The sequence below is a fragment of the Escherichia sp. MOD1-EC6300 genome (assembly GCF_002965045.1).
GTDB lineage: Bacteria > Pseudomonadota > Gammaproteobacteria > Enterobacterales > Enterobacteriaceae > Escherichia > Escherichia coli_F.
Genome location: NZ_PTRH01000005.1, coordinates 115,344 through 173,014 on the forward strand (window position 1 = coordinate 115,344; position 57,671 = coordinate 173,014).

At 51.3% G+C, this 57,671-nt stretch carries 52 protein-coding genes, 1 other RNA gene and 1 other annotated feature (2 of these 54 cut by a window edge); of the genes, 30 read left to right on the plus strand and 23 right to left on the minus strand.

Features of this window, described 5'->3' with window-relative positions:
* The 4 genes from cyoB to BGE37_RS10065 form a co-directional block, all read right to left on the minus strand.
* Positions 1 to 147 carry the 5' end (the start) of a cytochrome o ubiquinol oxidase subunit I gene (gene cyoB / locus BGE37_RS10050; protein WP_000467180.1) on the minus strand. Its footprint begins 1,845 nt before the window's first position, so the window shows 147 of its 1,992 coding nt (coding positions 1–147); its start codon is at positions 145 to 147; its stop codon lies beyond the left edge, outside the window.
* Positions 148 to 168: 21 nt separating this feature from the next.
* On the minus strand, positions 169 to 1,116 hold the full coding sequence (cyoA, locus tag BGE37_RS10055) for a cytochrome o ubiquinol oxidase subunit II (protein ID WP_001239441.1): 948 nt from the start codon (positions 1,114 to 1,116) through the stop codon (positions 169 to 171).
* Between the two features lie 459 nt (positions 1,117 to 1,575).
* On the minus strand, positions 1,576 to 3,051 hold the full coding sequence (gene ampG, locus BGE37_RS10060) for a muropeptide MFS transporter AmpG (RefSeq protein ID WP_032302574.1): 1,476 nt from the start codon (positions 3,049 to 3,051) through the stop codon (positions 1,576 to 1,578).
* Between the two features lie 43 nt (positions 3,052 to 3,094).
* Positions 3,095 to 3,673, minus strand: coding sequence for a lipoprotein (locus tag BGE37_RS10065; RefSeq protein ID WP_001295326.1), 579 nt, complete (start codon positions 3,671 to 3,673; stop codon positions 3,095 to 3,097).
* Between the two features lie 304 nt (positions 3,674 to 3,977).
* Here BGE37_RS10065 and bolA point away from each other — a divergent pair, with 304 nt between their 5' ends.
* The 9 genes from bolA to fadM all read left to right on the plus strand — a co-directional run bounded on the left by bolA (position 3,978) and on the right by fadM (position 14,319).
* On the plus strand, positions 3,978 to 4,295 hold the full coding sequence (gene bolA, locus BGE37_RS10075) for a transcriptional regulator BolA (RefSeq protein ID WP_000973448.1): 318 nt from the start codon (positions 3,978 to 3,980) through the stop codon (positions 4,293 to 4,295).
* Positions 4,296 to 4,638: 343 nt separating this feature from the next.
* Positions 4,639 to 5,937: a trigger factor gene (tig, locus tag BGE37_RS10085; protein WP_001198386.1), complete on the plus strand. Its 1,299-nt coding sequence runs from the start codon at positions 4,639 to 4,641 to the stop codon at positions 5,935 to 5,937.
* Positions 5,938 to 6,182: 245 nt separating this feature from the next.
* Positions 6,183 to 6,806, plus strand: coding sequence for an ATP-dependent Clp endopeptidase proteolytic subunit ClpP (clpP, locus tag BGE37_RS10090; RefSeq protein WP_000122253.1), 624 nt, complete (start codon positions 6,183 to 6,185; stop codon positions 6,804 to 6,806).
* A 126-nt stretch (positions 6,807 to 6,932) separates the two neighbouring features.
* Positions 6,933 to 8,207, plus strand: a complete 1,275-nt coding sequence (gene clpX, locus BGE37_RS10100) for an ATP-dependent protease ATP-binding subunit ClpX (RefSeq protein WP_000130305.1) — start codon at positions 6,933 to 6,935, stop codon at positions 8,205 to 8,207.
* Between the two features lie 187 nt (positions 8,208 to 8,394).
* Positions 8,395 to 10,749, plus strand: a complete 2,355-nt coding sequence (gene lon, locus BGE37_RS10105) for an endopeptidase La (RefSeq protein WP_001295325.1) — start codon at positions 8,395 to 8,397, stop codon at positions 10,747 to 10,749.
* Positions 10,750 to 10,939: 190 nt separating this feature from the next.
* Positions 10,940 to 11,230, plus strand: coding sequence for a nucleoid-associated protein HU-beta (gene hupB, locus BGE37_RS10110; RefSeq protein WP_254892905.1), 291 nt, complete (start codon positions 10,940 to 10,942; stop codon positions 11,228 to 11,230).
* Positions 11,231 to 11,421: 191 nt separating this feature from the next.
* Complete coding sequence (gene ppiD, locus BGE37_RS10115) at positions 11,422 to 13,293, plus strand: peptidylprolyl isomerase (RefSeq protein ID WP_000969382.1); 1,872 nt, start codon at positions 11,422 to 11,424, stop codon at positions 13,291 to 13,293.
* A 150-nt stretch (positions 13,294 to 13,443) separates the two neighbouring features.
* Positions 13,444 to 13,815 carry a helix-hairpin-helix domain-containing protein gene (locus BGE37_RS10120; RefSeq protein WP_000680297.1) on the plus strand — a complete coding sequence of 124 codons (372 nt, stop codon included), beginning with the start codon at positions 13,444 to 13,446 and terminating at the stop codon, positions 13,813 to 13,815.
* Between the two features lie 105 nt (positions 13,816 to 13,920).
* On the plus strand, positions 13,921 to 14,319 hold the full coding sequence (fadM, locus tag BGE37_RS10125; RefSeq protein ID WP_001194534.1) for a long-chain acyl-CoA thioesterase FadM: 399 nt from the start codon (positions 13,921 to 13,923) through the stop codon (positions 14,317 to 14,319).
* A gap of 51 nt (positions 14,320 to 14,370) precedes the next feature.
* On the opposite strand, the gene queC is transcribed toward fadM, so the two are convergent.
* Both queC and BGE37_RS10135 read right to left on the minus strand, forming a co-directional pair.
* Positions 14,371 to 15,066, minus strand: a complete 696-nt coding sequence (queC, locus tag BGE37_RS10130) for a 7-cyano-7-deazaguanine synthase QueC (RefSeq protein WP_000817234.1) — start codon at positions 15,064 to 15,066, stop codon at positions 14,371 to 14,373.
* A 64-nt stretch (positions 15,067 to 15,130) separates the two neighbouring features.
* Positions 15,131 to 16,831, minus strand: coding sequence for an SgrR family transcriptional regulator (locus BGE37_RS10135; RefSeq protein WP_105287992.1), 1,701 nt, complete (start codon positions 16,829 to 16,831; stop codon positions 15,131 to 15,133).
* Positions 16,832 to 16,930: 99 nt separating this feature from the next.
* On the opposite strand from BGE37_RS10135, the gene cof reads away from it, so the two are divergent.
* The 6 genes from cof to amtB all read left to right on the plus strand — a co-directional run bounded on the left by cof (position 16,931) and on the right by amtB (position 23,771).
* Positions 16,931 to 17,749, plus strand: coding sequence for an HMP-PP phosphatase (gene cof / locus BGE37_RS10140; protein ID WP_001353404.1), 819 nt, complete (start codon positions 16,931 to 16,933; stop codon positions 17,747 to 17,749).
* A gap of 152 nt (positions 17,750 to 17,901) precedes the next feature.
* Positions 17,902 to 18,360 (plus strand): DNA-binding transcriptional regulator DecR, encoded by a 459-nt coding sequence (decR, locus tag BGE37_RS10145; protein ID WP_000884589.1) that lies wholly within the window; start codon positions 17,902 to 17,904, stop codon positions 18,358 to 18,360.
* Between the two features lie 29 nt (positions 18,361 to 18,389).
* Positions 18,390 to 20,162 carry a SmdA family multidrug ABC transporter permease/ATP-binding protein gene (locus BGE37_RS10150; protein WP_032183483.1) on the plus strand — a complete coding sequence of 591 codons (1,773 nt, stop codon included), beginning with the start codon at positions 18,390 to 18,392 and terminating at the stop codon, positions 20,160 to 20,162.
* A complete protein-coding gene (locus BGE37_RS10155) occupies positions 20,155 to 21,936 on the plus strand; it encodes a SmdB family multidrug efflux ABC transporter permease/ATP-binding protein (RefSeq protein WP_074500882.1) in 1,782 nt (593 codons plus the stop codon). The genes BGE37_RS10150 and BGE37_RS10155 overlap by 8 nt, the downstream gene beginning before the upstream one ends.
* Before the next feature lie 180 nt (positions 21,937 to 22,116).
* The gene (gene glnK / locus BGE37_RS10160; RefSeq protein WP_000780338.1) at positions 22,117 to 22,455 is read left to right on the plus strand and encodes a P-II family nitrogen regulator; all 339 of its coding nucleotides are present in this window, start codon (positions 22,117 to 22,119) and stop codon (positions 22,453 to 22,455) included.
* A 29-nt stretch (positions 22,456 to 22,484) separates the two neighbouring features.
* A complete protein-coding gene (gene amtB, locus BGE37_RS10165; RefSeq protein ID WP_105277203.1) occupies positions 22,485 to 23,771 on the plus strand; it encodes an ammonium transporter AmtB in 1,287 nt (428 codons plus the stop codon).
* A 48-nt stretch (positions 23,772 to 23,819) separates the two neighbouring features.
* On the opposite strand, the gene tesB is transcribed toward amtB, so the two are convergent.
* Positions 23,820 to 24,680 carry an acyl-CoA thioesterase II gene (gene tesB, locus BGE37_RS10170; protein WP_000075876.1) on the minus strand — a complete coding sequence of 287 codons (861 nt, stop codon included), beginning with the start codon at positions 24,678 to 24,680 and terminating at the stop codon, positions 23,820 to 23,822.
* A gap of 217 nt (positions 24,681 to 24,897) precedes the next feature.
* Between tesB and BGE37_RS10175 the strand changes: the two genes are divergently transcribed.
* The gene (locus BGE37_RS10175) at positions 24,898 to 25,470 is read left to right on the plus strand and encodes a YbaY family lipoprotein (RefSeq protein WP_021566079.1); all 573 of its coding nucleotides are present in this window, start codon (positions 24,898 to 24,900) and stop codon (positions 25,468 to 25,470) included.
* A 30-nt stretch (positions 25,471 to 25,500) separates the two neighbouring features.
* Here BGE37_RS10175 and BGE37_RS10180 read toward each other — a convergent pair whose 3' ends face one another.
* Entirely contained in the window at positions 25,501 to 25,812 is a 312-nt protein-coding gene (locus BGE37_RS10180; protein ID WP_000409907.1) for an MGMT family protein, read from the minus strand.
* A gap of 162 nt (positions 25,813 to 25,974) precedes the next feature.
* Between BGE37_RS10180 and ffs the strand changes: the two genes are divergently transcribed.
* Both ffs and BGE37_RS10190 read left to right on the plus strand, forming a co-directional pair.
* Positions 25,975 to 26,071: signal recognition particle sRNA small type (gene ffs / locus BGE37_RS10185), an RNA gene on the plus strand.
* A gap of 119 nt (positions 26,072 to 26,190) precedes the next feature.
* Positions 26,191 to 26,544: a DUF1428 domain-containing protein gene (locus BGE37_RS10190; protein WP_000878140.1), complete on the plus strand. Its 354-nt coding sequence runs from the start codon at positions 26,191 to 26,193 to the stop codon at positions 26,542 to 26,544.
* A 41-nt stretch (positions 26,545 to 26,585) separates the two neighbouring features.
* Here the strand turns inward: BGE37_RS10190 and pdeB are convergent, their stop codons facing one another.
* From pdeB to acrA, 7 genes are all read right to left on the minus strand, one after another.
* Complete coding sequence (gene pdeB, locus BGE37_RS10195; RefSeq protein ID WP_001353400.1) at positions 26,586 to 28,136, minus strand: cyclic-guanylate-specific phosphodiesterase PdeB; 1,551 nt, start codon at positions 28,134 to 28,136, stop codon at positions 26,586 to 26,588.
* A 163-nt stretch (positions 28,137 to 28,299) separates the two neighbouring features.
* Complete coding sequence (locus BGE37_RS10200) at positions 28,300 to 28,770, minus strand: YlaC family protein (protein WP_000136192.1); 471 nt, start codon at positions 28,768 to 28,770, stop codon at positions 28,300 to 28,302.
* 115 nt (positions 28,771 to 28,885) lie between these two features.
* On the minus strand, positions 28,886 to 29,437 hold the full coding sequence (maa, locus tag BGE37_RS10205) for a maltose O-acetyltransferase (protein ID WP_105277205.1): 552 nt from the start codon (positions 29,435 to 29,437) through the stop codon (positions 28,886 to 28,888).
* Positions 29,438 to 29,608: 171 nt separating this feature from the next.
* The gene (locus tag BGE37_RS10210) at positions 29,609 to 29,827 is read right to left on the minus strand and encodes an HHA domain-containing protein (protein ID WP_001291435.1); all 219 of its coding nucleotides are present in this window, start codon (positions 29,825 to 29,827) and stop codon (positions 29,609 to 29,611) included.
* Positions 29,828 to 29,852: 25 nt separating this feature from the next.
* Positions 29,853 to 30,227 carry an Hha toxicity modulator TomB gene (gene tomB / locus BGE37_RS10215; RefSeq protein ID WP_000344800.1) on the minus strand — a complete coding sequence of 125 codons (375 nt, stop codon included), beginning with the start codon at positions 30,225 to 30,227 and terminating at the stop codon, positions 29,853 to 29,855.
* 546 nt (positions 30,228 to 30,773) lie between these two features.
* Positions 30,774 to 33,923 carry an efflux RND transporter permease AcrB gene (gene acrB, locus BGE37_RS10220; RefSeq protein ID WP_001132480.1) on the minus strand — a complete coding sequence of 1,050 codons (3,150 nt, stop codon included), beginning with the start codon at positions 33,921 to 33,923 and terminating at the stop codon, positions 30,774 to 30,776.
* A 22-nt stretch (positions 33,924 to 33,945) separates the two neighbouring features.
* Positions 33,946 to 35,139, minus strand: a complete 1,194-nt coding sequence (gene acrA, locus BGE37_RS10225) for a multidrug efflux RND transporter periplasmic adaptor subunit AcrA (RefSeq protein WP_001353399.1) — start codon at positions 35,137 to 35,139, stop codon at positions 33,946 to 33,948.
* A gap of 141 nt (positions 35,140 to 35,280) precedes the next feature.
* On the opposite strand from acrA, the gene acrR reads away from it, so the two are divergent.
* Both acrR and mscK read left to right on the plus strand, forming a co-directional pair.
* Positions 35,281 to 35,928 carry a multidrug efflux transporter transcriptional repressor AcrR gene (acrR, locus tag BGE37_RS10230; RefSeq protein ID WP_000101739.1) on the plus strand — a complete coding sequence of 216 codons (648 nt, stop codon included), beginning with the start codon at positions 35,281 to 35,283 and terminating at the stop codon, positions 35,926 to 35,928.
* A gap of 127 nt (positions 35,929 to 36,055) precedes the next feature.
* On the plus strand, positions 36,056 to 39,418 hold the full coding sequence (mscK, locus tag BGE37_RS10235) for a mechanosensitive channel MscK (protein ID WP_105277207.1): 3,363 nt from the start codon (positions 36,056 to 36,058) through the stop codon (positions 39,416 to 39,418).
* Between the two features lie 211 nt (positions 39,419 to 39,629).
* Here the strand turns inward: mscK and rsmS are convergent, their stop codons facing one another.
* Together rsmS and priC are read right to left on the minus strand one after the other, a co-directional pair.
* Positions 39,630 to 39,791, minus strand: coding sequence for a pleiotropic regulatory protein RsmS (gene rsmS / locus BGE37_RS10240; protein WP_000051146.1), 162 nt, complete (start codon positions 39,789 to 39,791; stop codon positions 39,630 to 39,632).
* Positions 39,792 to 39,804: 13 nt separating this feature from the next.
* Positions 39,805 to 40,332 carry a primosomal replication protein N'' gene (gene priC, locus BGE37_RS10245; RefSeq protein WP_088541926.1) on the minus strand — a complete coding sequence of 176 codons (528 nt, stop codon included), beginning with the start codon at positions 40,330 to 40,332 and terminating at the stop codon, positions 39,805 to 39,807.
* A gap of 69 nt (positions 40,333 to 40,401) precedes the next feature.
* Between priC and BGE37_RS10250 the strand changes: the two genes are divergently transcribed.
* The 8 genes from BGE37_RS10250 (at position 40,402) to hemH (ending at position 48,433) form a co-directional block, all read left to right on the plus strand.
* Positions 40,402 to 40,779, plus strand: a complete 378-nt coding sequence (locus BGE37_RS10250) for a DUF454 family protein (protein ID WP_001188905.1) — start codon at positions 40,402 to 40,404, stop codon at positions 40,777 to 40,779.
* A gap of 152 nt (positions 40,780 to 40,931) precedes the next feature.
* Entirely contained in the window at positions 40,932 to 41,483 is a 552-nt protein-coding gene (apt, locus tag BGE37_RS10260) for an adenine phosphoribosyltransferase (protein WP_000127356.1), read from the plus strand.
* Positions 41,484 to 41,611: 128 nt separating this feature from the next.
* On the plus strand, positions 41,612 to 43,543 hold the full coding sequence (dnaX, locus tag BGE37_RS10265) for a DNA polymerase III subunit gamma/tau (protein ID WP_032183490.1): 1,932 nt from the start codon (positions 41,612 to 41,614) through the stop codon (positions 43,541 to 43,543).
* Positions 42,876 to 42,940: a sequence feature (DnaX frameshifting element), on the plus strand. It overlaps the preceding gene by 65 nt.
* A gap of 52 nt (positions 43,544 to 43,595) precedes the next feature.
* A complete protein-coding gene (locus tag BGE37_RS10270; protein WP_000467098.1) occupies positions 43,596 to 43,925 on the plus strand; it encodes a YbaB/EbfC family nucleoid-associated protein in 330 nt (109 codons plus the stop codon).
* The gene (gene recR / locus BGE37_RS10275) at positions 43,925 to 44,530 is read left to right on the plus strand and encodes a recombination mediator RecR (RefSeq protein ID WP_001195025.1); all 606 of its coding nucleotides are present in this window, start codon (positions 43,925 to 43,927) and stop codon (positions 44,528 to 44,530) included. The genes BGE37_RS10270 and recR overlap by 1 nt, the downstream gene beginning before the upstream one ends.
* A gap of 109 nt (positions 44,531 to 44,639) precedes the next feature.
* Positions 44,640 to 46,514: a molecular chaperone HtpG gene (gene htpG / locus BGE37_RS10280; RefSeq protein ID WP_000678208.1), complete on the plus strand. Its 1,875-nt coding sequence runs from the start codon at positions 44,640 to 44,642 to the stop codon at positions 46,512 to 46,514.
* A gap of 180 nt (positions 46,515 to 46,694) precedes the next feature.
* Positions 46,695 to 47,339: an adenylate kinase gene (gene adk, locus BGE37_RS10290; RefSeq protein ID WP_001220233.1), complete on the plus strand. Its 645-nt coding sequence runs from the start codon at positions 46,695 to 46,697 to the stop codon at positions 47,337 to 47,339.
* Positions 47,340 to 47,470: 131 nt separating this feature from the next.
* Complete coding sequence (hemH, locus tag BGE37_RS10295; RefSeq protein WP_105287993.1) at positions 47,471 to 48,433, plus strand: ferrochelatase; 963 nt, start codon at positions 47,471 to 47,473, stop codon at positions 48,431 to 48,433.
* Here the strand turns inward: hemH and aes are convergent.
* Positions 48,430 to 49,389: an acetyl esterase gene (gene aes / locus BGE37_RS10300; protein ID WP_105277208.1), complete on the minus strand. Its 960-nt coding sequence runs from the start codon at positions 49,387 to 49,389 to the stop codon at positions 48,430 to 48,432. The genes hemH and aes overlap by 4 nt on opposite strands.
* Positions 49,390 to 49,540: 151 nt before the next feature.
* On the opposite strand from aes, the gene gsk reads away from it, so the two are divergent.
* The gene (gsk, locus tag BGE37_RS10305) at positions 49,541 to 50,845 is read left to right on the plus strand and encodes an inosine/guanosine kinase (RefSeq protein WP_000671574.1); all 1,305 of its coding nucleotides are present in this window, start codon (positions 49,541 to 49,543) and stop codon (positions 50,843 to 50,845) included.
* Between the two features lie 208 nt (positions 50,846 to 51,053).
* Here the strand turns inward: gsk and ybaL are convergent, their stop codons facing one another.
* Positions 51,054 to 52,730 carry a YbaL family putative K(+) efflux transporter gene (gene ybaL / locus BGE37_RS10310; RefSeq protein ID WP_000546224.1) on the minus strand — a complete coding sequence of 559 codons (1,677 nt, stop codon included), beginning with the start codon at positions 52,728 to 52,730 and terminating at the stop codon, positions 51,054 to 51,056.
* Positions 52,731 to 52,967: 237 nt separating this feature from the next.
* A complete protein-coding gene (fsr, locus tag BGE37_RS10315; RefSeq protein ID WP_105287994.1) occupies positions 52,968 to 54,188 on the minus strand; it encodes a fosmidomycin MFS transporter in 1,221 nt (406 codons plus the stop codon).
* Between the two features lie 217 nt (positions 54,189 to 54,405).
* Here fsr and ushA point away from each other — a divergent pair, with 217 nt between their 5' ends.
* Positions 54,406 to 56,058 (plus strand): bifunctional UDP-sugar hydrolase/5'-nucleotidase, encoded by a 1,653-nt coding sequence (ushA, locus tag BGE37_RS10320; RefSeq protein WP_032183492.1) that lies wholly within the window; start codon positions 54,406 to 54,408, stop codon positions 56,056 to 56,058.
* 37 nt (positions 56,059 to 56,095) lie between these two features.
* On the opposite strand, the gene BGE37_RS10325 is transcribed toward ushA, so the two are convergent.
* The 3 genes in view from BGE37_RS10325 to ybaK are tightly spaced (at most 23 nt apart) and all read right to left on the minus strand, a layout consistent with a single transcriptional unit that may run on beyond the window.
* Entirely contained in the window at positions 56,096 to 56,599 is a 504-nt protein-coding gene (locus BGE37_RS10325; protein WP_105287995.1) for a hypothetical protein, read from the minus strand.
* Complete coding sequence (locus BGE37_RS10330) at positions 56,596 to 57,396, minus strand: DUF6896 domain-containing protein (protein WP_105287996.1); 801 nt, start codon at positions 57,394 to 57,396, stop codon at positions 56,596 to 56,598. The genes BGE37_RS10325 and BGE37_RS10330 overlap by 4 nt, the downstream gene beginning before the upstream one ends.
* A gap of 23 nt (positions 57,397 to 57,419) precedes the next feature.
* Positions 57,420 to 57,671 carry the 3' portion of a Cys-tRNA(Pro)/Cys-tRNA(Cys) deacylase YbaK gene (ybaK, locus tag BGE37_RS10335; protein WP_000186628.1) on the minus strand. Its footprint extends 228 nt past the window's final position, so 252 of the gene's 480 nt are visible here — the last part of the coding sequence; the start codon falls outside the window, past its right edge; the stop codon is at positions 57,420 to 57,422.

Here is a 57,671-nt window from a genome sequence, read left to right on the forward strand (position 1 = left end):
CAGCCACTCTTTCCACAGGTAGGTCCACTTACCGAAGTAAGTGATCAGGCCAACGAGCGCCAGACCTCCCAAAATAATGCCAGCGATCGTAACCATGACGATAGGTTCATGGAACGGGACTGCATCAAGTGATAATTTTCCGAACATCTTTATTCTTCCTCAACCCCTTTAATGGGCGGATTCCGCGTGGCTCATGTCCATGCCTTCCATACCTTCATGTGCGCTGTGCTCACCTTCTGGCTGGGTCATGTCCATGCTCTTACCGTGAGCCATAAACTTGTTAATCACATCGGCAAACAAGTCTGGTTTCACGTTGGAGAAATATTCCACCTGGTTGTATTCGCTAGGCGCGGCCAGTTTTTCGAACGCTGCCATATCAGACATGGTGTTCGGCGACTGTTTCGCTTTTGCGACCCACTGGTCGAATTCGGCGCGATCCGGTGTTGCAATAGCTTTGAACTTCATGCCTGAGAAGCCCGGGCCGCTGTAGCTGGCGGAGATACCGTCATAAGTGCCGGGTTCGTTGGCGATCAGATGCAGGCGAGTCTGCATACCGGCCATGGCATAAATCTGGCTACCCAGACGCGGAATGAAGAAGGAGTTCATCACGGAGTTGGAGGTCACTTTGAAGTACACCGGAGTGTTCGCCGGGAAAGCGATTTCATTCACGGTAGCAATGCCCTGTTCCGGGTAGATGAAGAACCATTTCCAGTCCATGGAAACCACTTCGATGGTAATGGGCTTCTCGTCGTGTGCCAGCGGCTTGCTAGGCTCAAGAGCGTGAGTGGTTTTCCAGGTCAGTACCGCAAGGAAGATGATGATTAAGATAGGTACCGTCCAGACCACAGCTTCCACTTTATTGGAGTGTGACCAGTTCGGGCTGTACTTAGCATCTTTATTGCTCGCACGGTACTTCCAGGCGAAACCAACAGCCATCAAGATTGCGGGAATAACGACAATCAACATCAGGCCAAATGCCGTCAGTATCAGTGAACGTTGCTCCAGACCAATCTGTCCTTTGGGATCTAACAGCGCAGAATTACAGCCACTGAGCAATACAGTGCCTGCAAATAATGACAACCATCCCAAACTTTTATTGTATTTCCTGAGTCTCATTTAACGACCTCAATTCCACGGGATCTGGTGGCGTTTAAAGTGTGTGGGCATTTTACGGGAAGGTTACATTACTGTAAACATGATTAAATTCCTGTTACTTGGATTTGGCTATTAGGTCACATATGTTGCAAAACATATCAAGTTGATTTTAAGAAGCTGTTGCAAAAGGGCGTTATAACGAAAGGGGAGTGCAGAAGGAGTTTGGGCGGGCAATTGGTATAACCAATACAAAATAAAACAATTATTTAACAAATAATTATCATTAAGGTGACAACTGGGTAGTGAGAAAATAAAGACTCATTAGCTGAATCGTGTAAGAAAAATAGAATTCATAAATGGCGTCAATAATTTCCAGACGCTAAGCCGCACAAAAGAACAAATATTAATAAGCGATGCTGATGTTTATTTAGCCGTAATAATTACGGCGAGTGATTACTACGGCTAAATAATATTTACAGATTACGTCAGATGCGTTTTTCGTAGCGCCAGATAATCCAGTAAACCACCAAGCACGACACCAGAAAGGGCGACTAAAACCCCGACTTCCAGCAGCGCAGGCAGGAAAGAGAAGTGCGTCAAATCCAGCGCGTCCATCGTCAACAGCAGTAACCACACGGCCAACAGGCTGACGCCCGCCGCCAATGTCCACATGGCAAAGGCATAACCTGCCGGATATTCGGTACGGGAGATAAAGTTGTCATTTACTCGTGTATATTCAAGCGTCTGGCGACAAACCAGCAGCAAAAAAAGCCCTGGTACGGCAGCGGCGACGGAGAACAGATAGAATGTCGACCAGCCGTGTGCTTCAACAAACCAACCCGCCACGGGGCCGACATAAACTCGCCCTACAGCAGAAAGCGCTGAGAGCAGGGCAAATTGAGTAGCGGAAAATGACTTATTACACAGCGTCATTAACAGCGCGACAAAGGCTGATGTACCCATCCCGCCACAGAGGTTTTCGAAAAAGACGGCTGCGCCCATGCTGTAGAGATGCTTATCAGTAATCGACAGCAGCCAGTAACCGGCGTTAGACGCACCTTGTAAAATACCGAAAATCAGCAGCGCCCGGAACAGTGACAGGCGCTGCATCAAAATCCCACCGTACAATGCGCCAACAATGGTCGCCAGTAAGCCAAGCGTTTTGTTAACCACGCCTACTTCACCTGCATCAAACCCGACGCCGCGAATCAAAAACGTGGTTGTCAGGCTCATGGCGAATGCGTCGCCCAGCTTATACAGCACGATAAGAAGCAAAATAAGCCAGGCATTATTGCGACCAAAGAAATCGCGCAGAGGTGCAACAACCGCTTGTTCCAGCGTTTTGGGCACAGGAACGGTGTCGGTTGGTTCTGGTGCAAGTAACGTCGCGATAATACAGGGGATCAACAGCGCCGCCATCAACCAGTACATGCCCTGCCAGCCCAGCCATTTATCTGCCAGCCACAGGGCTAAGCCGCCGGAAACCAGCATCCCTAAACGGTAACCCAGCACGCTGATTGCCGCGCCCGCACCACGCTCTTCTGCCGGGAGCACATCGGTTTTCCACGCATCGAAGACAATATCCTGGGAGGCAGAGCAAAAAGCGATCACCACCGCCAGTGCCGCCATCCAGCGGAGCTGGGTGCCTGGTTCGAGAAAACCCATCGCCGCAATGGCGACTAATAACAGGATTTGTGTGGCGAGCAACCAACCGCGACGCCGCCCGAAAAATGGGGGCGTGTAGCGATCCATCAGCGGTGACCAGAGGAATTTAAAAACGTAAGCCTGGCCTACCAGAGAGAAGAAACCAATGGTTTTAAGATCGATATTCTCGACCGTCATCCAGGCCTGTAAGGTGCCGGATGTCAGGGCGAGCGGTAGCCCGGAAGCAAAACCCAGAATCAGCAATATGGCTGAACGTGGCTGTTGAAAAATACGTAAATATTGACTGGACATGGGCGTCTACAGGCCCGGCTTGCACCGGGCCAGAGGGCAGAAATTAACGCGCGTTCTGCTTGATGAATTCGTGGATGCTGGTGTCCTGAGACATATCAGCGATGGTATCGGTCAGCACACTGTTAACCGCATCGGCGATATTTTTGTTGGAGGCCTGGAACGCACCTTCAACGTTGTAGCTGGCACGATAGTTTTTGGTCATTTTGTTGCCATTCTGCGCGGTAGCGATGATAGCGATATCCGCTTTGGTGGCGATGTTATAGCGCACGTTGCCCTGGGACACGTCAGCATACAGTTGGCTAACGATGATTTGCAGATTAACCGGGCCATTCGGACCAACCATGTAACCACGCGCGGTCATCTGTTTTTCCAGCACTTCTTGCAGCAGGAAACGCAGATCGCGGGAGGCAGTCAGGGTAACGATTTGATTATCGCGGGTGACTTTTGCCAGCGCCTGATCGGTACGCTGATCGGCACCATTAATGCTTACGGTGACGCCCATCAGGCTTGGATCCTGCTGTGGCAGTGTTATCGTCGGTGAAACTTCAATAGTTGTTGGCGGTTTTGCGCATCCTGCAAGCATAAACAGAGCAACTAACGGGAAGAGGATTTTTTTGAACATGTTCGGGCTCTCAGAGACTCTTAAGCGTGTTTGGTAAAAATTCCCGCCATCATAACATTGCCAACGGCGAGGGGAAGTGGGTAAGGCATGTAAATTCATCATGTTGACGAAATAATCGCCCCTGGTAAAAGAAACGCTGATGCGAGGCCTGTGTTTCAATCTTTAAATCAGTAAACTTCATACGCTTGACGGAAAAACCAGGACGAAACCTAAATATTTGTTGTTAAGCTGCAATGGAAACGGTAAAAGCGGCTAGTATTTAAAGGGATGGATGACATCTCAGCGTTGTCGGAGGAGATATTTCATGATGATACGTGAGCGGATAGAAGAAAAATTAAGGGCGGCGTTCCAACCCGTATTCCTCGAAGTAGTGGATGAAAGCTATCGTCACAATGTCCCAGCCGGCTCTGAAAGCCATTTTAAAGTTGTGCTGGTCAGCGATCGTTTTACGGGTGAACGTTTTCTGAATCGTCATCGAATGATTTACAGTACTTTAGCGGAGGAACTCTCTACTACCGTTCATGCGCTGGCTCTGCATACTTACACTATTAAGGAGTGGGAAGGGTTGCAGGACACCGTCTTTGCCTCTCCTCCCTGTCGTGGAGCAGGAAGCATCGCGTAAAAACGCATTTGCAACTGTCGGCGCTTTTCCAGTATGTTGCTAAAGATTTTATGAAAAACGGCCTGCGGGCCGTTTTGTTTTGTCTGGATTTTGCGCTTTTTGCCCAGCATTCAGACGAAAATTGCCCGGGAATTGTGAAAAAATACGCGACAGCGCGCAATAACCGTTCTCGACTCATAAAAGTGATGCCGCTATAATGCCGCGTCCTATTTGAATGCTTTCGGGATGATTCTGGTAACAGGGAATGTGATTGATTATAAGAACATCCCGGTTCCGCGAAGCCAACAACCTGTGCTTGCGGGGTAAGAGTTGACCGAGCACTGTGATTTTTTGAGGTAACAAGATGCAAGTTTCAGTTGAAACCACTCAAGGCCTTGGCCGCCGTGTAACGATTACTATCGCTGCTGACAGCATCGAGACCGCTGTTAAAAGCGAGCTGGTCAACGTTGCGAAAAAAGTACGTATTGACGGCTTCCGCAAAGGCAAAGTGCCAATGAATATCGTTGCTCAGCGTTATGGCGCCTCTGTACGCCAGGACGTTCTGGGTGACCTGATGAGCCGTAACTTCATTGACGCCATCATTAAAGAAAAAATCAATCCGGCTGGCGCACCGACTTATGTTCCGGGCGAATACAAGCTGGGTGAAGACTTCACCTACTCTGTAGAGTTTGAAGTTTATCCGGAAGTTGAACTGCAGGGTCTGGAAGCGATCGAAGTTGAAAAACCGATCGTTGAAGTGACCGACGCTGACGTTGACGGCATGCTGGATACTCTGCGTAAACAGCAGGCGACCTGGAAAGAAAAAGACGGCGCTGTTGAAGCAGAAGACCGCGTAACCATCGACTTCACCGGTTCTGTAGACGGCGAAGAGTTCGAAGGCGGTAAAGCGTCTGATTTCGTACTGGCGATGGGCCAGGGTCGTATGATCCCGGGCTTTGAAGACGGTATCAAAGGCCACAAAGCTGGCGAAGAGTTCACCATCGACGTGACCTTCCCGGAAGAGTACCACGCAGAAAACCTGAAAGGTAAAGCAGCGAAATTCGCTATCAACCTGAAGAAAGTTGAAGAGCGTGAACTGCCGGAACTGACTGCAGAATTCATCAAACGTTTCGGCGTTGAAGATGGTTCCGTAGAAGGTCTGCGCGCTGAAGTGCGTAAAAACATGGAGCGCGAGCTGAAGAGCGCCATCCGTAACCGCGTTAAGTCTCAGGCGATCGAAGGTCTGGTAAAAGCTAACGACATCGACGTACCGGCTGCGCTGATCGACAGCGAAATCGACGTTCTGCGTCGCCAGGCTGCACAGCGTTTCGGTGGCAACGAAAAACAGGCTCTGGAACTGCCGCGCGAACTGTTCGAAGAACAGGCTAAACGTCGCGTAGTTGTTGGCCTGCTGCTGGGCGAAGTTATCCGCACCAACGAGCTGAAAGCTGACGAAGAGCGCGTGAAAGGCCTGATCGAAGAGATGGCTTCCGCGTACGAAGATCCGAAAGAAGTTATCGAGTTCTACAGCAAAAACAAAGAACTGATGGACAACATGCGCAATGTTGCTCTGGAAGAACAGGCTGTTGAAGCTGTACTGGCGAAAGCGAAAGTGACTGAAAAAGAAACCACTTTCAACGAGCTGATGAACCAGCAGGCGTAATTTACGCAGCATAACGCGCTAAATTCGCACAAAGGCCCGTCACCGCCAGGTGGTGGGCTTTTTTTTGTCATGAATTTTGCATGGAACCGTGCGAAAAGCCTCTTTCGGTGTTAGCGTAACAACAAAAGATTGTTATGCTTGAAATATGGTGATGCCGTACCCATAACACAGGGACTAGCTGATAATCCGTCCATAAGGTTACAATCGGTACAGCAGGTTTTTTCAATTTTATCCAGGAGACGGAAATGTCATACAGCGGCGAACGAGATAACTTTGCACCCCATATGGCGCTGGTGCCGATGGTCATTGAACAGACCTCACGTGGTGAGCGCTCTTTTGATATCTATTCTCGTCTACTTAAGGAACGCGTCATTTTTCTGACTGGCCAGGTTGAAGACCACATGGCTAACCTGATTGTGGCGCAGATGCTGTTCCTGGAAGCAGAAAACCCAGAAAAAGATATCTATCTGTACATTAACTCCCCAGGCGGGGTGATCACTGCCGGGATGTCTATCTATGACACCATGCAGTTTATCAAGCCTGATGTCAGCACCATCTGCATGGGCCAGGCGGCCTCGATGGGCGCTTTCTTGCTGACCGCCGGGGCAAAAGGTAAACGTTTCTGCCTGCCGAATTCGCGCGTGATGATTCACCAGCCGTTGGGCGGCTACCAGGGCCAGGCGACCGATATCGAAATTCATGCCCGTGAAATTCTGAAAGTTAAAGGGCGTATGAATGAACTTATGGCGCTTCATACGGGTCAATCATTAGAACAGATTGAACGTGACACCGAACGCGATCGCTTCCTTTCCGCCCCTGAAGCGGTGGAATACGGTCTGGTCGATTCGATTCTGACCCATCGTAATTGATGCCAGAGGCGCAACTGTGCCGCTATACTTATCCAGGGCGGCACAACGCTATAAAGCGGCTTGCGCCTGAGAATGGCATTTGCGTCGTCGTGTGCGGCACAAAGAACAAAGAAGAGGTTTTGACCCATGACAGATAAACGCAAAGATGGCTCAGGCAAATTGCTGTATTGCTCTTTTTGCGGCAAAAGCCAGCATGAAGTGCGCAAGCTGATTGCCGGTCCATCCGTGTATATCTGCGACGAATGTGTTGATTTATGTAACGACATCATTCGCGAAGAGATTAAAGAAGTTGCACCGCATCGTGAACGCAGTGCGCTACCGACGCCGCATGAAATTCGCAACCACCTGGACGATTACGTTATCGGTCAGGAACAGGCGAAAAAAGTGCTGGCGGTCGCGGTATACAACCACTACAAACGTCTGCGCAACGGCGATACCAGCAATGGTGTCGAGTTGGGCAAAAGTAACATTCTGCTGATCGGTCCGACCGGTTCCGGTAAAACGCTGCTGGCCGAAACGCTGGCGCGCCTGCTGGACGTCCCGTTCACCATGGCCGATGCAACCACGCTGACCGAAGCCGGTTATGTGGGCGAAGACGTTGAAAACATCATTCAGAAGCTGTTGCAAAAGTGCGATTACGACGTACAGAAAGCGCAGCGCGGGATTGTCTACATCGATGAAATCGACAAGATTTCTCGTAAGTCAGACAACCCGTCCATTACCCGAGACGTTTCCGGTGAAGGCGTACAGCAGGCACTGTTGAAACTGATCGAAGGTACGGTAGCTGCTGTTCCACCGCAAGGTGGGCGTAAACATCCGCAGCAGGAATTCTTGCAGGTTGATACCTCTAAGATCCTGTTTATCTGTGGCGGTGCGTTTGCCGGTCTGGATAAAGTGATTTCCCATCGTGTAGAAACAGGCTCCGGCATTGGTTTTGGCGCGACGGTAAAAGCGAAATCTGACAAAGCAAGTGAAGGCGAGCTGCTGGCGCAGGTTGAACCGGAAGATCTGATCAAGTTTGGTCTGATCCCTGAGTTCATTGGTCGTCTGCCGGTTGTCGCAACGTTGAATGAACTGAGCGAAGAAGCTCTGATTCAGATCCTCAAAGAGCCGAAAAACGCCCTGACCAAGCAGTATCAGGCGCTGTTTAATCTGGAAGGCGTGGATCTGGAATTCCGTGACGAGGCGCTGGATGCTATCGCTAAGAAAGCGATGGCGCGTAAAACCGGTGCCCGTGGCCTGCGTTCCATCGTAGAAGCCGCACTGCTCGATACCATGTATGATCTGCCGTCCATGGAAGATGTCGAAAAAGTGGTTATCGACGAGTCGGTAATTGATGGCCAAAGCAAACCGTTGCTGATTTATGGCAAGCCGGAAGCTCAGCAGGCATCTGGTGAATAATTAACCATTTCCACACAATTAGTTAACCAAAAAGGGGGGATTTTATCTCCCCTTTAATTTTTCCTCTATTCTCGGCGTTGAATGTGGGGGAAACATCCCCATATACTGACGTACATGTTAATAGATGGCGTGAAGCACAGTCGTGTCATCTGATTACCTGGCGGAAATTAAACTAAGAGAGAGCTCTATGAATCCTGAGCGTTCTGAACGCATTGAAATCCCCGTATTGCCGCTGCGCGATGTGGTGGTTTATCCGCACATGGTCATCCCCTTATTTGTCGGGCGGGAAAAATCTATCCGTTGTCTGGAAGCGGCGATGGACCATGATAAAAAAATTATGCTGGTCGCGCAGAAAGAAGCTTCAACGGATGAGCCGGGTGTAAACGATCTTTTCACCGTCGGGACCGTGGCCTCTATATTGCAGATGCTGAAACTGCCTGACGGCACCGTCAAAGTGCTGGTCGAGGGGTTACAGCGCGCGCGTATTTCTGCGCTCTCTGACAATGGCGAACACTTTTCTGCGAAGGCGGAGTATCTGGAGTCGCCGACCATTGATGAGCGGGAACAGGAAGTGCTGGTGCGCACCGCAATCAGCCAGTTTGAAGGTTATATCAAGCTGAACAAAAAAATCCCACCAGAAGTGCTGACGTCGCTGAACAGCATCGACGATCCGGCGCGTCTGGCGGATACCATTGCTGCGCATATGCCGCTGAAACTCGCTGACAAACAGTCTGTTCTGGAGATGTCCGACGTCAACGAACGTCTGGAATATCTGATGGCGATGATGGAATCGGAAATCGATCTGCTGCAGGTTGAGAAACGCATTCGCAACCGCGTTAAAAAGCAGATGGAAAAATCCCAGCGTGAGTACTATCTGAACGAGCAAATGAAAGCTATTCAGAAAGAACTCGGCGAAATGGACGATGCACCGGACGAAAACGAAGCCCTGAAGCGCAAAATCGACGCGGCGAAAATGCCGAAAGAGGCAAAAGAGAAAGCGGAAGCAGAGTTGCAGAAGCTGAAAATGATGTCTCCGATGTCGGCAGAAGCGACCGTGGTGCGTGGTTATATCGACTGGATGGTGCAGGTGCCGTGGAATGCGCGTAGCAAGGTCAAAAAAGACCTGCGTCAGGCGCAAGAAATCCTTGATACCGACCATTATGGTCTGGAGCGCGTTAAAGATCGTATCCTTGAGTATCTTGCGGTTCAAAGCCGTGTCAACAAAATCAAGGGGCCGATCCTCTGCCTGGTTGGGCCGCCGGGGGTAGGTAAAACTTCTCTTGGTCAGTCCATCGCCAAAGCTACCGGACGTAAATATGTTCGTATGGCGCTGGGCGGCGTGCGTGACGAAGCGGAAATCCGTGGTCACCGCCGTACTTACATCGGTTCTATGCCGGGTAAACTGATCCAGAAAATGGCGAAAGTGGGCGTGAAAAACCCGCTGTTCCTGCTCGATGAGATCGACAAAATGTCTTCTGACATGCGTGGCGATCCGGCTTCCGCACTGCTTGAAGTGCTGGATCCAGAGCAGAACGTAGCGTTCAGCGACCACTACCTGGAAGTGGATTACGATCTCAGCGACGTGATGTTTGTCGCGACGTCAAACTCCATGAACATTCCGGCACCACTGCTGGACCGTATGGAAGTGATTCGCCTCTCCGGTTATACCGAAGATGAAAAACTGAACATCGCCAAACGTCACCTGCTGCCAAAGCAGATTGAACGTAATGCACTGAAAAAAGGTGAGCTGACCGTCGACGATAGCGCCATTATCGGCATTATTCGTTACTACACCCGTGAGGCGGGCGTACGTGGTCTGGAACGTGAAATCTCCAAACTGTGCCGCAAAGCGGTTAAGCAGTTACTGCTCGATAAGTCATTAAAACATATCGAAATTAACGGCGATAACCTGCATGACTACCTCGGTGTTCAGCGTTTCGACTATGGACGCGCGGATAACGAAAACCGTGTCGGTCAGGTAACCGGTCTGGCGTGGACGGAAGTGGGCGGTGACTTACTTACCATTGAAACCGCGTGCGTTCCGGGTAAAGGCAAACTGACCTATACCGGTTCGCTCGGCGAAGTGATGCAGGAGTCCATTCAGGCGGCGTTAACGGTGGTTCGTGCGCGTGCGGAAAAACTGGGGATCAACCCTGATTTTTACGAAAAACGCGACATCCACGTCCACGTACCTGAAGGTGCGACGCCAAAAGATGGTCCGAGTGCCGGTATTGCTATGTGCACCGCGCTGGTTTCTTGCCTGACCGGTAACCCGGTTCGTGCCGATGTGGCAATGACCGGTGAGATCACTCTGCGTGGTCAGGTACTGCCGATCGGTGGTTTGAAAGAAAAACTACTGGCAGCGCATCGCGGCGGGATTAAAACAGTGTTAATTCCGTTCGAAAATAAACGCGATCTGGAAGAGATTCCTGACAACGTAATTGCTGATCTGGACATTCATCCTGTGAAACGCATTGAGGAAGTTCTGACTCTGGCGCTGCAAAATGAACCGTCTGGCATGCAGGTTGTGACTGCAAAATAGTGACCTCGCGCAAAATGCACTAATAAAAACAGGGCTGGCAGGCTAATTCGGACTTGCCAGCCTTTTTTTGTCTCGCTAAGTTAGATGGCGGATTGGGCTTGCCCTTATTAAGGGGTGTTGTAAGGGGATGGCTGGCCTGATATAACTGCTGCGCGTTCGTACCTTGAAGGATTCAAGTGCGATATAAATTATAAAGAGGAAGAGAAGAGTGAATAAATCTCAATTGATCGACAAGATTGCTGCAGGGGCTGATATCTCTAAAGCTGCGGCTGGCCGTGCGTTAGATGCTATTATTGCTTCCGTAACTGAATCTCTGAAAGAAGGGGATGATGTAGCACTGGTAGGTTTTGGTACTTTTGCCGTTAAAGAGCGTGCTGCCCGTACTGGCCGCAACCCGCAGACCGGTAAAGAGATCACCATCGCTGCCGCTAAAGTACCGAGCTTCCGTGCAGGTAAAGCACTGAAAGACGCGGTAAACTAAGCGTTGTCCCCAGTGGGGGTGTGACGAAGTTCAAGGGCGCATCTACTGATGTGCCTTTTTTATTTGTATTCGGTGACTTTCTGCGTCTTGTGGGCTGACAATTGCCCCCGTTTCTTGTCACAATAGGCCTTTGCGCGCATCGATACGTTGCGTGAGGTACACAGTCATCTACAGCGGAGTGTTGTTACACCATGATGGACAGCTTACGCACGGCTGCAAACAGTCTCGTGCTCAAGATTATTTTCGGTATCATTATCGTGTCGTTCATATTGACCGGCGTGAGTGGTTACCTGATTGGCGGAGGCAATAACTACGCCGCAAAAGTGAATGACCAGGAAATCAGCCGTGGGCAGTTCGAGAACGCCTTCAACAGCGAGCGTAATCGCATGCAGCAACAGCTGGGCGATCAATACTCTGAGCTTGCAGCGAACGAAGGCTATATGAAAACCCTGCGTCAACAGGTGCTGAATCGTCTGATCGACGAGGCGCTGCTGGATCAGTACGCTCGTGAGCTGAAACTGGGTATCAGTGATGAGCAGGTTAAACAGGCGATTTTCGCGACCCCAGCCTTCCAGGTTGACGGCAAATTTGATAACAGCCGCTATAACGGTATCCTCAACCAGATGGGGATGACCGCCGATCAGTACGCCCAGGCGCTACGTAACCAGCTCACTACCCAACAGCTGATTAACGGCGTTGCCGGTACCGATTTTATGCTGAAAGGTGAAACCGACGAGCTGGCGGCACTGGTAGCTCAACAACGCGTGGTACGTGAAGCGACTATCGATGTTAACGCGCTGGCGGCGAAGCAGCCTGTGACCGAACAGGAAATTGCCAGCTACTACGAACAAAACAAAAACAATTTCATGACGCCGGAACAATTCCGCGTGAGTTACATCAAGCTGGATGCCGCAACGATGCAGCAACCGGTTAGCGATGCGGATATCCAGAGCTACTACGATCAGCATCAGGATCAATTCACCCAGCCGCAGCGTACCCGCTACAGCATCATCCAGACCAAAACTGAAGATGAAGCGAAAGCGGTACTTGATGAGCTGAATAAAGGCGGTGATTTTGCTGCGTTAGCCAAAGAAAAATCTGCCGATATTATCTCTGCCCGTAACGGCGGCGATATGGGTTGGTTAGAAGATGCCACTATCCCGGACGAACTGAAAAATGCTGGTCTGAAAGAAAAAGGCCAACTCTCTGGTGTCATCAAATCTTCGGTCGGTTTCCTGATTGTACGTCTGGACGACATTCAGCCAGCGAAAGTGAAGTCGTTAGACGAAGTGCGTGACGATGTCGCGGCGAAAGTGAAACACGAAAAAGCCCTCGATGCGTACTACGCACTGCAGCAGAAAGTGAGCGATGCAGCAAGCAATGATACCGAGTCTCTGGCCGGTGCAGAGCAAGCTGCGGGCGTAAAAGCCACTCAGACGGGTTGGTTCAGCAAAGATAACCTGCCGGAAGAGTTGAACTTTAAGCCGGTTGCAGACGCTATCTTTAATGGCGGTCTGGTAGGTGAAAACGGCGCACCGGGCATCAACTCTGACATCATCACCGTAGACGGCGACCGCGCATTCGTGCTGCGCATCAGCGAGCACAAACCGGAAGCGGTGAAACCGTTGGCAGATGTTCAGGAACAAGTTAAGGCACTGGTTCAGCACAACAAAGCTGAACAACAGGCGAAAGTGGATGCTGAAAAACTGCTGGTTGATTTGAAAGCCGGCAAAGGTGCAGAAGCTATGCAGGCCGCCGGTCTGAAATTTGGCGAGCCGAAAACCTTAAGCCGTTCCGGTCGTGACCCGATTAGCCAGGCGGCGTTTGCACTGCCACTGCCAGCGAAAGACAAACCGAGCTACGGTATGGCGACCGATATGCAAGGTAATGTGGTTCTGCTGGCGCTGGATGAAGTGAAACAAGGTTCAATGCCGGAAGATCAGAAAAAAGCGATGGTGCAGGGTATCACCCAGAACAACGCACAAATCGTCTTTGAAGCTCTGATGAGTAACCTGCGTAAAGAGGCGAAAATCAAAATTGGCGATGCGCTGGAACAGCAATAATCCTGAAGCCGCCTCGCAAAAAAATGCTTTGCAGCTGTAACAAGAAAAGGTCGCTTTCGCGGCCTTTTCCATTTCTGAACATTGCCATTTGTTTCCTGTTTTCACTGTCGTTAAGGTGATTCCACTGTTAACAAACAAGGAGAAAACAGTATGAAACACGGAATTAAAGCACTGCTCATTACCCTGTCCCTGGCCTGTGCCGGAATGTCTCATAGCGCGCTGGCGGCAGCTCCTGCGGCGAAACCGACAACGGTAGAAACCAAAGCGGAAGCTCCTGCAGCACAAAGTAAAGCAGCAGTACCGACTAAAGCCAGTGACGAAGAAGGTACCCGGGTCAGCATTAATAATGCCAGCGCGGAAGAGTTAGCCCGCGCGATGAATGGCGTTGGCCTGAAGAAGGCGCAGGCGATTGTCAGTTATCGCGAAGAGTACGGTCCGTTTAAAACGGTGGAGGATCTCAAGCAGGTGCCGGGGATGGGCAATTCGCTGGTGGAACGTAATCTGGCGGTATTAACCCTGTAATTAATTTGCATAGTGGCAAATTTTTGCCAGACTGAAGAGGTCATACCAGTTATGACCTCTGTACTTATAACAGTTCTTATAACAACAACGTAAGGTTATTGCGCTATGCAAACACAAATCAAAGTTCGTGGATATCATCTCGACGTTTACCAGCACGTAAACAACGCCCGCTACCTTGAGTTTCTCGAAGAAGCCCGCTGGGATGGGTTGGAAAATAGCGACAGTTTTCAGTGGATGACGGCCCATAACATCGCCTTCGTCGTGGTCAATATCAATATTAACTATCGTCGCCCGGCGGTATTAAGCGACCTGTTAACCATTACCAGTCAGTTGCAGCAATTAAACGGTAAAAGCGGCATCTTAAGCCAGGTCATTACACTGGAGCCGGAAGGGCAGGTGGTCGCGGATGCGCTTATTACGTTTGTTTGTATTGATCTTAAAACGCAGAAAGCATTAGCTCTGGAAGGGGAATTGCGCGAAAAGCTGGAGCAGATGGTTAAGTAAACGTTTTGTGGTGCCGGATGCTCAAGCCGCATCCGGCGACACCCGGAATAATTACTTCAACCCGGTTTTCTGCTTCATCGCTGCCATCACCGTCGGTTTATCGGCCAGATAATGATGCAAACCGTTGGAGCGTAAATTACACGCCGCACAATGACCGCAACCGTCGCCTTTAATGCCGTTATAGCAGGTCAACGTTTCGTTACGGACTAAATCTAGTTTGCCGTAATAATCAGCCAGCGCCCAGGTTTCCGCTTTATCAATCCACATCAGCGGCGTTTCAAAACGAATATCTTTCGCCATGCCTAAACTGACGGCATGGTTTAGTGCTTTCACAAACTCATCGCGGCAATCCGGGTAACCGGAGAAATCCGTTTCGCAGACGCCGGTAATTACGGCTTCTGCTTTTACCTGATACGCATATATTGCCGCCAGTGTCAGGAACAAAATATTACGCCCAGGGACAAACGTATTCGGGATGCCATCAGCTTCAGGTTCATAATCAGGCACCGGAATGCTGTCACGTGTCAGGCTACTGACCGCCAGTTCGTTGAGCAGCGTTACATCAAGAACCTTATGCGCGCGTGCCCCCAGTTTCAGCGCCAGTTCGCGTGCCACGTCGATTTCTGCGCGATGTCGCTGACCGTAATCGAACGTCACGCAATGGACTTCATCATATTGTTGTAATGCCTGCACCAGACAGGTGGTGGAATCCTGGCCTCCACTGAACACAACGACAGCACGTTTCATAGATAATCCTGCTTGAACAATAAAAGCGTTATGGTAACGCCTGCGATTAACCCGGACCAGCTATTCATTGCGACGGCGCGGGAAGCCAGGCTTCGGTAAATTCAAACCAGCCTCGCGGTGTCAGCCGCACACCGTTCACGCCGGGAGGGGCGCTAATGCGATAGTGATAGTTGAACAGCGGCGTCAGCGTCGCATCTGCCATTAACTGGCTAAAAACCGCTTTCAGGGCATTAAATCGGTTTTCCTCATCAGGCATTACTTGCACCGCGTCCAGTGTCGATTGCAAATGTGCATATGCTGGAGCGTCGAAAACATGTGGCCACAGTGGATCGCAACGCAGCCATTGCTCCAGGGTATATTCCGGTGCTTCGCCAATTAACCTGTCGCCCATCATGAGGTCTGCGTGTGCTAGTAGGGTCGTGTCGTCCCAGTTTTTTGCGTTATGAAAAATAATCGTGAGTTCACAGCCTTCCGCTGCCAGTGTCGCCTGTAGGCGTTCTGCCATGGTATGAAGTTCTATCGGTAGGTGATAAACCAGCGTCAAGGTTTTCGGTAGTTTGACTTCATCCGGTACTTGCCATTGTGGAATAGTCCAGCCAGGCAGTAATGCATGACTGGCGGTGATCAGGTTTTCTCCGACTTCTAACGTTTGTAATAAACCGGATTGATGAATAATGGAGATCACTTTTCGCGCCTGCCAGAGGGACAGTCGGGGACTTTTGCACAACGTTAAATAGCAAAAACCTAAACTGATGCCGCTACTGACCTGGCTGACGCGTTGCAGCTCCTCCGGTTTGCCGATGGTGATTTGCACGGGATGCCGACAACTGGTTCCCAAATCTTTTTCGAAAAGCGGCGGAGTTATCCAGTACTCAACCGCTTTAAGCAGCGGATGACGCAAATGGTAATAATCATGGCTCTCCAGGCGCACCAGTTCCGCTGTGAATTGTGTTAAGCGAAAAGGACCAGTGCCGATCAGGGGGAATTGCGGATGCGCCAGATGGCTGCAGTAGCTCGCCAGCCGGTGCGCAAGCCAGTGATCGGGGCGATGTAAAAAGAAGGTCAGACACTGCGGATGGGTGACTTCAATACGCTTCACGCTAATAAATAATTGACCCAGTGCTGGCAGTTGTAACAGCATCAATAACCGCTGGTGTAAGTGTGAGGCTTTTACTGCATCGCCGTTATGCCAGTGTAGGGTTGAACGAAGATAAAAGTCCCAGCGTAACCCGTCAGCAGAGGTTTCCCAGTGATGCGCTAAATCACCAATCGGGCGCTGGGTATTATTATCGAAGCGGGTCAGGCCGGAAAATATCTGTCCGGCGAGATGCTGCTCGGCACGGCCGGGCAAAAAGCCCGGTTGTAGCGGTTCGAGCGGGCGATAGTAGGGAATACGCAACGTGGGCGTATCGTTTTGCCATTGTCCGCCCATAAACGGCTGTAACAGGGTCCGCAGCTCACCTGGGGCCAGTTGCGCCAGCTCCAGCACATCTTGCTGCTTTCCGGTTTCCAGCGCCTGTTCCATCATCGCATTGCGTAGCGATTCTGGCGTGACCAGAAAGCGTAGTTGACCGCGCTTTCCGCGTCCTGACTGCGCCTGCCACTCCAGCCATCCCGCCTCCTGTGCCTGGCGTAACAGCGTACGAACATGGCGTTCGCTGCAAAAACAGCGTTCGGCCAGTTCGCTGACGGTGACGGTTTGCGGCTTTCCGGCGGAAGGTTGCCACAGACGTTGATACTGGTTAAGACGGTTGAGCAGTCGCATATAAACCCGGAACAATATTATTTAACTATTCACTATTACTTCCGTATATATCAGGTGATACTCAATCGCTATTAACCGTGTCACAGAGTGGAGAAAGAAATGGCTCGTCTGGCAGCATTTGATATGGACGGCACTTTATTGATGCCTGACCATCATTTAGGTGAGAAAACACTCTCTACTTTGGCACGACTGCGTGAACGCGACATTACCCTCACTTTCGCCACAGGTCGTCATGCGCTGGAGATGCAGCATATTCTCGGGGCGCTATCGCTGGATGCGTATTTGATTACCGGCAACGGAACGCGCGTGCATTCTCTGGAAGGTGAACTTTTACATCGTGATGATTTACCTGCGGATGTGGCAGAGCTGGTGCTGTATCAGCAATGGGATACCCGAGCTAGCATGCATATTTTCAATGACGATGGTTGGTTTACCGGAAAAGAGATCCCTGCGTTGTTGCAGGCATTTGTCTATAGCGGTTTTCGTTATCAGATAATCGATGTTAAAAAAATGCCACTCGATCGCGTCACCAAGATCTGCTTCTGTGGCGATCACGACGATCTTACACGCTTGCAGATCCAACTACACGAAGCATTAGGCGAGCGTGCACATTTGTGTTTTTCCGCGACTGATTGCCTCGAAGTGCTCCCGGTGGGCTGCAATAAAGGCGCTGCATTGACGGTGCTGACCCAACATTTAGGTTTATCGTTGCGCGATTGCATGGCCTTTGGTGATGCGATGAACGATCGCGAAATGTTAGGCAGCGTCGGTAGCGGCTTTATTATGGGCAATGCGATGCCGCAACTGCGCGCGGAGCTCCCTCATTTACCGGTGATTGGACACTGCCGAAATCAGGCTGTCTCTCACTATTTGACACACTGGCTGGACTATCCACATCTACCTTATTCCCCCGAATAACGAGATCCCTTCCAGCACCGGGCAATTGCCCGGTTTTTTTTGCGTTGAATTTGTCATTTTGTGCCGTGGTGTTTAAACCGCACAGAATAAATTGTCGCGATTTCACCTTTAAAATAGAATTAAAAGAGAAAAAATTTCTCTGTGGAAGGGTTATGTTAGATAAAATTGACCGTAAGCTGCTGGCCTTACTACAGCAGGATTGCACCCTCTCTTTGCAGGCATTGGCTGAAGCCGTTAATCTGACAACCACGCCTTGCTGGAAGCGACTGAAACGGTTGGAGGATGACGGTATCCTTATCGGCAAAGTCGCCCTGTTGGACCCGGAAAAAATTGGCCTCGGTCTGACCGCCTTTGTGCTGATAAAAACGCAACATCACAGCAGCGAATGGTATTGCCGCTTTGTGACGGTGGTTACTGAAATGCCAGAAGTGCTGGGGTTCTGGCGCATGGCCGGGGAATACGATTATCTGATGCGCGTCCAGGTTGCCGATATGAAACGCTACGACGAGTTTTATAAGCGTCTGGTAAACAGCGTGCCGGGGCTGTCGGACGTCACTTCCAGCTTCGCGATGGAACAGATTAAATACACCACTTCTTTACCCATCGAATAAATATCCAGAATCAGGTCAGGACACTACGCGTGCGATTATTTGCTCAATTAAGCTGGTATTTCCGTCGGGAATGGCGTCGCTATCTCGGGGCTGTTGCCTTGCTTGTCATTATCGCGATGCTGCAACTGGTTCCGCCGAAAGTGGTTGGTATTGTTGTCGATGGCGTGACAGAACAACACTTTACTACCGGGCAGATCCTGATGTGGATCGCCACCATGGTGCTGATTGCTGTTGTGGTTTATCTCCTGCGTTACGTCTGGCGCGTATTGCTGTTTGGCGCGTCTTATCAACTGGCTGTTGAACTGCGTGAAGATTATTACCGTCAGCTAAGCCGGCAGCATCCTGAGTTTTACCTGCGTCATCGCACGGGTGACCTCATGGCTCGTGCGACCAATGACGTCGATCGGGTCGTGTTTGCCGCCGGAGAAGGGGTGCTGACGCTGGTGGATTCACTGGTGATGGGCTGCGCTGTGTTGATTATGATGTCTACGCAAATTAGCTGGCAGTTGACCTTATTTGCCCTGTTACCTATGCCAGTGATGGCGATCATGATTAAGCGCAACGGCGATGCCTTGCATGAACGCTTTAAGCTGGCACAGGCGGCGTTTTCCAGTCTTAATGACCGCACCCAGGAAAGCCTCACCAGTATCCGCATGATCAAAGCCTTTGGTCTGGAAGATCGCCAGTCGGCGTTATTTGCCGCGGATGCCGAAGATACCGGCAAAAAAAACATGCGGGTGGCGCGTATTGATGCTCGTTTCGACCCGACCATCTATATCGCGATTGGTATGGCGAACTTGCTGGCGATTGGCGGCGGTAGTTGGATGGTGGTGCAGGGCAGTTTAACGCTGGGCCAGCTCACCAGTTTTATGATGTATTTAGGTCTGATGATTTGGCCGATGCTGGCGCTGGCATGGATGTTTAACATAGTGGAGCGTGGTAGTGCTGCGTACAGCCGTATTCGCGCGATGCTGGCGGAAGCGCCGGTGGTGAACGATGGTAGCGAACCCGTGCCCGAAGGTCGTGGTGAACTGGATGTAAATATTCGCCAGTTTATGTATCCGCAGACTGACCATCCTGCGCTGGAAAACGTCAATTTCGCCCTGAAACCCGGTCAGATGCTGGGTATCTGCGGGCCGACTGGTTCCGGCAAAAGTACCCTGTTGTCGCTCATTCAGCGTCATTTCGACGTCAGCGAGGGGGATATTCGCTTTCATGATATTCCTCTGACGAAGTTACAACTCGATAGCTGGCGTAGCCGCCTGGCGGTGGTCAGCCAGACGCCATTCCTTTTTTCCGACACCGTGGCGAACAACATCGCGCTGGGTTGCCCGAATGCCACACAGCAAGAGATTGAGCATGTCGCGCGGTTAGCCAGCGTACATGACGATATTTTGCGTCTACCGCAAGGTTACGATACAGAGGTGGGCGAGCGCGGCGTGATGCTTTCTGGTGGGCAAAAACAGCGTATCTCCATTGCTCGTGCGTTATTAGTCAACGCGGAAATCCTCATCCTTGATGATGCGCTTTCGGCGGTGGACGGACGCACAGAGCACCAGATCCTGCATAACCTGCGTCAGTGGGGGCAGGGAAGAACGGTAATCATCAGTGCCCATCGCCTTTCGGCACTGACGGAAGCCAGTGAAATTATTGTGATGCAGCACGGACATATCGCCCAGCGTGGCAATCATGATGTGCTGGCACAACAAAGCGGCTGGTATCGCGATATGTATCGCTATCAACAACTGGAGGCGGCGCTCGACGACGCTCCGGAAATTCGCGAGGAGGCCATCGATGCGTAGTTTTAGCCAACTGTGGCCGACTCTCAAGCGCCTGTTAGCGTACGGTTCGCCGTGGCGTAAACCGTTGGGGATCGCGGTCCTGATGATGTGGGTTGCGGCGGCGGCAGAAGTCAGCGGGCCGCTGCTTATCAGCTATTTTATCGACAATATGGTGGCGAAAAATAACCTGCCGTTGAAAGTGGTTGCCGGGCTGGCTGCTGCGTATGTTGGGCTACAACTGTTTGCCGCCGGGCTACATTACGCGCAGTCGCTGCTGTTTAATCGGGCGGCAGTAGGTGTAGTGCAACAGTTGCGTACCGACGTGATGGATGCTGCGTTACGCCAACCGTTGAGTGAGTTTGATACTCAGCCGGTCGGGCAGGTGATTTCCCGCGTTACCAATGATACTGAAGTGATCCGCGACCTCTACGTTACCGTAGTGGCAACGGTCCTGCGTAGCGCCGCCCTGGTGGGTGCGATGCTGGTGGCGATGTTTAGTCTCGACTGGCGAATGGCGCTGGTAGCGATAATGATTTTCCCGGTGGTGCTGGTGGTAATGGTGATATACCAGCGTTACAGCACGCCGATTGTCCGTCGTGTGCGCGCCTATCTGGCAGATATCAACGACGGCTTTAACGAAATCATCAATGGCATGAGCGTCATCCAGCAGTTCCGTCAGCAGGCGCGATTTGGCGAACGTATGGGTGAGGCCAGTCGTTCACACTATATGGCGAGGATGCAAACCCTGCGCCTCGACGGTTTTCTGCTGCGTCCGCTGCTGAGTCTGTTTTCATCGCTCATTCTTTGTGGCTTGTTGATGCTGTTTGGCTTCTCCGCCAGCGGTACCATTGAAGTGGGCGTACTGTATGCGTTTATCAGCTATCTTGGGCGGCTTAACGAACCCTTAATCGAACTGACCACGCAACAAGCGATGCTGCAACAGGCTGTTGTTGCTGGTGAGCGCGTGTTTGAGTTGATGGACGGGCCGCGCCAGCAATATGGCAATGATGATCGCCCGTTGCAGAGCGGCACCATTGAAGTCGATAACGTGTCATTTGCTTATCGCGATAACAATCTGGTGCTGAAGAATATTAATCTCTCTGTGCCTTCGCGTAACTTTGTGGCGCTAGTGGGGCATACCGGCAGTGGAAAAAGTACCCTCGCCAGTTTATTGATGGGCTATTACCCGCTAACGGAAGGTGAGATTCGCCTTGATGGTCGTCCATTAAGTTCGCTAAGTCACAGCGTGCTGCGCCAGGGCGTGGCGATGGTGCAACAAGATCCGGTGGTACTGGCGGATACCTTCCTCGCCAACGTGACGCTGGGACGTGATATCTCCGAAGAACGTGTCTGGCAGGCGCTGGAAACCGTGCAACTGGCGGAGCTGGCGCGCAGCATGAGTGATGGTATTTATACGCCGCTGGGCGAGCAGGGGAATAATCTCTCGGTTGGGCAAAAGCAACTGCTGGCACTGGCGCGCGTGCTGGTGGAGACGCCGCAAATCCTGATCCTTGATGAGGCAACCGCCAGCATTGACTCCGGTACTGAACAGGCGATTCAACACGCACTGGCGGCGGTGCGTGAACACACTACGCTTGTGGTGATTGCTCACCGCTTATCGACCATTGTCGATGCCGACACCATTCTGGTGCTTCATCGTGGGCAAGCCGTGGAACAGGGGACTCACCAGCAACTGCTGGCCGCCCAGGGGCGCTACTGGCAGATGTATCAACTGCAACTTGCGGGCGAAGAGCTGGCAGCCAGCGTGCGTGAAGATGAATCATTGAGCGCCTGAATAGCGCAATATTTCATCGTTGGTGCAAAAATGTAACGCACTGTGCACTGTCATAGTGCGTTTTTGTTTTCAATCTTCTTAACTTCCTGCTCTCTTTCTCGTTTTTCATTTCTGGCACACCGCTTGCAATACCTTATTTGTGTAGCAGAACCATTACCGAATTCTGACCGGAGGGGATCTATGAAGCTGGTGACCGTGATAATCAAACCATTCAAGCTGGAAGACGTTCGTGAAGCGTTATCTTCCATTGGTATTCAGGGCCTGACCGTCACCGAAGTGAAAGGTTTCGGGCGTCAGAAAGGGCATGCCGAGCTGTACCGGGGGGCGGAATACAGCGTCAACTTTCTGCCAAAAGTAAAAATTGATGTGGCGATTGCTGATGACCAACTCGATGAAGTGATCGATATCGTCAGCAAGGCGGCTTACACCGGAAAAATTGGCGACGGCAAAATCTTCGTCGCTGAATTGCAACGCGTCATTCGTATTCGTACCGGCGAAGCCGACGAAGCGGCGCTGTAATCTCTGGCACACAGCAACAGGAACGAAAAATGAAGATAGCGACGATAAAAACTGGGCTTGCTTCACTGGCGATGCTGCCGGGACTGGTAATGGCTGCACCTGCGGTGGCCGATAAAGCCGACAATGCGTTTATGATGATTTGTACTGCGCTGGTGCTGTTTATGACTATTCCGGGGATTGCCCTGTTTTACGGTGGGTTAATTCGCGGCAAAAACGTGCTGTCGATGCTGACGCAGGTGACGGTGACGTTTGCTCTGGTCTGCATTCTCTGGGTGGTTTACGGCTACTCGCTGGCGTTTGGTGAGGGCAACAACTTCTTCGGTAACATTAACTGGTTGATGCTGAAAAACATCGAACTGACGGCGGTGATGGGCAGCATTTATCAGTATATCCACGTGGCGTTTCAGGGATCGTTTGCCTGCATTACCGTCGGCTTGATCGTCGGGGCACTGGCGGAACGGATCCGCTTCTCAGCTGTGCTGATTTTCGTGGTGGTGTGGCTGACGCTTTCTTACATTCCGATTGCGCATATGGTCTGGGGCGGCGGTTTGCTGGCTTCTCACGGTGCGCTGGATTTTGCGGGTGGCACGGTGGTGCACATTAACGCCGCTATTGCAGGTCTGGTGGGCGCATATCTAATTGGCAAACGCGTGGGCTTCGGCAAAGAGGCGTTTAAACCGCACAACCTGCCGATGGTCTTCACCGGGACTGCCATTCTCTATATCGGTTGGTTTGGCTTTAATGCCGGGTCAGCGGGCATGGCGAATGAAATCGCAGCACTGGCATTTGTGAATACTGTGGTCGCAACGGCGGCGGCAATTCTTGGCTGGATCTTCGGTGAATGGGCGCTGCGCGGTAAGCCTTCACTGCTGGGGGCGTGTTCTGGCGCGATTGCCGGTCTGGTCGGCGTGACGCCAGCCTGTGGCTACATTGGTGTTGGCGGCGCGTTGATTATCGGCGTAGTCGCTGGTCTGGCGGGCTTGTGGGGCGTTACCATGCTCAAACGCTTGCTGCGGGTGGATGATCCCTGCGATGTCTTCGGTGTGCACGGCGTTTGTGGCATTGTCGGCTGTATCATGACTGGGATTTTTGCCGCCAGTTCGCTGGGCGGAGTGGGTTTTGCCGAAGGTGTGACGATGGGGCATCAGCTGCTGGTACAGCTGGAAAGTATTGCCATTACGATTGTCTGGTCTGGTGTGGTGGCTTTTATCGGCTACAAACTGGCGGATCTGACGGTTGGTCTGCGTGTACCGGAAGAGCAGGAACGAGAAGGGCTGGACGTCAACAGCCACGGTGAAAATGCCTATAACGCGTAATAAGCACTGCAAAAAACAGCCGGACGGTTTTCACCTCCGGCTGTTTTTTTAATTGTGATTACGCATTACCCCTTCCTGAACGGTCGAGGCAACCAGCACGCCGTCCTGGGTATAAAACTCACCGCGCACAAAGCCGCGTGCGCTGGACGCCGAGGTGCTCTCCACGCTATACAGCAGCCATTCATTCAAATTAAACGGGCGATGGAACCACATGGAATGGTCGATGGTTGCTATCTGAATCCCTGGTTCGAGAAAACCGATGCCGTGCGGCTGTAAAGCTACCGGCAGGAAATTAAGGTCAGAAGCGTAACCGAGCAGATACTGATGAACGCGCAGATCATCCGGTACGCTACCATTTGCGCGGATCCACACCTGACGATGTGGTTCTGCGACATGTCCTTTCAGTGGGTTATGAAACTCCACCGGACGGACTTCCAGCGGACGATCGCAGATGAATTTATCTTTCAGCACTGGCGGCAGCAGGTGCGCCAGCGATTGGGCGATTTGCGTTTCCGAAGGCAGGCCATCAGGCGCTGGCGCGGACGGCATTGTTTTTTGATGTTCGAAACCCGCTTCCGGAGCCTGGAAAGAGGCTGTCATATAGAAAATCGGTTTACCGTTTTGAATAGCAGCAACCCGGCGGGCGCTGAAGCTGTTACCGTCACGCAGCGTTTCGACATCATAAATAATCGGCTTCTTACTGTCGCCTGGGCGAAGAAAGTAGCTGTGAAACGAATGTACCAGCCGCTCTTCAGGGACGGTCTCTTTTGCAGCATACAAGGCCTGACCCACGACCTGGCCGCCAAACACCTGGCGTAAACCTAAATCTTCACTCTGGCCGCGAAAGAGTCCTTCCTCAATTTTTTCCAGATTTAACAATGTCAGTAAATTTTTTAGCGCCTGACTCATATAACTCTCCAGTAACAAAGCTGCCGCAGCAAGCCAAAGTGAGTTGAGTATAACGCAAATTTGCCACTGGTCCGATGGGTGCAATAGTCTGAATTACTAGCCAATTACAGGCAGAAATGCGTGATGTGTGCCACACTTGTTGACGTTACTATTTTGTTAACCACTCTTCCGGCGAGGAAAGTTAGCCCGCTGGTGCATTGATAATAAGGAGAAGTGAATGAAACTCGTGCACATGGTCAGTGGTTTAGCGGTTGCGATTGCGTTGGCGGCTTGCGCAGATAAAAGCGCGGATATTCAGACGCCAGCACCGGCTGCAAATACCTCTATTTCAGCAACACAGCAACCTGCTATCCAGCAACCGAATGTTTCCGGTACCGTCTGGATCCGTCAGAAAGTCGCACTGCCGCCTGATGCCGTGCTGACCGTGACACTTTCTGACGCGTCGTTAGCCGATGCACCGTCAAAAGTACTGGCGCAGAAAGCGGTGCGTACCGAAGGCAAACAGTCACCATTCAGCTTTGTTCTGCCATTTAACCCGGCAGATGTTCAGCCGAACGCGCGTATTCTGTTGAGTGCGGCGATTACCGTGAATGACAAACTGGTATTTATTACCGATACCGTTCAGCCGGTGATCAACCAGGGCGGAACTAAAGCTGACCTGACATTGGTGCCGGTGCAGCAAACCGCCGTGCCGGTTCAGGCCAGCGGGGGCGCAACGACTACCGTACCATCAACTTCACCAACCCAGGTGAATCCGTCTTCGGCAGTTCCAGCTCCTACGCAATATTAAGCGAAGTTAACCCTCTCCGCCCGGAGAGGGTTAGTAGTTCCAGCGATAACGCTGCAAGTCGATTTGCCCTCTTCCTGACACCATCACACCTTCTGCCAGTAATGCCTGTCGCTGACGCTGTAAATCCGGTCCGGTTAGCGAAATGGTGCCGTGGCGATTAACCACCCGATGCCAGGGCAAGGTGCTGCCTTCCGGGAGACGCTTTAACACACCACCCACCTGGCGCGCGGCGCGGGGCGAGCCCGCCAGTTTCGCCACATCACCGTAAGTGGTGACATAGCCTTCGGGAATAGCGGCTACGATTTGCCAGACGCGTTGGGGAAATGAATCTTCTTTTTCCATCTTTTCTTCCTGAGGTAATTTTTCAGCATAATCTGGAAAAACGCCCGAGTGAAGCCGCATTGCGCAAGAAACCAGCATCTGGCACGCAATGGGTTGCAATTAGCCGGGGCAGCAGTGATAATGCGCCTGCGCGTTGGTTCTCAACGCTCTCAATGGGGGCTCTGTTGGTTCTCCCGCAACGCTACTCTGTTTACCAGGTCAGGTCCGGAAGGAAGCAGCCAAGGCAGATGACGTGTGTGCCGGGATGTAGCTGGCAGGGCCCCCACCCATTTCTGCCTCCCCCCGTTTCGTCAAAAAATCCCAACATGGCTAAACTTTAACCACAACTGACGTCGCAAGAATTGTCTGGCTGCGCAGTACGCTTCGGAGGTATGTCTGATGAAGTATGTTGATGGTTTTGTGGTTGCCGTTCCTGCCGATAAAAAGGATGCCTATCGGGAAATGGCCGCTAAGGCCGCGCCATTGTTTAAAGAGTTTGGCGCGCTTCGTATTGTCGAATGCTGGGCCAGCGATGTACCGGATGGCAAAGTGACCGATTTTCGTATGGCGGTGAAAGCGGAAGAGAATGAAGAGGTTGTCTTTAGCTGGATTGAATACCCTTCAAAAGAGGTCCGCGACGCTGCTAATCAAAAGATGATGTCGGACCCACGGATGAAGGAGTTCGGCGAGTCCATGCCGTTTGATGGCAAGCGAATGATCTATGGCGGATTCGAGTCAATCATCGACGAATAGGTAGCGTGACGGGCTGTGCGGCGTGCCGTCAGCCCAAAAATTCACAAATGTTGCTCGGCCCAGCGTAAGAAATCCTCTTTCGGTAATGCCTTGCTATAGAGCCAGCCCTGGCCGTAGTGCACGCCATGCTGGCGTAGCCACTCTTCTTGTTTACTGGTTTCGATTCCCTCCGCTACCATTTTCAGTTTCAGTGTTTTTGCCATTTCGATGATATGTGGCGTGACATTTTTATATTCCAGCGCATCAACGAAAGATTTATCGATCTTCAGAATGTCGACATCCAGATCCTGTAAATAGCTTAAACTTGAATACCCCGTACCAAAATCATCGAGATAAATTTCATGGCCCGCCTCCCGGTAGCGAGAAATTATCGGGGCGCTGGTTTTCGGATCGGCAAACTCGCGTTCAGTGAGTTCAAGCGCGATCTGTCTGGGATTAACCTGATAGTGATTGATCATTTCACGCAGCAATTGCGGGATTTTTTCCGAGGTGAGCACGGTGGATTCAAGATTGATCGAAATATGCTGCTGCGGATGCTGACGCAGCCAGTCGCCCATATCTTCAAAGACACTTTTTATAATCAGTAGCGTCAACGGCTCAGAAAGCCCCGTTTGCTGTGCCAGCGGAATAAAACTATCTGGTGACAACCAACTACCGTCTGTCTGCGGCCAGCGCGCCAGTGCCTCAGCACCGACAATTTTTCCATTGGCTAAGGAGACAATCGGCTGATAGTGCACGCAAATATCACGATTTTCGATAGCATCCTGCAGCCGATGATGCGGTGACTGGATACGGCGCAAAATACGCAGCACAAACATCGCTGCCAGCAGGCCAATCACCAACCCGAGCGGTAACCAAATAAAGACTTGCCGATGCCAGCCTTTCTGCAACATTTTCGTTGAAGCCCAGGTGATGATCGAAATATTCATCTCCGGGAAGGGCTGGATATCGTAAATAATTCCATTATTTTCGATATGCTCACCGGGTGTTTTTTGTAGCCTGGTAATAATTCCCTGAGCAATTTCATCGCTGCTGGTTATGACAACATTATGGGCATTGCCAATAATGGCGGCATCAATTTGCCATGAGCTATAGGGAATGACATCAATAAAGGAAGCGGGGTCGATCATGACGACATAATGTGCCGTTCCTATAGCGACCATGTAACGGATAATGCCTAAATCGTTATGCGATGTTAACCAGACCCGATAACCATCTTTCGAAATTTTACCTGGCTCGGGGAAGGCATCGGGTGGGCTTTCATGCTCCAGAGACGAACACTGGGGAACGTTGTTATCGATATAGACCACTTCCTGAATATAGCGATAACTGTAAGATACCCGACGCATTTTCATGAGATGGGCTGCGCTACAGGCCGCACCTTGCCACCTTTCCAGCTCCTGCAGAGCATCTTTCCCTTGTATCGCCACCTTATTGGCCCGAATAGCGACGCGGGAGGAATAAGTATTCAGCTCTTCAATAAACGATGTTTGTACTTGCTGATGGGCCAGCCAGATGCTTAAGCCGACAGGCAGTAATACTGAAAGAATCAGTACTCCCGAAATCAGGCTGACCAGATGTCGTGTTCTCACCAGCATATCCTTATTAACACAGTGTAGGGAAAGTATATCTGATTGTGGAAAAAGGCTGGCAGGAGATAAGGAGGTAGAGCTGGTATTTCATGAAGCGATGGGTGGAAACGATCGTTGTCATTTGACCAGGCGTAGAGCTTTACGCCTGGTATGTAATCCTAACTTAAGATGTTGATTCGGCGCGAGCGAGGGTAAAAATATCGTAAAAAGACAGTTCACCTTTACGGACGATCATTTTTTGCAGTTGTTCTTTATGAACATCCGCGACACGCGGAGAGTTCAAGATGGCTTCAACCAGCGCGGCAGGTACAAAGCGCGTGTTGTACCATTCGCCGTTATAGCAAACGCGGAAATCAAGCACGTCGATATCTTCATAGCGGTAGCGTGGGTAGACATCGAAAAAGAAGAAACCATTAAGCAGGATAAATAATACAACCAGTAGCCAGACAGAGCCTGACAGCGTTTCGGACTGCAACATCACCGCCAGGGTGGCAAAAAAAGCAACGTACATACCGATAAACAGCCCCGGATGTTTACGGATAAAACTGATACTAAAGCGGGGTTTGTTGTCGCGTTTTTCGCGGGTATTCAGAGACTCAATCGTTTCGGTCAGCAGGCGTTGTATTTCGGTCATCGTTTGCCTTCGTGGTATCTGCAACTTTCCAGGGAACACCCTATTTTAACGTGGGAATAGTAGAGGGAAAGTAACAGATTTGCCACGATTTTGCATAACAGTTGCGAAAAACAGGTTACAATTTTTTAATGATTCTGGCTGGATTACCGCCCACGACAACATTGTCCGGGACATCTTTTGTGACAACTGCACCTGAGGCTACCACGACGTTATCACCAATGGTCACACCAGGGTTAATGACTGCGCGTCCGCCAATCCAGACGTTATTACCGATGGTGACGGGTTTCCCCAGTTCAACACCGCTATTACGTGCTACAGGGTCGATGGGATGTGTTGCCGTGTAGATATGAACACCTGGCGCTAACATACAGTTATCACCGATGCGAATAGGGCAGACATCAAGCATCACGCAATCGAAGTTGGCGAAAAAATTATTGCCGAGAAAAATGTTATAGCCATAGTCACAGCGAAACGTTGGCTCAATATAAGCCTCTGTCACCTGACCGAATAATTCAGCGAGAATTTGCTGGCGTAATGTTTCCTCTTCCGCCAGGGAATGATTGTATCGGTGAATAAGCTGACGAGCGCGCAGGCGATCGCGAGATAACGTCTCATCTGCCGAGCGATACAACTCACCAGCAATCATCTTTTCTTTTTCTGTGCTCATTACTGACCTCCGGTTGCTGAAAATGCGGCAACACAGTAAGACGAAAAGTCAGTGAAGAGAACGTTCCCATTACGTCTGTGTGATGAAGATCACATAGGGTGCGCCTTCATGGCGATAAAGTATAAAATTCTTAATAAACAGCTGGTTATAGCTCCGAAAGCCAATTATTTATTAGCGAATAAATTTCCATACTGAGGAAGGGATCTTGTCGTACAGTTTATTCATAGTCAATTCGGCGAGGCGGTGATCTGCGGCTGAGTAAAATACCGCCAGTTCATTATCTGATAATTCGTATTTATTTTTCTCGATAACACGCTCCAGCGTGTCAATTGTCTGGCAACGACGCAAACGCATTAAATAATCGGTTTTCGTTAAAGGTTTTTCGGACATACTTCTACCCATGGTTGTAATAATTCTAACAAGATAAACTCGCAGGATTCTCTTTCGTCGCATTGACAAAACAACGGAATAGTCGATTACCTGACTTCCGCCATTTTTGAAGATCCTGCATATTAATACCATAACTACTGAACAACATAAAGGTGTCATCCAGATATTCGTCGATCTGCTCAATGAGCTTATTGTCTTCATTATACTTAATTTTGTAATTAAGTGCGAAGGTCGCAATATGCTCAATCAGTTCATTCAACTGGAGGTTGATCGCCGAGGTTGGGTCGTTAACCCAGCCATGGTTGCTTTCTTCAAGGTTTGCAAGGCAATCATGATACAGGGTTTCACAGAGAAACTTAAGCTGTGCGATATCATGTCTTTTGGGTGAGTATTCATCCATAACGCGTCCCCTTCTTAGCGGTTGAACTAACGGACACCTTTCGGGATGGAAAAAACTTACTGACCTGGACTTGCCCTCTCGTTTGTTAGCTTAACTATAAGCCACTCTTTGCAGGTTTTCATCGCATTATTACGAAAAATTACAAATAGGAAGGAAGCGGGATAGGACTCATTTTTTCATACTAGCACCAACCCGCTGCAGGTAAAAGCAGTTTGCTCGAACTGTTCATAACATTTCAAGATTATCGCCTGATGAAATTGGTCACACTAATACCAGGAATGCTCTGAATATGTCGTAATAACCGAGGAATGAATAAAGAATTACCGCAAATAATTAAGAAAAGCCTCTAAATGATTATGGATTATTAAATCTATTAGCCCTGCTTAATATAAATTAACTAACAATCAGTATTTTTTATGAATTTTATGCGAAGTTAATACTGGTTTTCATATGAGATTCTGAGTTGATTGTTCAGTTCCCCATTCAACTCGTAGGTTATGCATCTAAAAAAGGCCGCTTGCGCGGCCTTAGTGATTACACGTTGTATCAATGATGATCGACAGTATGGCTGTGCTCGATATCTTCATTCTTGCGGCTAAAGCGGCGGCGAACCACCACAAAGAATACCGGGACGAAGAAGATTGCCAGTACCGTTGCGGTCACCATCCCGCCCATTACACCGGTACCTACTGCGTTCTGCGCGCCGGAACCAGCACCAGTACTGATAACCAGCGGCATAACGCCGAGGATAAACGCCAGCGAGGTCATCAGGATCGGACGTAAACGCATCCGCACCGCATCAAGCGTCGCTTCAATCAGACCTTTACCTTCTTTATCCATCAAGTCTTTGGCGAATTCGACGATAAGTATCGCGTTCTTCGCCGACAACCCAATGGTTGTGAGCAGGCCTACCTGGAAGTACACGTCATTGGTCAGGCCACGGAAGGTGGCTGCCAGCAAGGCACCGATAACCCCCAGCGGAACGACCAGCATAACGGAGAACGGAATCGACCAGCTCTCGTACAGCGCCGCCAGACACAGGAACACGACAATCAACGAAATCGCGTACAGTGAAGGTGCCTGGTTGCCGGAGAGACGTTCCTGATAGGACATCCCCGTCCAGTCATAGCCAACACCGGTAGGCAGTTTACTCGCCAGTTGTTCCATCAGCTCCATTGCTTCACCGGTACTTTTACCCGGTGCTGCCTGGCCTAAGATTTCCATGGATGGCAGGCCGTTGTAACGTTCCAGACGCGGCGAACCGTACTCCCAACGAGAAGAGGAGAACGCCGAGAACGGCACCATCTGACCATCAGCAGCACGAACATACCAGTCGCCGATATCATCCGGCAGCATACGGTATTTCGCTTCTGACATGACGTAAACTTTCTTCACACGACCGCGGTCGATAAAGTCGTTCACATAGCTACCGCCCCATGCAGCGCCCAGAGTGGTGTTAATGTCGTTGATAGAAACACCCAGCGCCTGCGCTTTTTCCTGGTCGATATCAATCTTAAACTGCGGGGTATCTTCCAGACCGTTTGGACGTACGCTGGTCAACATATCAGGGTGCTTCGCTGCTTCTGCAAGCAGCTGGTTACGCGCCTGAGTCAGTTTTTCGTGACCAAGGCCAGCCTGGTCAATCAGCTCAAAGTCAAAGCCGGTTGCAGTACCCAGTTCCACGATTGCGGGCAGGTTAAAGGCGAAAACCATCGCATCTTTGATTTGCGAGAAAGCGCGTGTTGCACGCATGGTAATCGCTTCAACTTTGTTTTCTTCGCCCGGACGATCGGCCCAGTCCTTCAAGGAAACGAACGCAATACCGGTATTCTGACCTCGTCCCGCAAAGCCGAAGCCGTTAACGGCGAACACCGACTCAACGTTGTTCTTTTCTTTGGTCAGATAGTAATTCGTTACCTCATTGAGCACTTTCTGCGTACGTTCCTGCGTTGCACCTGCTGGCAGCTGAACCATGGTCATAAATACGCCCTGGTCCTCATCTGGCAAGAAGGAGCTTGGCAGACGCACAAACAGATAGGCCATGCCGACCACGATGATTAGATACAGCACCAGGTAACGCCCCGTACTGCGCAGAATACCGCCTACGCTGTCGGTGTAGTGGTGCGTGCTCTTCTCGAACATGCGGTTAAACCAGCCGAAGAAGCCTTTTTTACCTTCTCCGTGATCGCCTTTGGCAATCGGTTTCAGCATGGTGGCACAAAGAGCCGGAGTCAGAATCAACGCCACCAGTACCGACAGCGCCATTGCTGAAACAATGGTAATAGAGAACTGACGATAGATAGCACCAGTAGAACCGCCAAAGAAGGCCATCGGTACGAATACCGCCGACAGTACCATCGCGATACCGACCAGAGCGCCCTGAATCTGCCCCATCGACTTACGGGTGGCTTCTTTTGGCGGCAAACCTTCTTCCGCCATCACACGCTCAACGTTTTCTACCACAACGATGGCGTCATCCACCAACAGGCCGATGGCGAGCACCATCCCGAACATTGTTAGCGTGTTTATCGAGAAGCCAAAGGCGGCAAGGACGGCAAAGGTCCCAAGCAATACCACCGGTACGGCAATGGTCGGAATCAACGTCGCGCGGAAGTTCTGCAAGAACAGATACATAACCAGGAACACGAGGATGATCGCTTCGACCAGCGTTTTTACCACTTCGTGAATAGAGATTTTCACGAACGGTGTGGTGTCGTACGGGTAAACAATTTTCAGACCCGACGGGAAGAACGGTTCCATCTTCGCCAGTTCAGCACGGATTGCCGCAGCGGTATCCAGCGCGTTCGCGCCCGTCGCCAGCTTGATCCCCAGACCAGAAGCCGGTTGGCCGTTAAACTCTGCGATGATGTCGTAGTTCTCACCACCCAGCTCAATTTTCGCGACGTCACGCAGCAGCACGCGGGAACCATCCTGATTCACTTTCAGCAGGATTTTGCCGAACTCTTCAGTAGAGGTCAGACGCGTCTGAGCAATAATAGAGGCGTTAAGCTGTTGGCCTTTCACCGGCGGCGTACCACCGAGCTGACCCGCCGCAACCTGGGCGTTCTGCGCTTTGATGGCGGTAATGACATCAACCGGCGTTAGCTGGAATTTGTTCAGTTCATTCGGGTTCATCCAGATACGCATCGCATACTGTGAACCGAACAGCTGAACGTCACCCACGCCCGACGTACGGCTGATGGCGTCTTTCATATTCGCCGCCACGTAGTCGGAGATATCCTCCTGCGTCATGGTGCCATCGGTGTTGATAACGCCGACAACCATCAGGAAGCTACTGGACGATTTCTCAACGCTCACCCCTTGCTGCTGTACTTCTTGCGGCAGCAACGGCATTGCCAGCTGCAGTTTGTTCTGCACCTGAACCTGCGCGATATCCGCATCAGTACCAGACTCAAAGGTCAGGGTGATCTGCACGGTACCCGTGGAGTCACTGTTAGAGGACATGTACATCAGGTTATCGATACCATTCATATTCTGTTCGATAACCTGTGTCACCGTGTCCTGCACTGTTTTCGCATCAGCGCCAGGGTAGGAGGCGGAGATCGTTACTGCCGGCGGAGCAATCGTAGGATATTGCGCCACCGGCAGTTTGAGGATCGCCAGCCCCCCTGCCAACATGATGATAATGGCGATCACCCACGCAAAAATCGGGCGATCGATAAAGAAATTAGGCATGTCTTAACGGCTCCTGTTTAAGTTAAGACTTGGACTGTTCAGGCTGAGTACCGCTTGCGGCTTGCTGGTTATTATCAGCGGTAACTTCTTGTGCTTTTACCTGGACACCAGGACGCACTTTCTGCAGCCCACTTATTACTACGCGATCGCCTGCTTTCAGACCTTCTGTCACCAGCCACTTATCGCCAATAGCCTGGCTTGCAACGATCGGACGGGTTTCCACTTTGTCATCCGCGCCTACCACCAGTACGGTAGCATCGCCACGCGGCGTACGGGTTACACCTTGTTGCGGGACTAAAATGGCGTTTGGATTAAGCCCTTCTTCCAGACGTGCGCGCACGAACATACCCGGCAGCAGAGTGTGATCCGGGTTCGGGAAGATAGCGCGTAGGGTGATAGACCCGGTGGTCTGATCGACAGTAACGTCAGAGAACTCCAGCGTACCGTCCTGTGGGAACTTAATGCCGTCACTGGTGATCAGCGACACTTTGGCTTTGCCGTTCTCTTGTTTCAGCGTGCCATTTGCCAGTTCCTGTTTCAGGCGCAGGAAGTCGTTGCTGGACTGAGTCACATCAACGTAGATCGGATCAAGTTGCTGCACGGTTGCCAGCGCAGTCGCCTGACCGTTTTGCACCAGGGCACCTTCCGTCACGTTTGACTTACCAATGCGGCCGCTAATTGGAGAGGTGACTTTGGTGTAAGCCAGATTGATACGCGCAGTTTCAACGGCAGCTTTCGCCGCAGTTACCGCGGCATTCGCCTGTTGCGCATCAGCCAGAGCCTGATCGTACTCTTGCTTACTGATGTACTGCGTACCCAGCAGTTTCTGATAACGATTCACCGTCAATTGCGCGATATTGGCTGCAGCCTGGGCTTTCGCTAAATCGCCTTTCGCACTGTCGTATGTCGCCTGATAGGTCGCAGGATCAATCTGATAGAGAGAGACACCTGCTTCGATGTCGCTACCTTCTTTGAAATTACGCTTCAGGATAATCCCGCTAACTTGAGGACGAACTTCTGCGATCCGGTAGGCACTGGTGCGACCCGGAAGCTCGGTTGTGATCTGCAGAGGTTCAGTTTTGACTGTAACTACGCCAACGGCGGGCATCTGCTGGCCACCTTGTTGGGCCTGTTTGTCGTCACATCCTGTTAGGGCTAAGCTGCCTGAGAGCATCAGAACGACCGCCAGAGGCGTAAACCCTCTGTTTTTGTTCATATGTAAACCTCGAGTGTCCGATTTCAAATTGGTCAATGGTCAAAAGTTAATAAACCCATTGCTGCGTTTATATTATCGTCGTGCTATGGTACATACATTCACAAATGTATGTAAATCTAACGCCTGTAAATTCACGAACATATGGCACGAAAAACCAAACAAGAAGCGCAGGAAACGCGCCAACACATCCTCGATGTGGCTTTACGTCTTTTCTCACAGCAGGGGGTATCATCCACCTCGCTGGGCGAGATTGCAAAAGCAGCTGGCGTTACGCGCGGTGCAATCTACTGGCATTTTAAAGACAAGTCGGATTTGTTCAGTGAGATCTGGGAACTGTCAGAATCCAATATTGGTGAACTAGAGCTTGAGTATCAGGCAAAATTCCCTGGCGATCCACTCTCAGTATTAAGAGAGATATTAATTCATGTTCTTGAATCCACGGTGACAGAAGAACGGCGTCGATTATTGATGGAGATTATATTCCACAAATGCGAATTTGTCGGAGAAATGGCTGTTGTGCAACAGGCACAACGTAATCTCTGTCTGGAGAGTTATGACCGTATAGAACAAACGTTAAAACATTGTATTGAAGCGAAAATGTTGCCTGCGGATTTAATGACGCGTCGCGCAGCAATTATTATGCGCGGCTATATTTCCGGCCTGATGGAAAACTGGCTCTTTGCCCCGCAATCTTTTGATCTTAAAAAAGAAGCCCGCGATTACGTCGCCATCTTACTGGAGATGTATCTCCTGTGCCCCACGCTTCGTTACCCTGCCACTAACGAATAACCCTGAATCTGACTCCAGGATTTTTCCTGGACATTTTCGCCGTTGCTATTCTGGTTCATTGCGTCGTGATATTCTTGCGGTTTGACTTTTTCAGGTCGTTCTTCAGGTTCAGAAACCTTCATTCATCATGACTATGTTCCAGTATTACAAACGATCACGGCATTTTGTTTTTTCAGCATTCATTGCTTTTGTTTTGGTCTTGTTATGCCAGAATGCGGCGTTTGCGCGGGCGCCATCGAATGGTGATCTGCCGACAAAAGCGGACCTGCAGGCACAACTTGACTCACTGAATAAACAAAAAGATCTTTCTGCTCAGGACAAACTGGTGCAGCAGGATCTGACAGATACATTAGCCACCCTCGATAAAATCGATCGCATAAAAGAAGAGACAGTTCAGCTACGGCAAAAAGTCGCTGAAGCGCCGGAAAAAATGCGTCAGGCGACCGCGGCGTTAACAGCACTTAGCGATGTCGATAACGACGAAGAAACGCGCAAAATTCTGAGCACGCTTTCGTTGCGCCAGCTGGAAACTCGCGTTGCCCAGGCGCTGGACGATTTGCAAAACGCACAAAACGATCTGGCGTCTTATAACAGCCAGCTGGTTTCGTTACAGACGCAGCCCGAACGCGTGCAAAATGCGATGTATAACGCTTCGCAGCAGCTGCAACAAATTCGCAGCCGCCTGGATGGCACTGATGTCGGCGAGACTGCCTTACGTCCCAGCCAGAAAGTGTTAATGCAGGCTCAGCAGGCTTTGCTGAATGCCGAGATTGACCAGCAGCGTAAAAGCCTGGAAGGGAACACCGTCTTACAGGATACCTTGCAAAAGCAGCGTGATTACGTGACGGCGAACAGTGCTCGTCTGGAACACCAGTTGCAACTGTTGCAAGAAGCGGTAAACAGTAAGCGCCTGACCTTAACCGAAAAAACGGCGCAGGAAGCCGTCTCTCCGGATGAAGCTGCACGTATTCAGGCTAATCCGCTGGTGAAGCAGGAACTGGAAATTAACCAGCAGTTAAGTCAGCGTCTGATTACCGCGACTGAAAACGGTAATCAGTTGATGCAGCAAAACATTAAAGTCAAAAACTGGCTGGAGCGGGCGCTGCAATCGGAACGCAATATTAAAGAGCAGATTGCCGTCCTGAAGGGCAGCCTGCTGTTGTCTCGTATCCTTTACCAGCAACAACAAACGCTGCCCTCGGCGGATGAACTGGAAAACATGACCAACCGCATCGCGGATTTGCGTCTCGAACAGTTTGAAGTCAACCAGCAGCGTGATGCGCTCTTCCAGAGTGATGCGTTCGTTAACAAGCTGGAAGAAGGCCACGCCAACGAAGTTAACAGTGAAGTTCATGACGCATTACTCCAGGTTGTGGATATGCGTCGCGAACTGCTGGATCAGCTTAATAAACAGTTGGGTAACCAGTTGATGATGGCCATTAACCTGCAAATCAACCAGCAGCAGTTAATGAGCGTGTCGAAAAACCTGAAATCGATCCTGACTCAGCAAATCTTTTGGGTGAACAGTAACCGTCCAATGGACTGGGACTGGATCAAAGCGTTCCCACAAACGCTGAAAGATGAATTTAAGTCGATGAAGATCACGGTAAACTGGGAAAAAGCCTGGCCTGCCGTCTTTATCGCTTTCCTCGCTGGTTTACCACTGCTATTAATTGCCGGGCTGATCCACTGGCGTCTGGGATGGCTGAAAGCGTATCAACAAAAACTGGCTTCCGCTGTGGGTTCCCTGCGTAACGACAGCCAGCTCAACACACCAAAAGCGATCCTTATCGACCTGATCCGTGCGCTGCCGGTGTGCCTGATTATTCTCGCGGTTGGTCTGATTCTGCTAACCATGCAGCTCAACATCAGCGAACTGCTGTGGTCGTTCAGTAAAAAACTGGCGATTTTCTGGCTGGTGTTTGGCCTGTGCTGGAAGGTACTGGAGAAAAATGGCGTTGCCGTGCGTCACTTCGGCATGCCGGAACAGCAGACCAGCCACTGGCGTCGGCAAATTGTCCGCATCAGTCTCGCGTTGCTGCCTATCCATTTCTGGTCTGTGGTGGCAGAACTTTCCCCGCTGCATCTGATGGATGATGTGCTGGGGCAGGCGATGATTTTCTTCAACTTGCTGCTGATTGCCTTCCTGGTGTGGCCGATGTGCCGCGAAAGCTGGCGTGATAAAGAGTCGCACACCATGCGACTGGTCACCATTACCGTACTGTCGATTATCCCGATTGCGTTGATGGTGCTGACCGCCACGGGTTATTTCTACACCACGCTGCGCCTCTCCGGGCGTTGGATTGAAACCGTTTATTTGGTGATCATCTGGAACCTGCTGTACCAGACGGTATTGCGCGGCTTAAGCGTAGCGGCGCGGCGTATCGCCTGGCGTCGTGCGCTGGCGCGTCGGCAGAATCTGGTGAAAGAGGGCGCAGAAGGGGCTGAACCGCCGGAAGAACCCACCATTGCACTGGAGCAGGTTAACCAGCAGACGCTGCGTATTACCATGTTGCTGATGTTTGCGCTGTTCGGTGTCATGTTCTGGGCGATTTGGTCAGATTTGATTACCGTGTTCAGCTATCTCGACAGCATTACGCTCTGGCATTACAACGGCACTGAAGCTGGCGCTGCGGTGGTGAAAAACGTCACCATGGGCAGTCTGTTGTTTGCGATTATCGCCTCAATGGTAGCCTGGGCGTTGATTCGCAACCTGCCTGGTTTGCTGGAAGTATTGGTGCTCTCGCGACTGAATATGCGCCAGGGCGCGTCGTATGCCATTACTACCATCCTTAACTACATCATCATTGCCGTTGGTGCGATGACGGTGTTCGGATCGCTGGGTGTCTCGTGGGATAAACTCCAGTGGCTGGCGGCGGCATTATCCGTAGGTCTTGGTTTTGGTTTACAAGAGATCTTCGGTAACTTCGTCTCCGGTTTGATTATCCTGTTCGAACGTCCGGTGCGCATTGGCGATACGGTAACCATTGGTAGCTTCTCGGGGACGGTAAGTAAGATTCGTATTCGTGCGACAACGATTACCGATTTCGATCGCAAAGAAGTGATCATCCCGAACAAAGCGTTTGTTACCGAGCGTCTGATCAACTGGTCGTTAACCGACACCACCACGCGTCTGGTGATCCGCCTGGGCGTGGCCTATGGCTCCGATCTGGAAAAAGTGCGTAAAGTGTTGCTGAAGGCGGCGACTGAGCACCCAAGGGTGATGCACGAACCCATGCCGGAAGTCTTCTTTACGGCGTTTGGTGCCAGCACGTTGGATCACGAGCTGCGCCTGTACGTGCGTGAACTGCGTGACCGCAGTCGTACTGTCGATGAGCTGAACCGTACTATTGATCAGCTGTGCCGTGAAAACGACATCAACATTGCCTTTAACCAGCTTGAAGTGCATCTGCACAACGAGAAGGGCGATGAGGTGACGGAAGTAAAACGCGACTACAAAGGCGACGATCCGACACCAGCGGTTGGGTAATAACCAAAGGGGGCGACATTTAGTTGCCCCGAGATTACTGACAAAGTGCGCGTTGTTCATGCCGGATGCGGCGTGACCGCCTTATCCGGCCTACGAAACCGCAAGAATTCAATATATTGCAGGAGCGGTGTAGGCCTGATAAGCGTAGCGCATCAGGCAGTTTTGCGTTTGCCCGCAATCTTAGGGGACATTTAGCGGCCCCATTTATTTCTCACTTTTCCGCCTCATCATCGCGCGTTAATTTCTTTTCATAATCGCGTTTTACAATATCCAGCGCACGCAGCACGGTGCGCGCTGGGATCTGATTTTCTTCCAGCAGCACAATCAAATCGACAGCCAGTTTGACATCGTCAGGGGCATTTTCCAGTGACATACTCTCTCCATTGCTAGCGGGTTAAACGCGCTAACCTGTTTTCGATTTTTTCCAGCGCATGGCGGCAGCGTGCCAGGCGCGCTTCATAAGCTTCTACTTCACGATGCAGCGTTTGCTGTTCCACGAGATCGGTCACCCGCGCCAGGCGGGCTTTACGTTCGGCAACCATCTCACGAAGTCGCCGCTCAAAATCCTGATGCTGAATACGTTTACGCTGCCAGCGGGCAATTTTCGGTGGCGCACTGTCCCACTCGCGCAATGACCAGGCGGAGGCTTCACGCGCGATGGCTTCCAGTTGTGCAGCCAGATGTTCCGCCAGCCAGGCCACTTGCGGCAGCTGTTGCTGCTCAACCGCATGACGAAGCGCAGCCAGATTATCGCCCGCCTCATCGAGACAAGCCTGTAGTGTTGTCGCACGGGTCTGAAAAAGGTGCCTGTCAAAACGGGCACTTAGCGTGGCAAATTGCGCTACCGGGGCACAACGCTGACGCAGCGTGGCGAGCTGTCCTTCCAGTTTTTCCAGCAGCAGGGCGGTTTTCACGATAAGACCTCAATGAAAATGATAATTGTTATGCTAAAGTAGCCACTCTGTAAGCTGACAACACTCAATATGCAACGAATCATTTTAATCATCATTGGCTGGCTGGCGGTAGTGCTGGGTACGCTAGGCGTGGTATTACCGGTATTACCGACGACGCCGTTTATCCTGCTGGCGGCCTGGTGCTTTGCCCGTTCTTCCCCGCGCTTTCACGCCTGGTTGCTGTACCGCTCATGGTTTGGCAGCTATCTACGTTTCTGGCAGAAACATCATGCGATGCCGCGCGGCGTCAAACCGCGGGCGATTTTGCTTATTTTGCTCACGTTTGCCATTTCTTTGTGGTTCGTCCAGATGCCATGGGTGCGCATCATGTTGCTGGTAATTCTCGCCTGTTTGCTTTTTTATATGTGGCGAATTCCGGTGATTGATGAAAAGCAAGAAAAGCACTGAAGCACAACAATCGCAGTTGCAATTATTGCGTACAGCCAGTACATTCTGGCGTTTTCGAGCACAGGCGCAGGCGGTCAAAGGTTAAACAACTGTTACTTTTGATACGTTTAAAACGCGCCGTGAGTACCACCGTAACAAGCAGGCATACACTTATGACCGCGACTGCACAGCAGCTTGAGTATCTCAAAAATAGCATCAAAAGCATTCAGGACTACCCAAAACCCGGCATTCTTTTCCGTGATGTCACCAGCTTACTGGAAGACCCGAAAGCTTACGCTCTCAGCATCGACTTGCTGGTTGAGCGTTACAAAAATGCGGGCATTACCAAAGTTGTCGGCACCGAAGCGCGTGGCTTCTTGTTTGGCGCTCCGGTAGCTCTGGGTCTGGGCGTTGGCTTTGTACCGGTCCGTAAACCGGGCAAACTGCCGCGTGAGACCATCAGTGAAACTTACGATCTGGAATACGGCACCGATCAGCTGGAAATCCACGTTGATGCCATCAAACCGGGCGACAAAGTTCTGGTGGTGGACGACCTGCTGGCAACCGGCGGCACTATCGAAGCGACCGTTAAACTGATCCGTCGTCTGGGTGGTGAAGTGGCTGATGCTGCGTTCATTATCAACCTGTTCGATCTCGGCGGCGAACAGCGTCTCGAAAAACAGGGCATTACCAGCTACAGCCTTGTTCCGTTCCCGGGCCATTAATTATCGTCAGTCTTGCGCTGCTCACGCTACGGGCAGCACAAGATGTGCATTCAGCCTCGCCGTTCTGACGGGGCTGTGTTAGCATTACCCCTTCGTGAATCCACCTTCCAGCGTTTCAGAGCCTGCCAATGAGTTATCAGGTCTTAGCCCGAAAATGGCGCCCACAAACCTTTGCTGACGTCGTCGGCCAGGAACATGTGCTGACCGCACTGGCGAACGGCTTGTCGTTAGGGCGTATTCATCATGCTTATCTTTTTTCCGGCACCCGTGGCGTCGGAAAAACCTCTATCGCCCGACTGCTGGCGAAGGGGCTAAACTGCGAAACCGGCATTACCGCGACGCCGTGCGGCGTGTGCGATAACTGTCGTGAAATTGAGCAGGGGCGCTTTGTCGATCTGATTGAAATCGACGCCGCCTCGCGCACCAAAGTCGAAGATACCCGCGACCTGCTGGATAACGTCCAGTACGCGCCAGCGCGTGGTCGTTTTAAAGTTTATCTGATCGACGAAGTGCATATGCTGTCGCGCCACAGCTTTAACGCACTGTTAAAAACCCTTGAAGAACCGCCGGAGCACGTCAAGTTTCTGCTGGCGACGACCGATCCGCAGAAATTGCCGGTGACGATTTTGTCACGCTGCCTGCAATTTCATCTCAAGGCGCTGGATGTCGAGCAAATTCGCCATCAGCTTGAGCACATCCTCAACGAAGAACATATCGCTCACGAGCCGCGGGCGCTGCAACTGCTGGCGCGCGCCGCTGAAGGCAGCTTGCGAGATGCCCTAAGTTTAACCGACCAGGCAATTGCCAGCGGTGACGGCCAGGTTTCAACCCAGGCGGTCAGTGCGATGCTGGGTACGCTTGACGACGATCAGGCGCTGTCGCTGGTTGAAGCGATGGTTGAAGCCAACGGCGAGCGTGTAATGTCGCTGATTAATGAAGCCGCCGCTCGTGGTATTGAGTGGGAAGCGTTGCTGGTAGAAATGCTCGGCCTGTTGCACCGCATTGCAATGGTGCAACTTTCCCCTGCTGCGCTGGGCAACGACATGGCCGCCATCGAGCTGCGGATGCGTGAACTGGCGCGCACCATACCGCCGACGGATATTCAGCTTTACTATCAAACGCTGTTGATTGGTCGCAAAGAATTACCGTATGCGCCGGACCGCCGCATGGGCGTTGAGATGACGCTGTTGCGCGCACTGGCGTTTCATCCGCGTATGCCGCTGCCTGAGCCAGAAGTGCCACGCCAGTCTTTTGCGCCCGTCGCGCCAACGGCAGTAATGACGCCAACCCAGGTGCCGCCGCAACCGCAATCAGCTCCGCAGCAGGCACCGACTGTACCGCTCTCAGAAACCACCAGCCAGGTGCTGGCGGCGCGCCAACAACTGCAGCGCGCACAGGGAGCAACCAAAGCAAAAAAGAGTGAACCGGCAGCCGCTACCCGCGCGCGGCCGGTGAATAACGCTGCGCTGGAAAGACTGGCTTCGGTCACCGATCGCGTTCAGGCGCGTCCGGTGCCATCGGCGCTGGAAAAAGCACCAGCCAAAAAAGAAGCGTATCGCTGGAAGGCGACCACTCCAGTGATGCAGCAAAAAGAAGTGGTCGCCACGCCGAAGGCGCTGAAAAAAGCGCTGGAACATGAAAAAACGCCGGAACTGGCGGCAAAGCTGGCGGCAGAAGCCATTGAGCGCGATCCTTGGGCGGCACAGGTGAGCCAACTTTCGCTACCAAAACTGGTCGAACAGGTGGCGTTAAATGCCTGGAAAGAGGAGAGCGACAACGCAATATGCCTGCATTTGCGCTCCTCTCAGCGGCATTTAAACAACCGCGGTGCACAGCAAAAACTGGCTGAAGCGTTGAGCACGTTAAAAGGTTCAACGGTTGAACTGACTATCGTTGAAGATGATAATCCCGCGGTGCGCACGCCGCTGGAATGGCGTCAGGCGATATACGAAGAAAAACTTGCGCAGGCGCGCGAGTCCATTATTGCGGATAATAATATTCAGACCCTGCGTCGGTTCTTCGATGCGGAGCTGGATGAAGAAAGTATCCGCCCCATTTGATCGTAAGCACAGCTTACGTTCGTCATCCTTAACGTGATTGAGAGAGAAACCTATGTTTGGTAAAGGCGGTCTGGGTAACCTGATGAAGCAAGCCCAGCAGATGCAAGAAAAAATGCAGAAAATGCAGGAAGAGATCGCGCAGCTGGAAGTGACCGGCGAATCTGGCGCAGGTCTGGTAAAAGTGACCATCAACGGTGCACACAACTGCCGTCGCGTAGAGATCGACCCGAGCCTGCTGGAAGACGACAAAGAGATGCTGGAAGATCTGGTGGCTGCAGCATTCAACGACGCAGCACGTCGTATCGAAGAAACGCAGAAAGAAAAAATGGCCTCTGTTTCCTCCGGAATGCAGCTGCCGCCTGGCTTTAAGATGCCGTTCTGATGCAAACCAGCCCGCTGTTAACACAGCTTATGGAAGCACTGCGCTGTCTGCCGGGCGTTGGCCCGAAGTCGGCGCAGCGTATGGCGTTCACGCTGCTTCAGCGCGATCGTAGCGGCGGGATGCGTCTGGCGCAGGCGCTCACCCGGGCGATGTCGGAAATCGGCCACTGCGCCGATTGCCGCACCTTCACCGAACAGGAAGTCTGTAACATCTGTTCGAATCCGCGTCGTCAGGAAAACGGTCAAATCTGCGTGGTGGAGAGTCCGGCGGACATTTACGCCATTGAGCAGACGGGGCAGTTTTCAGGTCGTTATTTTGTGTTGATGGGGCACCTGTCACCGCTGGACGGCATCGGTCCGGATGATATCGGGCTTGATCGTCTGGAACAGCGTCTGGCAGAGGAAAAAATCACTGAAGTGATCCTCGCCACCAACCCCACGGTTGAAGGTGAAGCTACCGCTAACTACATTGCCGAGCTTTGCGCGCAATATGACGTGGAAGCCAGCCGAATCGCTCATGGCGTACCGGTTGGCGGCGAGCTGGAAATGGTCGATGGCACCACGCTGTCACACTCCCTTGCCGGGCGTCATAAGATTCGTTTTTAAGCAAACGAGAGCAGGATCACCTGCTCTCGCTTGAAATTATTCTCCCTTGTCCCCATCTCTCCCTCATCCTGTTTTTAACCTTAAAATGGCATTATTGAGGTAGACCTACATGAAAGGACAAGAAACTCGTGGTTTTCAGTCAGAAGTGAAACAGCTTCTGCACCTGATGATCCATTCTCTCTATTCCAATAAAGAAATCTTCCTGCGTGAGCTTATCTCTAACGCCTCCGATGCGGCGGACAAGCTGCGTTTCCGCGCGCTCTCTAACCCGGACCTGTACGAAGGTGATGGCGAACTGCGCGTTCGTGTCTCTTTCGATAAAGACAAGCGCACGCTTACCATCTCCGATAACGGCGTGGGGATGACCCGCGACGAAGTGATTGACCATCTGGGGACTATCGCTAAATCCGGCACCAAATCATTCCTCGAATCCCTGGGTTCTGACCAGGCGAAAGACAGCCAACTGATCGGTCAGTTTGGTGTTGGTTTCTACTCTGCGTTTATCGTGGCCGACAAAGTGACCGTGCGTACTCGCGCGGCAGGCGAAAAACCAGAAAACGGCGTCTTCTGGGAATCGGCTGGCGAAGGTGAATATACCGTTGCCGACATCACCAAAGAAGATCGTGGTACTGAAATCACCCTGCATCTGCGTGAAGGCGAAGACGAGTTCCTCGATGACTGGCGCGTGCGTTCCATCATCAGCAAATACTCCGACCATATCGCGCTGCCGGTAGAGATCGAAAAACGCGAAGAGAAAGACGGCGAAACCGTTATCTCCTGGGAGAAAATCAACAAAGCGCAGGCGCTGTGGACCCGTAACAAGTCGGAAATCACCGACGAAGAGTACAAAGAGTTCTACAAACACATCGCCCACGACTTTAACGATCCGCTGACCTGGAGCCACAACCGCGTTGAAGGTAAGCAGGAGTACACCAGCCTGCTGTATATTCCGTCGCAGGCACCGTGGGATATGTGGAACCGCGATCATAAACACGGCCTGAAACTGTATGTTCAGCGTGTGTTCATCATGGACGACGCAGAACAGTTCATGCCGAACTATCTGCGCTTCGTGCGTGGTCTGATTGACTCCAGCGATCTGCCGCTGAATGTTTCCCGTGAAATCCTCCAGGACAGCACGGTAACGCGTAACCTGCGCAATGCGCTGACCAAGCGTGTGCTGCAAATGCTGGAAAAACTGGCGAAAGACGATGCGGAAAAATACCAGACCTTCTGGCAACAGTTTGGCCTGGTACTGAAAGAAGGTCCGGCGGAAGATTTCGCTAACCAGGAAGCGATCGCCAAACTGCTGCGTTTTGCTTCTACCTATACCGACTCTTCTGCGCAGACCGTGTCTCTGGAAGACTACGTTTCCCGCATGAAAGAAGGGCAGGAGAAAATCTACTACATCACCGCAGACAGCTATGCGGCAGCGAAGAGCAGCCCGCACCTGGAACTGCTGCGTAAGAAAGGCATCGAAGTTCTGCTGCTTTCCGACCGCATCGATGAGTGGATGATGAACTATCTGACTGAGTTCGACGGTAAACCGTTCCAGTCTGTGTCTAAAGTTGACGAGTCGCTGGAAAAACTGGCTGACGAAGTTGATGAGAGCGCGAAAGAAGCGGAGAAAGCACTGACTCCGTTCATCGACCGTGTGAAAGCCCTGCTCGGCGAGCGCGTGAAAGATGTCCGTCTGACTCACCGTCTGACCGATACGCCAGCGATCGTTTCGACCGACGCGGACGAAATGAGCACCCAGATGGCGAAACTGTTCGCTGCGGCGGGCCAGAAAGTACCAGAAGTGAAATACATCTTCGAACTGAACCCGGATCACGTACTGGTGAAACGTGCGGCAGATACTGAAGATGAAGCGAAGTTCAGCGAGTGGGTAGAACTGCTGCTGGATCAGGCGCTGCTGGCAGAGCGCGGTACGCTGGAAGATCCGAACCTGTTTATTCGCCGTATGAACCAGCTGCTGGTTTCCTGATGTAATGCCGGATGACCCTCGTGTCATCCGGCATTTTTCTTTTCATCATCTGTCCTTTCCGCAAATTATCTCGCCATTAACCGTTTCAGCCTCAGGTGCCTTTCTTGAGGCAATCGCCTGATGGTGGTATCGTTTATCGCTTTTTCAAAAAATTCGACACATTTTAAGGGGATTTTCGCAATGCGTATCATTCTGCTTGGCGCTCCGGGCGCGGGGAAAGGGACTCAGGCTCAGTTCATCATGGAGAAATATGGTATTCCGCAAATCTCCACTGGCGATATGCTGCGTGCTGCGGTCAAATCTGGCTCCGAGCTGGGTAAACAAGCAAAAGACATTATGGATGCTGGCAAACTGGTCACCGACGAGCTGGTGATCGCGCTGGTTAAAGAGCGTATTGCTCAGGAAGACTGCCGTAATGGTTTCCTGTTGGATGGCTTCCCGCGTACCATTCCGCAGGCAGACGCGATGAAAGAAGCGGGCATCAACGTTGATTACGTTCTGGAATTCGACGTACCGGACGAACTGATTGTTGACCGTATCGTAGGCCGCCGCGTTCACGCGCCGTCTGGTCGTGTATATCACGTTAAATTCAATCCGCCGAAAGTAGAAGGCAAAGACGACGTTACCGGTGAAGAACTGACTACCCGTAAAGACGATCAGGAAGAAACCGTGCGTAAACGTCTGGTTGAATACCATCAGATGACTGCACCGCTGATCGGCTACTACTCCAAAGAAGCGGAAGCGGGTAACACCAAATACGCGAAAGTTGACGGCACCAAACCGGTTGCTGAAGTTCGCGCTGATCTGGAAAAGATCCTCGGCTAATTAAGCCGCAGCAGATCTGCTTTCGGGCAGGTCTGCTCATCCTCCTCAGGCAAAACCTCTCACAGCAATTAGTTCTTCTTCTTCACTTTTCCGCTACAATTATCAACAAGTTGAATCGATAAGAGGCGGTAATGCGTCAAACTAAAACCGGTATTCTGCTGGCAAACCTGGGTACACCCGATGCCCCCACTCCTGAAGCGGTAAAACGCTACCTGAAACAATTTTTAAGCGACAGACGCGTGGTTGATACCTCACGGCTGTTGTGGTGGCCGTTGCTGCGCGGCGTGATTTTGCCGCTGCGCTCGCCGCGTGTGGCGAAGTTGTATGCCTCTGTCTGGATGGAGGGCGGCTCGCCACTGATGGTTTACAGCCGCCAGCAACAGCAGGCGCTGGCACAACGTTTACCGGAGACGCCCGTAGCGCTGGGAATGAGCTACGGCTCGCCATCACTGGAAAGCGCCGTAGATGAACTCCTGGCAGAGCATGTAGATCATATTGTGGTGCTGCCGCTTTATCCGCAATACTCCTGTTCAACGGTCGGTGCGGTATGGGATGAGCTGGCACGCATTCTGGCGCGCAAACGTAGCATTCCGGGGATATCGTTTATTCGTGATTACGCCGATAACCACGATTACATTAATGCACTGGCGAACAGCGTACGTGCTTCTTTTGCCAAACATGGCGAACCGGATCTGCTGCTGCTCTCTTATCATGGCATTCCCCAGCGTTATGCAGATGAAGGCGATGATTATCCGCAACGTTGCCGCACAACGACTCGCGAACTGGCTTCCGCACTGGAGATGGCACCGGAAAAAGTGATGATGACCTTTCAGTCGCGCTTTGGGCGGGAACCCTGGCTGATGCCTTATACCGACGAAACGCTGAAAATGCTCGGAGAAAAAGGCGTAGGTCATATTCAGGTGATGTGCCCGGGCTTTGCTGCAGATTGTCTGGAGACGCTGGAAGAGATTGCCGAGCAAAACCGTGAAGTCTTCCTCGGTGCGGGCGGTCAAAAATACGAATATATTCCGGCGCTTAATGCTACACCGGAACATATCGAAATGATGGCTAATCTTGTTGCCGCGTATCGCTAAAGCTGAGCGGTAAAGAACTGAGCGCCGTCGCGAAGAGCCTCGTCGGCGGCTTTCATCATCCGTGAATAATGCAAAAAGGCGTGTAACGTGCCTGGGTAGAGTTTGAACTCACAGGGCTGCTGATGCGCCGCTAACGTCTGGTAAAGCAGACGGCTGTCATCCAGCAGCGGATCGAACTCCGCCCCGGCAATAAAACAGGGCGGAACTTCGCGAGTGAGATCATTATTAAACAGGCAGTAATACGGCGACTCGCGGTCCGCGTCGTTGCTTAAATACGCCTCTTCATACATCTGTAAATCCTGTTGCGTTAAGCCATCCCAGACACCGCCCAACAGACGACGAGTCACGGAATCCCGTAATCCGTAAAGCCCATACCACAGCAAAACGCCCGCAACTTCACCGCAATCTATCTGTTTATCACGTAACCACAACGCACTGGCGAGCGCCAGCATTGCGCCTGCAGAATCACCGGCAAAACCAATGCGTGACATATTGATTTGATAATCCTCTGCCTGCTGGTGGAAGTGGCAACAGGCAGCCACAATTTCCTCTATTGCCTGCGGAAAACGTGCTTCCGGCGAAAGAGTGTAAGCAATACCAATCACTGTACATTGGGTGTAATTTGCCAGCAGTCGCATAATCCGATCGTGGGTATCAAGATTGCCGAGAATAAAACCACCACCATGCAGATAAAATAGTGTCGCCGGGCTGTGACTTTTGGGTGAGTAGAGGCGAGTCTCGACCTGACCATAAGGTGTGGGAACCATGTAAGCGCTGGTTGCCATTTCTGGAGCGCCAGCATTCCAGAATCGGCGCTCAAGCGTGTAATACTGACGTTGCTCTGCAATCGTTCCCGTTGCGGGCCAGGGCGGTAAATCCGGCTGAAGAGTATTCACAACGGTCTTCATTTCAGCAGAAATAAGGTCCAGAACGGGTAATTTGTTTTCCGGCTTCATGCAAAAACTCCTTTCAAATTACGTCATTGTAAGGAACCACTGCCATGAAAATGCGATCCCGCCTGCTGATATTGAAACTGGCTGCGTCTCGCGCGCTCCCGTCAGATTGTGTTAACATTCGCCGCTCAGTTAACCACCCGTAAAAACAACCATGAAATTTCCCGGCAAACGTAAATCCAAACATTATTTTCCCGTAAACGCACGCGATCCGCTGCTTCAGCAATTCCAGCCAGAAAACGAAACCAGCGCTGCCTGGGTAGTGGGTATCGATCAAACGCTGGTCGATATTGAAGCGAAAGTGGATGATGAGTTCATTGAGCGTTATGGATTAAGCGCCGGGCATTCACTGGTGATTGAGGATGATGTTGCCGAAGCACTTTATCAGGAGCTGAAACAGAAAAACCTGATTACCCATCAGTTTGCGGGTGGCACTATTGGTAACACCATGCACAACTACTCGGTGCTCGCGGACGACCGTTCGGTGCTGCTGGGCGTCATGTGCAGCAATATTGAAATTGGCAGCTATGCCTATCGTTACCTGTGTAACACCTCCAGCCGTACCGATCTTAACTATCTGCAAGGCGTGGACGGCCCGATTGGTCGCTGCTTTACCCTGATTGGCGAGTCCGGGGAACGTACCTTTGCTATCAGCCCTGGCCACATGAACCAGCTGCGGGCTGAAAGTATTCCGGAAGATGTGATTGCCGGAGCCTCGGCACTGGTTCTCACTTCTTATCTGGTGCGTTGTAAGCCGGGTGAACCCATGCCGGAAGCAACCATGAAAGCCATTGAGTACGCGAAGAAATATAACGTACCGGTGGTGCTGACGCTGGGCACCAAGTTTGTCATTGCCGAGAATCCGCAGTGGTGGCAGCAATTCCTCAAAGATCACGTCTCTATCCTTGCGATGAACGAAGATGAGGCCGAAGCGTTGACCGGAGAAAGCGATCCGTTGTTGGCATCTGACAAGGCGCTGGACTGGGTTGATCTGGTGCTGTGCACCGCCGGGCCAATCGGCTTGTATATGGCGGGCTTTACTGAAGACGAAGCGAAACGTAAAACCCAGCATCCGCTGCTGCCGGGCGCTATCGCGGAATTTAACCAGTATGAGTTTAGCCGCGCCATGCGCCATAAAGATTGCCAGAACCCGCTGCGCGTCTATTCTCACATTGCGCCTTATATGGGTGGGCCGGAAAAGATCATGAACACCAACGGTGCCGGGGATGGCGCACTGGCAGCATTGCTGCATGACATTACCGCCAACAGCTACCACCGTAGCAACGTACCAAACTCCAGCAAACATAAATTCACCTGGTTAACGTATTCGTCATTAGCGCAGGTGTGTAAATATGCTAACCGTGTGAGCTATCAGGTACTGAACCAGCATTCACCTCGTTTAACGCGCGGCTTACCGGAGCGTGAAGACAGTCTGGAAGAGTCTTACTGGGATCGTTAAGTTATCGGACTGATGACAGTCGGATGCGGCATAAACGCCTTATCCGACCTACGAAAGATGGCACCTGTAGGCTGGATAAGATGTGTCAACATCGCATCCGGCAATGACAGTCGGATGCGACATAAACGCCTTATCCGACCTTTGGAAGGTGGCACCTGTAGGCCGGATAAGATGCGCCAGCATCGCATCCGGCAATGGAATCAATGTCTTACCCCGTCACCACTTCACCCGCCGGTGGCGTTTCCAGCAGTTCCAGCATAGTACGGGCGATTTCACGCTCGCCCATTACCACCTGATTCGCCCCGCGCTCGGTAATATATGCTACCTCGTCGTCATAATGGGCGCGGGCGATAATCTCAATATCCGGGTTTTTCGCGCGAGCAGACGCCACAATCTCGCCTGCTTCGTAACCATTAGGAATCGTCAGGATCAGCCATTTTGCGCATTCCAGATGCGCTAGTTGCATAATTTCTTCATTCGCCGCGTTGCCCAATACCGCCCGGACCCCGCGCTCGCGCAGTTCATCGACGCGAGTACGTGACGTCTCAATCACCACTAAAGGAATATCAGAGGCGAGCAATTTCTCCCCCAGCAGGCTGCCCACACGACCATAACCTACCAGCAGCGCATGGTTGCAGATATCCACCGGAATCTGCTTCTCCTCTTCGATAGCTTCTTCCAGCGTCTGCTCTTCCAGCGTTTCGGTCTTCGCCAGATATTTCTCCAGCAGCGCGAACAGCACCGGGTTAAGCATAATCGACAGGATTGCCCCTGCCAGCACCAGGTTTTGTCCGGCCTGCGGCAACAGATCCAGCGCCATCCCCAGCCCCGCCAGGATAAAAGCGAACTCACCAATTTGCGCCAGGCTGGCGGCGATAGTTAATGCCGTACGTTGAGAGTGACCAAACAGTCGCACCAGGAAAAACGCGGCTAAGGACTTACCAAACAGAATAATCGCCAGCGTCGCTAGCACCGCCAGTGGTTGCTGAATCAGAATTAACGGATCAAACAGCATTCCGACGGAGACAAAAAACAGCACCGCAAACGCGTCGCGCAATGGCAGCGTATCGTGGGCAGCACGGTGACTCAGTTCAGACTCGTTCAGTACCATCCCGGCGAAGAACGCGCCCAGCGCAAAGGAGACGTCAAACAGTTCCACCGCGCCAAAAGCAATCCCTAACGCTAGCGCCAGCACCGACAGGGTAAATAGCTCGCGGGAACCGGTTGCCGCGCTGCGTGCCATAATCCACGGCACCAGACGGCGACCTACCAGCATCATAATGGCGATAAATGCGATCACCTTGCCAATGGTGATCCCCATATCAACGGCCAGCGTCGCAAAGCCCACATCACCCTGTTCCATCATTCCTGCTACTGCGGGCAGCAATACCAGCGTCAGAACCATGACCAGGTCTTCCACAATCAACCAACCGATGGCGATTTGCCCACGCTGGCTGTCTATTAATTGCCGTTCTTCAAGTGCGCGCAGTAACACCACGGTACTGGCGGTGGAAAGACATAAACCGAACACGATACCGGTCATTAACGACCAGCCCAGCACGGCGGAGAGCGCCATACCCAGCAGCGTCGCCACGGCTATCTGGGCGATCGCGCCGGGAATGGCGATGGCCTTTACCGCCATCAAATCCTTCAGCGAAAAGTGCAAACCGACGCCGAACATCAGCAGAATAACGCCCAGCTCCGCCAGTTCCGGCGCGAGCTTGGTATCGGCAACAAAGCCAGGAGTGAATGGTCCCGCCAGCACACCTGCTAACAGGTATCCCACCAGAGGAGAAATGCGTAGTTTATTGGCCAGCATGCCGAGGATAAAGGCGAGCACAAGGCCGCCAACAATGGTGGTGATAAGCGGGGTGGCGTGATGCATTCCGTCTCCTTTTCCTGGTGGTTATTGTCCATTTTTGGCCGGGAAAACCAAAATTACACGTAATAGTTTATGACAATTTCATTGATGATGTTTATGAATAATTGTTGAATTTTGCAGAAAAATGGAATTAGCGGCAAAAAAAGCACGGATCGGAAAACAGAAGGCGGTTTAACAGAGGAAAGGCTTATGGCGACTGTAAAACGATGCAGCCAAAGTTTGCCTTTGGCTGCAATGAAATCAGTCTTTATGCCGGTTATCAGGCAGGAATATGGTCAACATCCCCAATAGTGGCAGGAAAGCACAGATTTTATAGACTAACTCGATGCTGGTGTGGTCGGCGATAAGCCCCAGAACTGCCGCTCCCAGACCCCCCATGCCGAAAGCAAAACCGAAAAAGAGTCCAGAAACCATACCGATACGTCCTGGAAGTAGCTCCTGAGCGTAGACCAGAATGGCAGAGAACGCCGAAGCGAGGATAAATCCAATAATCACCGTCAAAACCCCCGTCCAGTGCAGGGTGGCGTAGGGTAAAATCAGCGTAAACGGCGCAACGCCGAGGATAGAGCCCCAAATCACATATTTCCGCCCAATTTTATCCCCCACAGGCCCGCCAATCACCGTACCTGCCGCAACGGCAAACAAGAAGGCAAACAGATGAAGTTGGGCATTCTGGATAGATAATCCGAATTTTTGCATCAGATAAAAGGTGTAATAGCTACTGATGCTCGCCATATAGAAATATTTCGAGAAAATCAGGATTAACAGAATGCTGACCGCCAGTACCACTTTGTTGCGCGGCAGTGGATTGATAATCGTCGCTTTTGGTTTTCCTTTATTCATTCGGTGCTGTGCCGAGTACCAACGGCTGATTTGCGCCAGCACCACGATTGCCAGCAGTGCTGCAAGCACAAACCAGGCCACGTTGCCTTTGCCATAAGGCGCGATAATCACCGCTGCCAGCAAGGGCCCCAGGGAACTGCCAAAGTTGCCGCCGACCTGGAAGATAGATTGCGCCAGACCATGACGGCCACCAGACGCCATTCGGGCCACGCGTGAGGATTCCGGGTGAAAGATCGACGAACCAGTGCCGACCAACGCCGCCGCCAGCAGAACTGCGCCAAAACTGCCCGCCAGCGCCAGCAGCACCAGACCGCTTAAGGTAAAGCACATGCCAATCGGCAACGACCACGGCATCGGATATTTATCCGTCCAGTAGCCGACCACAGGTTGCAATAGTGAAGAGGCGAGCTGGAAGGTGAGGGTTATCATGCCAATTTGCATAAATGTCAGAGAAAATTCTGACTGAAGCAGGGGATAAATCGCCAGAATCAGCGATTGGATCATGTCGTTCAGCAGATGTGAGAGGCTGATAGCACCTAAAATACCAAACGATGTTCGGGCCTTGGTCGTTGACGCAGCAGCGTCAGCCACTGGCTGGGTTTGTTCACTCATTGCCATAGGAAAGTCACTTTTTCAGGGTTGCGATGTAAAGAATGATCTTATTTGTGATTATTACCCGACTAACATACCTGTATGCGCCGCCTGAAGGAAGTCTCAACGCTGAATACAGAATTTCTAATCTGGATGCAGATTTATCTTCACCGGACGCAGACTTGTCTATGATGTCGCGTCATACTATTTTTCAACACGTTGAAATCTGATCAGGGAGAGAAGTATGAAATTATTGCAGCGGGGCGTGGCGTTAGCACTGTTAACCACATTTACACTGGCGAGTGAAACTGCTCTGGCTTATGAGCAGGATAAAACCTACAAAATTACAGTTCTGCATACCAATGATCATCATGGTCATTTCTGGCGTAATGAATATGGCGAATATGGTCTTGCGGCGCAAAAAACGCTGGTGGACGGTATTCGCAAAGAGGTTGCGGCTGAAGGTGGTAGCGTGCTGCTACTTTCCGGTGGCGACATTAATACTGGCGTGCCCGAGTCCGACTTACAGGATGCCGAACCTGATTTTCGCGGTATGAATCTGGTAGGCTATGATGCAATGGCGATCGGTAATCATGAATTTGATAACCCGCTCACCGTATTACGCCAGCAGGAAAAGTGGGCTAAGTTCCCGTTGCTTTCCGCCAATATCTACCAAAAAAGCACTGGTGAGCGCCTGTTTAAACCATGGGCGCTGTTTAAGCGTCAGGATCTGAAAATTGCCGTTATTGGGCTGACAACCGATGACACAGCCAAAATTGGTAACCCGGAATACTTCACTGATATCGAATTTCGTAAGCCCGCTGATGAAGCGAAGCTGGTGATTCAGGAGCTGCAACAGACAGAAAAGCCAGACATTATTATCGCGGCAACCCATATGGGGCATTACGACAATGGTGAGCACGGCTCTAATGCACCGGGCGATGTGGAGATGGCACGCGCGCTGCCTGCCGGATCGCTGGCGATGATCGTCGGAGGTCACTCGCAAGATCCAGTCTGTATGGCGGCAGAAAATAAAAAACAGGTCGATTACGTTCCTGGTACGCCATGCAAACCGGATCAACAAAATGGCATCTGGATTGTACAGGCGCATGAGTGGGGCAAGTACGTGGGTCGGGCCGACTTTGAGTTTCGCAACGGCGAAATGAAAATGGTCAACTACCAGTTGATTCCGGTAAACCTGAAGAAGAAAGTGACCTGGGAAGACGGGAAAAGCGAGCGTGTGCTTTACACCCCTGAAATCGCCGAAAACCAGCAAATGATTTCGCTGTTATCACCGTTCCAGAACAAAGGCAAAGCGCAGCTGGAAGTGAAAATAGGCGAAACCAATGGTCGTCTGGAAGGCGACCGCAGCAAAGTGCGTTTTGTACAGACCAATATGGGGCGGTTGATTCTGGCAGCACAAATGGATCGCACTGGTGCCGACTTTGCGGTGATGAGCGGAGGCGGAATTCGTGATTCTATCGAAGCAGGTGATATCAGCTATAAAAATGTGCTGAAAGTGCAGCCATTCGGCAATGTGGTGGTGTATGCCGACATGACCGGTAAAGAGGTGATTGATTACCTGACCGCCGTCGCACAAATGAAGCCTGATTCTGGTGCCTATCCGCAATTTGCCAACGTTAGCTTTGTGGCGAAAGACGGCAAACTGAACGACCTGAAAATCAAAGGCGAACCGGTCGATCCGGCGAAAACTTACCGTATGGCGACATTAAACTTCAATGCCACTGGCGGTGATGGCTATCCGCGTCTGGATAACAAACCGGGCTATGTGAATACCGGCTTTATTGATGCTGAAGTGCTGAAAGCGTATATCCAGAAAAACTCGCCGCTGGATGTGAGTGTCTATGAACCGAAAGGTGAGGTGAGCTGGCAGTAATGAACCCTGTCGCGGCGTCATGATATGACGCCGCCATTTATGAATATTGAAATCTTGCATCGTAATCGCGATGTGTCAAACCAAATGCCATCAGCATATAATTCTGCGGTTCACCGGGCTGTTCTTCATCTGCTTCAAACCAAAGTGTCACGCCTGAGCGATTGACGTGGATTAATAGTGTATGGGGCGATTGACGGTGGATTTGCAGATCAGCGCCTTCGTTAACAAGCATGTTAAATACACGCGTAACGTTCAACTCAGCGACGTTATTCAATATTCCTTTATCAAATCGGATCGCTTTGCCCAAATGGATTTGGCTCAGATAATCGTACCAAATCATATATAGCTTGTTGTTTTCGAAATGAAACTCAACATTACCAAATAGCCAGATATAAAAACCATTTCCCATATCATTTTTAGAGTCCGGCTCAATAAAGTTTTGTTCCAACCATGCCATTGTTTGCCCCAGTTCGACAAAATCGAATTTTCCGTTAAAGACAAAATTGTGGAAGCTAACATCAACAAGATGGTCAAATTTCATCTTTCGCTCCTTTGTGAGTTTTTTACATGCTTCAAAAGCCAGCGTAATTTGCATCGGTGCAGGCGACTCTCCAGTGTTGAGCGAAAACTTGCGATGTCGACATTGGACCAATCTACCGCAGCAACACCCGTGTATTGTGGGATCGGTGAAGGGATTTTTTCTAACTTTCCCAGCGCCAGCAGTTGTTGAATGATCCTGCTGCCGTCGTGGTAATCATCGTAAATAGCCACTGGCAGAGGCTGCCAGGCGGGGGTCGATTTGATAAATACGGAAAAAAAATACGGGTCCAGATCGCCGAAATCAAAGCCGTAGGCGAGGGGAACTTCAATATTTTGCTCTGTTTTTTTATTCTCAAATGCACAATGAAAACCATGAAAACAATACTGCCACTTTCCCATTTTGCCTTTTCGCTTACGGTTGCATTTGAAGGGGGCAAAGGTAACTAGCGGGTTATTTTCCGCCATCTCAACGTTCAGTTGTTCAGCCAATGCAAATATAAGCTCTGTCGCCAGCTTACGATATTCTTTCGCGCAGTGTTCGAAAAAATCCTGATGGCGGTTAATCTCTTCAAGCGATATTAATCTGGCGATCCTGATAACCGGGTCGGCAGAATGCATGCCAACAACAAATTCATCGAGCTGTGCTTTCAGCACCAGCCCGAATTCCTCACGATACCTCTCTGCTTCGCTGGCAAAATGCAGATGTAATACCTTTTCTCTCGATGTTTGCCGAAGTAAGGCGATATCCGGTATCTCATCTGCACAAGCGATACTTAATGTCTCTGTAATCCTTTCCACATCTCATCTTCCGTGTGCATCACTTAATCGCGACGAGCGATATCAGCAAATTTGGCATCGAGGATCTTCGCCAGGTCGCTTGCCGCCAGTTCAATGTCCAGCCCGCGCTTGCCGCCAGAAACAAAAATAGTGGCAAACTCTTGCGCGGGGGCGTCGATAATCGTCGGCAGGCGTTTTTTCTGCCCCAGTGGGCTAATCCCCCCAACCAGATACCCCGTCGAACGCTGCGCAACCATCGGATCGGCCATCTCAACTTTCTTGGCACCCAACGCCTT

Excerpts from the sequence above, each read along its gene's own strand:
- cyoA (WP_001239441.1), bottom strand. The coding sequence starts at position 1,116 with ATGAGACTCAGGAAATACAATAAAAGTTTGGGATGGTTGTCATTATTT.
- ampG (WP_032302574.1), bottom strand. The coding sequence starts at position 3,051 with ATGTCCAGTCAATATTTACGTATTTTTCAACAGCCACGTTCAGCCATA.
- BGE37_RS10065 (WP_001295326.1), bottom strand. The coding sequence starts at position 3,673 with ATGTTCAAAAAAATCCTCTTCCCGTTAGTTGCTCTGTTTATGCTTGCA.
- bolA (WP_000973448.1), top strand. The coding sequence starts at position 3,978 with ATGATGATACGTGAGCGGATAGAAGAAAAATTAAGGGCGGCGTTCCAA.
- tig (WP_001198386.1), top strand. The coding sequence starts at position 4,639 with ATGCAAGTTTCAGTTGAAACCACTCAAGGCCTTGGCCGCCGTGTAACG.
- clpP (WP_000122253.1), top strand. The coding sequence starts at position 6,183 with ATGTCATACAGCGGCGAACGAGATAACTTTGCACCCCATATGGCGCTG.
- clpX (WP_000130305.1), top strand. The coding sequence starts at position 6,933 with ATGACAGATAAACGCAAAGATGGCTCAGGCAAATTGCTGTATTGCTCT.
- lon (WP_001295325.1), top strand. The coding sequence starts at position 8,395 with ATGAATCCTGAGCGTTCTGAACGCATTGAAATCCCCGTATTGCCGCTG.
- ppiD (WP_000969382.1), top strand. The coding sequence starts at position 11,422 with ATGATGGACAGCTTACGCACGGCTGCAAACAGTCTCGTGCTCAAGATT.
- BGE37_RS10120 (WP_000680297.1), top strand. The coding sequence starts at position 13,444 with ATGAAACACGGAATTAAAGCACTGCTCATTACCCTGTCCCTGGCCTGT.
- fadM (WP_001194534.1), top strand. The coding sequence starts at position 13,921 with ATGCAAACACAAATCAAAGTTCGTGGATATCATCTCGACGTTTACCAG.
- queC (WP_000817234.1), bottom strand. The coding sequence starts at position 15,066 with ATGAAACGTGCTGTCGTTGTGTTCAGTGGAGGCCAGGATTCCACCACC.
- BGE37_RS10135 (WP_105287992.1), bottom strand. The coding sequence starts at position 16,831 with ATGCGACTGCTCAACCGTCTTAACCAGTATCAACGTCTGTGGCAACCT.
- cof (WP_001353404.1), top strand. The coding sequence starts at position 16,931 with ATGGCTCGTCTGGCAGCATTTGATATGGACGGCACTTTATTGATGCCT.
- decR (WP_000884589.1), top strand. The coding sequence starts at position 17,902 with ATGTTAGATAAAATTGACCGTAAGCTGCTGGCCTTACTACAGCAGGAT.
- BGE37_RS10155 (WP_074500882.1), top strand. The coding sequence starts at position 20,155 with ATGCGTAGTTTTAGCCAACTGTGGCCGACTCTCAAGCGCCTGTTAGCG.
- glnK (WP_000780338.1), top strand. The coding sequence starts at position 22,117 with ATGAAGCTGGTGACCGTGATAATCAAACCATTCAAGCTGGAAGACGTT.
- amtB (WP_105277203.1), top strand. The coding sequence starts at position 22,485 with ATGAAGATAGCGACGATAAAAACTGGGCTTGCTTCACTGGCGATGCTG.
- tesB (WP_000075876.1), bottom strand. The coding sequence starts at position 24,680 with ATGAGTCAGGCGCTAAAAAATTTACTGACATTGTTAAATCTGGAAAAA.
- BGE37_RS10175 (WP_021566079.1), top strand. The coding sequence starts at position 24,898 with ATGAAACTCGTGCACATGGTCAGTGGTTTAGCGGTTGCGATTGCGTTG.
- BGE37_RS10180 (WP_000409907.1), bottom strand. The coding sequence starts at position 25,812 with ATGGAAAAAGAAGATTCATTTCCCCAACGCGTCTGGCAAATCGTAGCC.
- BGE37_RS10190 (WP_000878140.1), top strand. The coding sequence starts at position 26,191 with ATGAAGTATGTTGATGGTTTTGTGGTTGCCGTTCCTGCCGATAAAAAG.
- BGE37_RS10200 (WP_000136192.1), bottom strand. The coding sequence starts at position 28,770 with ATGACCGAAATACAACGCCTGCTGACCGAAACGATTGAGTCTCTGAAT.
- maa (WP_105277205.1), bottom strand. The coding sequence starts at position 29,437 with ATGAGCACAGAAAAAGAAAAGATGATTGCTGGTGAGTTGTATCGCTCG.
- BGE37_RS10210 (WP_001291435.1), bottom strand. The coding sequence starts at position 29,827 with ATGTCCGAAAAACCTTTAACGAAAACCGATTATTTAATGCGTTTGCGT.
- tomB (WP_000344800.1), bottom strand. The coding sequence starts at position 30,227 with ATGGATGAATACTCACCCAAAAGACATGATATCGCACAGCTTAAGTTT.
- acrB (WP_001132480.1), bottom strand. The coding sequence starts at position 33,923 with ATGCCTAATTTCTTTATCGATCGCCCGATTTTTGCGTGGGTGATCGCC.
- acrA (WP_001353399.1), bottom strand. The coding sequence starts at position 35,139 with ATGAACAAAAACAGAGGGTTTACGCCTCTGGCGGTCGTTCTGATGCTC.
- acrR (WP_000101739.1), top strand. The coding sequence starts at position 35,281 with ATGGCACGAAAAACCAAACAAGAAGCGCAGGAAACGCGCCAACACATC.
- mscK (WP_105277207.1), top strand. The coding sequence starts at position 36,056 with ATGACTATGTTCCAGTATTACAAACGATCACGGCATTTTGTTTTTTCA.
- rsmS (WP_000051146.1), bottom strand. The coding sequence starts at position 39,791 with ATGTCACTGGAAAATGCCCCTGACGATGTCAAACTGGCTGTCGATTTG.
- BGE37_RS10250 (WP_001188905.1), top strand. The coding sequence starts at position 40,402 with ATGCAACGAATCATTTTAATCATCATTGGCTGGCTGGCGGTAGTGCTG.
- apt (WP_000127356.1), top strand. The coding sequence starts at position 40,932 with ATGACCGCGACTGCACAGCAGCTTGAGTATCTCAAAAATAGCATCAAA.
- dnaX (WP_032183490.1), top strand. The coding sequence starts at position 41,612 with ATGAGTTATCAGGTCTTAGCCCGAAAATGGCGCCCACAAACCTTTGCT.
- BGE37_RS10270 (WP_000467098.1), top strand. The coding sequence starts at position 43,596 with ATGTTTGGTAAAGGCGGTCTGGGTAACCTGATGAAGCAAGCCCAGCAG.
- recR (WP_001195025.1), top strand. The coding sequence starts at position 43,925 with ATGCAAACCAGCCCGCTGTTAACACAGCTTATGGAAGCACTGCGCTGT.
- htpG (WP_000678208.1), top strand. The coding sequence starts at position 44,640 with ATGAAAGGACAAGAAACTCGTGGTTTTCAGTCAGAAGTGAAACAGCTT.
- adk (WP_001220233.1), top strand. The coding sequence starts at position 46,695 with ATGCGTATCATTCTGCTTGGCGCTCCGGGCGCGGGGAAAGGGACTCAG.
- hemH (WP_105287993.1), top strand. The coding sequence starts at position 47,471 with ATGCGTCAAACTAAAACCGGTATTCTGCTGGCAAACCTGGGTACACCC.
- aes (WP_105277208.1), bottom strand. The coding sequence starts at position 49,389 with ATGAAGCCGGAAAACAAATTACCCGTTCTGGACCTTATTTCTGCTGAA.
- gsk (WP_000671574.1), top strand. The coding sequence starts at position 49,541 with ATGAAATTTCCCGGCAAACGTAAATCCAAACATTATTTTCCCGTAAAC.
- ybaL (WP_000546224.1), bottom strand. The coding sequence starts at position 52,730 with ATGCATCACGCCACCCCGCTTATCACCACCATTGTTGGCGGCCTTGTG.
- fsr (WP_105287994.1), bottom strand. The coding sequence starts at position 54,188 with ATGGCAATGAGTGAACAAACCCAGCCAGTGGCTGACGCTGCTGCGTCA.
- ushA (WP_032183492.1), top strand. The coding sequence starts at position 54,406 with ATGAAATTATTGCAGCGGGGCGTGGCGTTAGCACTGTTAACCACATTT.
- BGE37_RS10325 (WP_105287995.1), bottom strand. The coding sequence starts at position 56,599 with ATGAAATTTGACCATCTTGTTGATGTTAGCTTCCACAATTTTGTCTTT.